Source organism: Mesorhizobium sp. M0491 (assembly GCF_040321265.1).
Classification (GTDB): Bacteria; Pseudomonadota; Alphaproteobacteria; order Rhizobiales; family Rhizobiaceae; genus Mesorhizobium.
In genome coordinates, this window is sequence record NZ_JAMYRE010000019.1 from 57672 (window position 1) to 113765 (window position 56094).

Annotated in this window: 61 protein-coding genes and 1 pseudogene (2 of these 62 running past the window's edge); 51 read left to right on the forward strand and 11 right to left on the reverse strand. The window is 63.3% G+C overall.

Annotation, left to right across the window (positions count from 1 at the left end; translation table 11 throughout):
* On the reverse strand, window positions 1–235 hold the 5' end (the start) of the coding sequence (locus tag NKI69_RS23470; RefSeq protein WP_352722604.1) for an amidohydrolase. 1445 nt of this gene lie to the left of the window's left edge; only the first 235 of its 1680 coding nucleotides appear in the window; the start codon lies at window positions 233–235; the stop codon falls past the left edge of the window.
* Window positions 236–391: 156 nt separating this feature from the next.
* On the opposite strand from NKI69_RS23470, the gene NKI69_RS23475 reads away from it, so the two are divergent.
* From NKI69_RS23475 to NKI69_RS23490, 4 genes are all read left to right on the forward strand, one after another.
* Window positions 392–1153 (forward strand): TetR/AcrR family transcriptional regulator, encoded by a 762-nt coding sequence (locus NKI69_RS23475; protein ID WP_352722605.1) that lies wholly within the window; start codon window positions 392–394, stop codon window positions 1151–1153.
* 26 nt (window positions 1154–1179) lie between these two features.
* Window positions 1180–2211, forward strand: a complete 1032-nt coding sequence (locus NKI69_RS23480; RefSeq protein WP_023809988.1) for a histone deacetylase family protein — start codon at window positions 1180–1182, stop codon at window positions 2209–2211.
* 549 nt (window positions 2212–2760) lie between these two features.
* Complete coding sequence (locus NKI69_RS23485) at window positions 2761–3471, forward strand: helix-turn-helix transcriptional regulator (protein WP_128304928.1); 711 nt, start codon at window positions 2761–2763, stop codon at window positions 3469–3471.
* Window positions 3468–4238 carry a response regulator transcription factor gene (locus NKI69_RS23490; RefSeq protein WP_023809990.1) on the forward strand — a complete coding sequence of 257 codons (771 nt, stop codon included), beginning with the start codon at window positions 3468–3470 and terminating at the stop codon, window positions 4236–4238. The genes NKI69_RS23485 and NKI69_RS23490 overlap by 4 nt, the downstream gene beginning before the upstream one ends.
* A 35-nt stretch (window positions 4239–4273) precedes the next feature.
* On the opposite strand, the gene NKI69_RS23495 is transcribed toward NKI69_RS23490, so the two are convergent.
* Genes NKI69_RS23495 through motA form a run of 6 tightly spaced genes read right to left on the reverse strand, consistent with a single transcriptional unit; the run spans window position 4274 to window position 9112 of the window.
* A complete protein-coding gene (locus NKI69_RS23495) occupies window positions 4274–4711 on the reverse strand; it encodes a BspJ family T4SS effector nucleomodulin (RefSeq protein ID WP_023809991.1) in 438 nt (145 codons plus the stop codon).
* Window positions 4708–5790: a flagellar biosynthesis protein FlhB gene (flhB, locus tag NKI69_RS23500; protein WP_023809992.1), complete on the reverse strand. Its 1083-nt coding sequence runs from the start codon at window positions 5788–5790 to the stop codon at window positions 4708–4710. Before flhB ends, NKI69_RS23495 begins: the two co-directional genes overlap by 4 nt.
* A 9-nt stretch (window positions 5791–5799) precedes the next feature.
* Window positions 5800–6810, reverse strand: coding sequence for a flagellar motor switch protein FliG (locus NKI69_RS23505; RefSeq protein ID WP_027038262.1), 1011 nt, complete (start codon window positions 6808–6810; stop codon window positions 5800–5802).
* A 43-nt stretch (window positions 6811–6853) separates the two neighbouring features.
* Window positions 6854–7240 (reverse strand): flagellar motor switch protein FliN, encoded by a 387-nt coding sequence (fliN, locus tag NKI69_RS23510; RefSeq protein ID WP_023809994.1) that lies wholly within the window; start codon window positions 7238–7240, stop codon window positions 6854–6856.
* A gap of 16 nt (window positions 7241–7256) precedes the next feature.
* Window positions 7257–8204: a FliM/FliN family flagellar motor switch protein gene (locus tag NKI69_RS23515; RefSeq protein ID WP_128304925.1), complete on the reverse strand. Its 948-nt coding sequence runs from the start codon at window positions 8202–8204 to the stop codon at window positions 7257–7259.
* A 32-nt stretch (window positions 8205–8236) separates the two neighbouring features.
* Window positions 8237–9112: a flagellar motor stator protein MotA gene (motA, locus tag NKI69_RS23520; protein WP_352613298.1), complete on the reverse strand. Its 876-nt coding sequence runs from the start codon at window positions 9110–9112 to the stop codon at window positions 8237–8239.
* 146 nt (window positions 9113–9258) lie between these two features.
* On the opposite strand from motA, the gene NKI69_RS23525 reads away from it, so the two are divergent.
* From NKI69_RS23525 to NKI69_RS23675, 31 genes are all read left to right on the forward strand, one after another.
* Window positions 9259–10380, forward strand: a complete 1122-nt coding sequence (locus NKI69_RS23525; protein ID WP_352722606.1) for a DUF1217 domain-containing protein — start codon at window positions 9259–9261, stop codon at window positions 10378–10380.
* Window positions 10381–10387: 7 nt separating this feature from the next.
* A complete protein-coding gene (gene flgF / locus NKI69_RS23530; protein ID WP_023809998.1) occupies window positions 10388–11110 on the forward strand; it encodes a flagellar basal-body rod protein FlgF in 723 nt (240 codons plus the stop codon).
* A gap of 3 nt (window positions 11111–11113) precedes the next feature.
* Complete coding sequence (gene fliI / locus NKI69_RS23535; RefSeq protein WP_023809999.1) at window positions 11114–12517, forward strand: flagellar protein export ATPase FliI; 1404 nt, start codon at window positions 11114–11116, stop codon at window positions 12515–12517.
* On the forward strand, window positions 12504–13346 hold the full coding sequence (locus tag NKI69_RS23540; protein ID WP_023810000.1) for a hypothetical protein: 843 nt from the start codon (window positions 12504–12506) through the stop codon (window positions 13344–13346). Before fliI ends, NKI69_RS23540 begins: the two co-directional genes overlap by 14 nt.
* 80 nt (window positions 13347–13426) lie before the next feature.
* Window positions 13427–13807 (forward strand): flagellar basal body rod protein FlgB, encoded by a 381-nt coding sequence (gene flgB, locus NKI69_RS23545; RefSeq protein ID WP_023810001.1) that lies wholly within the window; start codon window positions 13427–13429, stop codon window positions 13805–13807.
* A 2-nt stretch (window positions 13808–13809) separates the two neighbouring features.
* Window positions 13810–14226 (forward strand): flagellar basal body rod protein FlgC, encoded by a 417-nt coding sequence (gene flgC, locus NKI69_RS23550; protein WP_013529797.1) that lies wholly within the window; start codon window positions 13810–13812, stop codon window positions 14224–14226.
* A complete protein-coding gene (gene fliE, locus NKI69_RS23555) occupies window positions 14226–14552 on the forward strand; it encodes a flagellar hook-basal body complex protein FliE (RefSeq protein ID WP_023810002.1) in 327 nt (108 codons plus the stop codon). The genes flgC and fliE overlap by 1 nt, the downstream gene beginning before the upstream one ends.
* Window positions 14553–14563: 11 nt before the next feature.
* A complete protein-coding gene (flgG, locus tag NKI69_RS23560; protein WP_013529795.1) occupies window positions 14564–15352 on the forward strand; it encodes a flagellar basal-body rod protein FlgG in 789 nt (262 codons plus the stop codon).
* A gap of 3 nt (window positions 15353–15355) precedes the next feature.
* Window positions 15356–15883 carry a flagellar basal body P-ring formation chaperone FlgA gene (gene flgA / locus NKI69_RS23565; protein ID WP_031212802.1) on the forward strand — a complete coding sequence of 176 codons (528 nt, stop codon included), beginning with the start codon at window positions 15356–15358 and terminating at the stop codon, window positions 15881–15883.
* The gene (locus NKI69_RS23570; protein WP_352441901.1) at window positions 15880–17121 is read left to right on the forward strand and encodes a flagellar basal body P-ring protein FlgI; all 1242 of its coding nucleotides are present in this window, start codon (window positions 15880–15882) and stop codon (window positions 17119–17121) included. Before flgA ends, NKI69_RS23570 begins: the two co-directional genes overlap by 4 nt.
* A gap of 9 nt (window positions 17122–17130) precedes the next feature.
* Complete coding sequence (locus NKI69_RS23575) at window positions 17131–17715, forward strand: MotE family protein (RefSeq protein WP_502897946.1); 585 nt, start codon at window positions 17131–17133, stop codon at window positions 17713–17715.
* Window positions 17712–18419, forward strand: coding sequence for a flagellar basal body L-ring protein FlgH (flgH, locus tag NKI69_RS23580; protein ID WP_127290408.1), 708 nt, complete (start codon window positions 17712–17714; stop codon window positions 18417–18419). The genes NKI69_RS23575 and flgH overlap by 4 nt, the downstream gene beginning before the upstream one ends.
* A gap of 19 nt (window positions 18420–18438) precedes the next feature.
* Window positions 18439–18933, forward strand: coding sequence for a flagellar basal body-associated FliL family protein (locus NKI69_RS23585; RefSeq protein WP_352441899.1), 495 nt, complete (start codon window positions 18439–18441; stop codon window positions 18931–18933).
* Complete coding sequence (gene fliP, locus NKI69_RS23590; protein WP_128304917.1) at window positions 18930–19661, forward strand: flagellar type III secretion system pore protein FliP; 732 nt, start codon at window positions 18930–18932, stop codon at window positions 19659–19661. Before NKI69_RS23585 ends, fliP begins: the two co-directional genes overlap by 4 nt.
* Before the next feature lie 197 nt (window positions 19662–19858).
* Window positions 19859–20845: a flagellin N-terminal helical domain-containing protein gene (locus NKI69_RS23595; protein WP_128304916.1), complete on the forward strand. Its 987-nt coding sequence runs from the start codon at window positions 19859–19861 to the stop codon at window positions 20843–20845.
* A gap of 267 nt (window positions 20846–21112) precedes the next feature.
* The gene (locus NKI69_RS23600; protein ID WP_127290416.1) at window positions 21113–22177 is read left to right on the forward strand and encodes a flagellin N-terminal helical domain-containing protein; all 1065 of its coding nucleotides are present in this window, start codon (window positions 21113–21115) and stop codon (window positions 22175–22177) included.
* Between the two features lie 132 nt (window positions 22178–22309).
* Window positions 22310–23956: a flagellar basal-body MS-ring/collar protein FliF gene (gene fliF, locus NKI69_RS23605; protein ID WP_023810010.1), complete on the forward strand. Its 1647-nt coding sequence runs from the start codon at window positions 22310–22312 to the stop codon at window positions 23954–23956.
* Window positions 23957–23959: 3 nt separating this feature from the next.
* Entirely contained in the window at window positions 23960–24586 is a 627-nt protein-coding gene (locus NKI69_RS23610) for a hypothetical protein (protein ID WP_023810011.1), read from the forward strand.
* Window positions 24583–25917 (forward strand): MotB family protein, encoded by a 1335-nt coding sequence (locus NKI69_RS23615; RefSeq protein ID WP_023810012.1) that lies wholly within the window; start codon window positions 24583–24585, stop codon window positions 25915–25917. Before NKI69_RS23610 ends, NKI69_RS23615 begins: the two co-directional genes overlap by 4 nt.
* Window positions 25914–27293: a MotC family chemotaxis protein gene (locus tag NKI69_RS23620; protein WP_352722607.1), complete on the forward strand. Its 1380-nt coding sequence runs from the start codon at window positions 25914–25916 to the stop codon at window positions 27291–27293. Before NKI69_RS23615 ends, NKI69_RS23620 begins: the two co-directional genes overlap by 4 nt.
* A 272-nt stretch (window positions 27294–27565) precedes the next feature.
* A complete protein-coding gene (fliK, locus tag NKI69_RS23625; RefSeq protein ID WP_352722608.1) occupies window positions 27566–28672 on the forward strand; it encodes a flagellar hook-length control protein FliK in 1107 nt (368 codons plus the stop codon).
* Window positions 28602–29189 carry a transglycosylase SLT domain-containing protein gene (locus NKI69_RS23630; protein ID WP_352613312.1) on the forward strand — a complete coding sequence of 196 codons (588 nt, stop codon included), beginning with the start codon at window positions 28602–28604 and terminating at the stop codon, window positions 29187–29189. Before fliK ends, NKI69_RS23630 begins: the two co-directional genes overlap by 71 nt.
* 222 nt (window positions 29190–29411) lie before the next feature.
* The gene (locus tag NKI69_RS23635; protein WP_352722628.1) at window positions 29412–30080 is read left to right on the forward strand and encodes a response regulator transcription factor; all 669 of its coding nucleotides are present in this window, start codon (window positions 29412–29414) and stop codon (window positions 30078–30080) included.
* A 79-nt stretch (window positions 30081–30159) separates the two neighbouring features.
* A complete protein-coding gene (locus tag NKI69_RS23640) occupies window positions 30160–31416 on the forward strand; it encodes a flagellar hook protein FlgE (protein WP_352722609.1) in 1257 nt (418 codons plus the stop codon).
* Window positions 31417–31443: 27 nt separating this feature from the next.
* Window positions 31444–32898: a flagellar hook-associated protein FlgK gene (gene flgK, locus NKI69_RS23645; RefSeq protein ID WP_128303090.1), complete on the forward strand. Its 1455-nt coding sequence runs from the start codon at window positions 31444–31446 to the stop codon at window positions 32896–32898.
* 4 nt (window positions 32899–32902) lie between these two features.
* On the forward strand, window positions 32903–33946 hold the full coding sequence (locus NKI69_RS23650; RefSeq protein WP_023810017.1) for a flagellar hook-associated family protein: 1044 nt from the start codon (window positions 32903–32905) through the stop codon (window positions 33944–33946).
* A gap of 31 nt (window positions 33947–33977) precedes the next feature.
* Complete coding sequence (flaF, locus tag NKI69_RS23655; RefSeq protein ID WP_023810018.1) at window positions 33978–34325, forward strand: flagellar biosynthesis regulator FlaF; 348 nt, start codon at window positions 33978–33980, stop codon at window positions 34323–34325.
* The gene (gene flbT / locus NKI69_RS23660) at window positions 34322–34765 is read left to right on the forward strand and encodes a flagellar biosynthesis repressor FlbT (protein ID WP_023810019.1); all 444 of its coding nucleotides are present in this window, start codon (window positions 34322–34324) and stop codon (window positions 34763–34765) included. The genes flaF and flbT overlap by 4 nt, the downstream gene beginning before the upstream one ends.
* Window positions 34765–35172 (forward strand): flagellar hook assembly protein FlgD, encoded by a 408-nt coding sequence (gene flgD, locus NKI69_RS23665; RefSeq protein ID WP_013529774.1) that lies wholly within the window; start codon window positions 34765–34767, stop codon window positions 35170–35172. Before flbT ends, flgD begins: the two co-directional genes overlap by 1 nt.
* Before the next feature lie 24 nt (window positions 35173–35196).
* Complete coding sequence (gene fliQ / locus NKI69_RS23670) at window positions 35197–35463, forward strand: flagellar biosynthesis protein FliQ (protein ID WP_013529773.1); 267 nt, start codon at window positions 35197–35199, stop codon at window positions 35461–35463.
* A 229-nt stretch (window positions 35464–35692) separates the two neighbouring features.
* Window positions 35693–37336, forward strand: coding sequence for an MFS transporter (locus NKI69_RS23675; RefSeq protein ID WP_023810021.1), 1644 nt, complete (start codon window positions 35693–35695; stop codon window positions 37334–37336).
* Between the two features lie 49 nt (window positions 37337–37385).
* Here the strand turns inward: NKI69_RS23675 and NKI69_RS23680 are convergent, their stop codons facing one another.
* A complete protein-coding gene (locus tag NKI69_RS23680) occupies window positions 37386–39167 on the reverse strand; it encodes a chloride channel protein (protein WP_352441893.1) in 1782 nt (593 codons plus the stop codon).
* Window positions 39168–39301: 134 nt separating this feature from the next.
* Window positions 39302–39558: pseudogene (locus NKI69_RS23685) on the reverse strand (putative quinol monooxygenase).
* Here NKI69_RS23685 and NKI69_RS23690 point away from each other — a divergent pair.
* From NKI69_RS23690 to NKI69_RS23745, 12 genes are all read left to right on the forward strand, one after another.
* The gene (locus NKI69_RS23690; protein WP_352610383.1) at window positions 39494–39649 is read left to right on the forward strand and encodes a hypothetical protein; all 156 of its coding nucleotides are present in this window, start codon (window positions 39494–39496) and stop codon (window positions 39647–39649) included. The pseudogene NKI69_RS23685 and the gene NKI69_RS23690 overlap by 65 nt on opposite strands.
* A 98-nt stretch (window positions 39650–39747) precedes the next feature.
* Window positions 39748–41835 carry a flagellar biosynthesis protein FlhA gene (gene flhA, locus NKI69_RS23695; RefSeq protein ID WP_127326668.1) on the forward strand — a complete coding sequence of 696 codons (2088 nt, stop codon included), beginning with the start codon at window positions 39748–39750 and terminating at the stop codon, window positions 41833–41835.
* A complete protein-coding gene (gene fliR / locus NKI69_RS23700) occupies window positions 41832–42584 on the forward strand; it encodes a flagellar biosynthetic protein FliR (protein WP_127290444.1) in 753 nt (250 codons plus the stop codon). The genes flhA and fliR overlap by 4 nt, the downstream gene beginning before the upstream one ends.
* Before the next feature lie 2 nt (window positions 42585–42586).
* Window positions 42587–42970, forward strand: coding sequence for a hypothetical protein (locus NKI69_RS23705; protein ID WP_352722610.1), 384 nt, complete (start codon window positions 42587–42589; stop codon window positions 42968–42970).
* A gap of 179 nt (window positions 42971–43149) precedes the next feature.
* Window positions 43150–44235, forward strand: coding sequence for an ABC transporter ATP-binding protein (locus NKI69_RS23710; protein WP_352722611.1), 1086 nt, complete (start codon window positions 43150–43152; stop codon window positions 44233–44235).
* Window positions 44236–44272: 37 nt separating this feature from the next.
* A complete protein-coding gene (locus NKI69_RS23715; RefSeq protein WP_352677083.1) occupies window positions 44273–45598 on the forward strand; it encodes an ABC transporter substrate-binding protein in 1326 nt (441 codons plus the stop codon).
* Between the two features lie 193 nt (window positions 45599–45791).
* Window positions 45792–46643 carry a carbohydrate ABC transporter permease gene (locus NKI69_RS23720; RefSeq protein WP_372337954.1) on the forward strand — a complete coding sequence of 284 codons (852 nt, stop codon included), beginning with the start codon at window positions 45792–45794 and terminating at the stop codon, window positions 46641–46643.
* 1 nt (window position 46644) lies between these two features.
* Window positions 46645–47538: a carbohydrate ABC transporter permease gene (locus NKI69_RS23725; RefSeq protein ID WP_023810030.1), complete on the forward strand. Its 894-nt coding sequence runs from the start codon at window positions 46645–46647 to the stop codon at window positions 47536–47538.
* A 129-nt stretch (window positions 47539–47667) separates the two neighbouring features.
* Window positions 47668–48279, forward strand: a complete 612-nt coding sequence (locus NKI69_RS23730) for a rod-binding protein (RefSeq protein ID WP_352722612.1) — start codon at window positions 47668–47670, stop codon at window positions 48277–48279.
* Between the two features lie 13 nt (window positions 48280–48292).
* Window positions 48293–48718 (forward strand): hypothetical protein, encoded by a 426-nt coding sequence (locus tag NKI69_RS23735; protein WP_023810032.1) that lies wholly within the window; start codon window positions 48293–48295, stop codon window positions 48716–48718.
* Window positions 48719–48815: 97 nt separating this feature from the next.
* The gene (locus NKI69_RS23740; protein ID WP_023810033.1) at window positions 48816–49331 is read left to right on the forward strand and encodes a hypothetical protein; all 516 of its coding nucleotides are present in this window, start codon (window positions 48816–48818) and stop codon (window positions 49329–49331) included.
* A 197-nt stretch (window positions 49332–49528) separates the two neighbouring features.
* Entirely contained in the window at window positions 49529–49813 is a 285-nt protein-coding gene (locus NKI69_RS23745) for an SCP2 sterol-binding domain-containing protein (protein ID WP_013529756.1), read from the forward strand.
* 98 nt (window positions 49814–49911) lie between these two features.
* On the opposite strand, the gene NKI69_RS23750 is transcribed toward NKI69_RS23745, so the two are convergent.
* Together NKI69_RS23750 and odc2 are read right to left on the reverse strand one after the other, a co-directional pair.
* Window positions 49912–50502 carry a GNAT family N-acetyltransferase gene (locus NKI69_RS23750; RefSeq protein ID WP_352441937.1) on the reverse strand — a complete coding sequence of 197 codons (591 nt, stop codon included), beginning with the start codon at window positions 50500–50502 and terminating at the stop codon, window positions 49912–49914.
* A gap of 171 nt (window positions 50503–50673) precedes the next feature.
* Window positions 50674–51807: an ornithine/lysine decarboxylase gene (odc2, locus tag NKI69_RS23755; RefSeq protein WP_023810036.1), complete on the reverse strand. Its 1134-nt coding sequence runs from the start codon at window positions 51805–51807 to the stop codon at window positions 50674–50676.
* Window positions 51808–52347: 540 nt separating this feature from the next.
* Between odc2 and NKI69_RS23760 the strand changes: the two genes are divergently transcribed.
* From NKI69_RS23760 to NKI69_RS23775, 4 genes are all read left to right on the forward strand, one after another.
* Window positions 52348–53544 (forward strand): amidase, encoded by a 1197-nt coding sequence (locus NKI69_RS23760; RefSeq protein ID WP_352722613.1) that lies wholly within the window; start codon window positions 52348–52350, stop codon window positions 53542–53544.
* A 2-nt stretch (window positions 53545–53546) separates the two neighbouring features.
* Window positions 53547–54446, forward strand: a complete 900-nt coding sequence (locus NKI69_RS23765) for a LysR family transcriptional regulator (protein ID WP_023810038.1) — start codon at window positions 53547–53549, stop codon at window positions 54444–54446.
* An 82-nt stretch (window positions 54447–54528) separates the two neighbouring features.
* Window positions 54529–55197 (forward strand): DUF1007 family protein, encoded by a 669-nt coding sequence (locus NKI69_RS23770; RefSeq protein WP_352722614.1) that lies wholly within the window; start codon window positions 54529–54531, stop codon window positions 55195–55197.
* On the forward strand, window positions 55194–56094 hold the 5' portion of the coding sequence (locus tag NKI69_RS23775; protein WP_352722615.1) for a nickel/cobalt transporter. It continues 278 nt past the right edge of the window; only the first 901 of its 1179 coding nucleotides appear in the window; its start codon is at window positions 55194–55196; the stop codon falls past the right edge of the window. Before NKI69_RS23770 ends, NKI69_RS23775 begins: the two co-directional genes overlap by 4 nt.

Here is a 56094-nt window from a genome sequence, read left to right on the forward strand (position 1 = left end):
AAAACAGATGCATATGGGCTTCGATGAACCCCGGGACCACCGAACCGCCCTTGGCGTCGATCACCTTGGTGGCCGGTCCCTTGAACTCTTCGATGGAGGCGCGGCTGCCGATGGCGATGATGGCGCCGTCCTTGACGGCGACGGCCTCGGCGGCGGGATTGTCGTCGTCCATGGTCCGTACACGACCGTTGATGACGATCAGATCCGCATTGTGACCCGCACCTGTGACAGACATCGCGACTCCGCGCTTTTGACGACTGACTGGGACCGACAACCCCTCATGTCCAACGACCTGCCACTCCACCGGAGCGGCGCCATGGGACGAAAAAGAATGCCAGCGCGCTGTCTTGGAAATTCCCCTTGTCATCCCAAGAGGCAGCGTGGATAAAGAATGCGACTGATTATTCGCGTTTGTCAACATACCGAATCTGGAATGTATTGTGGACAGCAAGCTCCCACCATGTTGAGACCAGGCGGGGAACGAGGACATCGGACAGTGAAGCGCAGTCTCGACCGCAAAACCAGGATAGCGCTCGAACCGCGCAAACAGCCGCGGCAACAACGTTCCAGCAAGGTGGTCGACCGGATTCTCGACGCAGCGCTGGTTTTGACGCGCGAGCAAGGAACCAAGACGCCGACGACGCTCGCCATTGCGCAGCGCGCAGGCTTGTCAGTTGGTTCGATCTACCAATACTTTCCCAACAAGGAAGCCATTCTTCTGGACCTCGCCCGGCGCTGGCTGTCATCCTTTCCCGAGGTGATCGCCAAGCGTATCAAGGTCGCCCCGCCCACCAATCGTGAAGAGTTTCGGCAGGAAGTGCGCAGGCTCTTCACCGACACGTCCAGGCTCTACCTGGAAAACGCCACCCTGATGCCGGTGATCGAGGCCATTTCAGGCAACGCGGACCTCAGGCCGATCCAGAACGAATATGACGACCAGATCATCGCCCTCTACGCCGCATGGCTGCAGCATGTGAACCCGGCACTTGAAGACAAGATCGCCAGCCGGCTCGGTGTGCTGATGATGGAGGTCGGACACGTTTGCCGGCTTGTGGGGCTGAAAAAGGATCGCAGGACGTTCGACCTCATCGAGGACGATGTGGAAACCATGTGGCTCGCTCTGGTGAGCCCTTATCTCAATCTTGAATCTTGACTGATTTCACACTTCGAGAGGAATTTATGAAGACTGTTTTCTCCCCCCTGCACGCCGGCCATGCCGGCCAAATGGAACTGGTCACATCGGCCATCGTGCCGGGCTTCGAAAAGCCATCCAGGGCCGAATTCATCAAGGCACAGGTCGAAAGCGAGAAACTGGGTCCCATCATCGCGCCGCACGAACATGACCTCGCCGCCGCCAAGCGTATCCACAAATCAGACTATATCGACTTCCTCCCGACGGTCTGGCCGCAATGGCTGGAAGCAGGCCTCACGGGCACGGCGATGCCCTTCACCTGGCCGACGCGCGGCCTGCGCGGCGACGTGCCGCCAAAGCGCGTCGACGCGCTGCTGGGCTATTATTCCTTCGATGCCGGCGCCACCTTCGTCGAAGGTACCTGGGCGGCGATCAAGTCTTCCTACGATGTGGCGCTGTCCGCCGCCGGCCTGGTCAAAGGCGGCGAGGCTTCCGCCTTCGCGCTCTGCCGTCCGCCCGGCCACCATGCCGGGGCCGGCTTCATGGGCGGCTATTGCTACATCAACAACGCCGCCGTCGCCGCGCAATGGTTCCGCGACCAGGGCGCCAAACGCATCTCGATCCTCGATGTCGATTATCACCACGGCAACGGCACGCAGGAGATCTTCTACGACCGTGCCGACGTCCAGGTGCTCAATCTGCATGGCGATCCGATGGTCGAGTACCCGTTCTTCCTCGGCCATGCCGACGAACGCGGAGAAGGCGAAGGCGAAGGCTTCAACATCAACTATCCAATGCCCTTCGGCACCGACTGGGATGCATGGAACGCCTCGCTCGAGGATGCCTGCGCCAGGCTCACCGCTTATGCACCGGATGTCGTCATCGTCTCTCTGGGTGTCGATACGTTCGAGAAGGACCCGATCAGCCAATTCAAGCTGAAGACATCGGATTATCCCAAGATCGGCCGCCGCATCGCCAGGCTCGGCCTGCCGACGCTGTTCGTCATGGAAGGCGGCTATGCCGTCGAGGAGATCGGCATCAACGCGGTCGGCGTGCTGACCGGGTTCGAGGATCGGTAAATGCCTATCGTCCAGGAGCATCTAGCGATTTTGGGACAACGACAGGCATAAGCAAAGGACCACCGGGACCGGGCGGCAACATCGCCCGGCTCCCACTATCGGGCCAAGGCACCAGCCTTCGGCACAGCAACCGGCGCGCCCGTCTGTCAATGCTCCCGAGCCCGGCGAAATCGACCTGCCGCCGAGATGGCCGGCGAAGATTTTCGCGTCCCGGTCTTCTGTCCGAGGCGCGAAAACCGAGCTCTGAGTCGCACCTGAGTCCACCGGATTCGATTTTGTCAAATCGCGTTTGATGTCAGATTCAACTGCGGGTAGATTAGACCCGAATCAGCCGGTCCTTGGGGGGCGCGGCGACCACCCAAAGTCTCTTGTTCCGGAGCTTTTCCGGCACCAGACGCGGACGGCTTCGCGTTCCCTGAATGGATTCGGATCTGGTTGGTGCAGCCCTGCGCCACGCGTGTGTCTTCGTCAAAGTAATGCGTATTCGGGTTCGGCGGCTGGCTTCCAGCATCCGGACAGCAGAAACGATTCCGGCCAAAAGCAACAAGAATGAGCAGTCCCGCCGCACTTCTTCAATCCGACACATTGGGCTCGCGCCTGACGTCGCGCGGCGATCTCACCAGTTTTTTCATGCAACTGACCGCCGAGATCGGCGCCGACAGCTACATGTTGGTCGCCATCGTCCACGACCAGGACCGCAACGATGCGCGCATCGTCTCCTCCAACTGGATTTTCGATGCCATCGAGCTGATCGGCAAGCGGCTGATCGCCGGGCTCGCGCAAGGCGCGCTCACCGTCGCGCCAGGTATCCGTCCACAGCCGCTGGTGGCATCCCGGGCACCAGAAACAGACGGATTGATCACCGGCGAGGAAGCCCGCCTTCTCGACGTGCTCGGCCATGCCGAAATCTATTCGCTGCGCCTCAATGTCGGTCGCCAGCGCCTGTTCGCCCTGTTCTCTGCGGCGACCGCCGGCAGCATCGACCAGCCGGCGCTGATGCGGGCGCAGCTGAAATGCTGCTACGCGCTCTCGCACATCCCGCAACTGATTGCCGCTGCCGCCATGCAGGATCCGTTGTCGGATCGCGAGCGCGAATGCCTGTTTTGGGTTTCCGAAGGCAAGACCACCGACGAGGTCGCCGTCATCCTTGGCGTCTCCTCCAACACCGTCAACAGCTACATCACCCACGCCATCCAGAAATTCGCGGCCAGCAACCGCGCGATGGCCATCGCCACGGCGATCAGGAGCGGCATCATTTGAAACACGCCGATATCAAGGAAACGGCCGAAGCCCTTTTCAACGAGCAGCGCAACCCGTTCGGAGCCTTCACCCTTGGCTCCGAAACCCATCACGCGGTCACCATTCCCGATGCCGTGCGCCGCTGCCGCTGGATCGCCGTTGACATGAATGCCTCGGCTTTCGGCCTCTTCTTCGTAAGCCCCTCGCCCGAGCGGGCGCGGCTAGTCCCATGCTTTGATTCCGACTATCCCGGCATTGCCGTGGCGACCAAGTTCATCTCAGGCGCCAACGGCGAGGAGATCGTGCGCCACACCCGCATCTCGACCGAACCGCGCTGGTGGACGGATGACGGCGTCCCTGCCATGGCGGAGCTGTTTGGCGATCTCGCCTGGACCGAGCAGATGGCGGCGCTGGTGCCCGGAACCAGCGGCATCGCTTTTCCTGTTCACGCCGACCGCGGCCAATGCGGTCTTGTCGTGTTCCTGGGCTCGGAGATGACCTTGCAGCAGGATGCGCTCTACGAAATACACGCCCGCTGCTTTTCGCTGTTCGCCGCCGTCGCCCGCATCCGTCCGGGCGATACCGGCCGCATGCGCGCAATCTCCAAGCGCGAACTCGAATGCCTGAAGCTGACCGCCAACGGCAACACCAGCGAAGAGATCGCGCGGCTCCTGAAGCTATCGGTGCACACCGCCAACCAGTATCTGACCCAATCGACCCAGAAGCTCAACGCCGTCAATCGCAACCAGGCCGTTGCCAAGGCGCTGCGGCTGGGCTTGATCGAATAGGGGAATTCGACAGCGCTTCGAAAGGCGACCGACGGTCAGCGATAGGCGAGCGGCTCGACCTTGCGGATACGCGCCTCTTCGATCACCGCCTCGAGCAGCGCCGTATTGTGCTCCGGGTCTTCGCCCGGCTTCTCGAACGACACGTAGTTGACCGCCACCGATGCGCCGAGCTCGCTCAGCGTCAGCTGGAAATAGACGGTGACGCCGGGCGGCCTCAGTTCCAGATCGAGCACGATGCGCGGGCTGCCGCTCCAGTCGACATGCGCCTCGCCGCCATGGCCGAGCCGCAGAGTGCCCGGCATGAAGAACAACTCGACCGCTGAATCGACGAGGTCCGACAGGCACGCGAAATGCTCCAGCCGGATAAAGGCGATGTAGTCGGCGACATCGATCAGCCTGAGTTCCCCCACCACCTGCTCGATGGCGCTGGCGACGATGATCTCGCGGGATTTTGCGTGCGGTTGCCGGTTCATGAAATCTGTCTGCGCTCAGCCTTTTTCGAGTAGACGATCCGCACCAGTTCGGCGACGGCCTGGTAGAATTGTGATGGGATTACACTATCGACCGAAACTTGCTTGTACATGGAGCGGGCGAGCGCCACGTCCTCGAAGACCGGGATGTTGTGTTCCCGCGCGATCTCTCGGATTTTCAGCGCCACCAGATCCTGGCCCTTGGCCAGCACCATGGGTGCCGAGTCCTCGTCGCGCACATATTTCAGCGCGATCGAGAAGTGCGTTGGGTTGGCGATGATCAGCGTCGCGCGCGGCACCGCCGTCATCATCCGCTTGCGCGCCCGGTCGCGCGCCAGCGAGCGCAGCCGCGACTTGACGATCGGGTCGCCCTCGGACTGTTTGAACTCGTCCTTGACCTCCTGCTTGCTCATGCGCAGATCCTGCTTCCAGTGGAAGCGCGACCAGACGATGTCGATTGCCGCGATCAGCCCCATGACGAAGACGATCGCCACCAGGATGTCGACGGCGATGCCGCGGATGACGAGACCGAAGGCGACCGGATTGGTGATCATCCCGGCGAGCAGCTTTCGGTGGTCTTCCGACAGCGTGAAGCTCAGCACGACGATGGCAAACCCGACCTTGCCGAGTGACTTCAGGAACTCGACCCAACCCTGGATTCCGAACAGCCTGTTCCACCCCTTGGCGATCGAAATGCGCGAGAGTTGCGGCCGGACCCGCTCGCCTACGAATTGCGGCATGTTCTGGAACACCGAGGCGCCGACGCCGGCGACGGTCAGCAGCACCATCAGGCTCAGGACGGCGCGGCCAACCTCGAGGAGGACGATTTTGTAGAGCGCGATGACGTCGGTCTCCGTGTCCATCGGCCAGGCTTCCGGCTTCTCCAGGAACATCGACAGGAACATGCCGAGATCAATGATCGCATCCTTGGCGTAGAAGACGGTGAACACCAGTATGGCAACGAACGAGGCAAAGAGCGCTGTCTCCCGCGAATGGGGCAGTTTGCCCTGTTCGACGGTGTCGCGGATCTTCTTTTCCGTCGCCTCTTCGGTTTTCGAATCCTTGTCGACCGCGTCAGCCATGGCGCGGTCTTAGGCGGCGTCTTGGGTCGAGGGTAGTTCGAAGGCGCCTTCGCGCGACAGCCGGATCGTCGTCGTAACGATCGTCTTGCGGGCCGCCGTGATGTCGGCGAGAGGGACCCCGTCCGAGCCCTGTCCGAGTTCGGCTTCGATCATGCGCCGCGAGCGGGCGCCGATGGCCGACAGCACCGATTCCGCGAGTGCGGCCGAAGTGCCGCGCAGGGCCAGCGTGACCAACTCCGTCGACAGCCCGTCGAACAGCAGCACCCGCGCTTTCTGAGTGAGCAGCGGCAAATCGTCGAAAGCAAACAGGCGGGCCCTCACACCGTCGAGATCAGGCGTGCCGGCGGCTTCCAGATCCTGCATGACCTCCTCGAGCAGCGGCTTGTCGAGTTCGTTGAGAACGCTGGCGACACGCGCCTGCCCGGCCGAGGTGTCCTTGGTCGAGGTTTCCGCCAGCACGCTGGTACGCAGCCGGTTTTCGACGATCCTGGCGGCAGCGTCGGGAACATTGGCCATCGTCACCATGCGCTTGATGATTTCTCCACGCATCGGCTTGGTCAGTGTCAGCAGCACGTTGGCCGCCACCTGCGGTGCCAGCTTCGACAACACCATGGCCGCCGTCTGCGGATGCTCACCGGCCAGGAAGGCACCAAGCCGCGCCGGCTCGAGCTTTTCGAGCTCGGGCCAGATCGGCGGCGGGCCTTCCGGTGCGACCTCGAATTTCTTGTCGCCCATGATCGCGCTCATCTCTTCGGGCGAGAGCGATTCGTTGAGGATGGTGTCCATCCTGTCGGCGGAATCAAGCAATCCCGCCCCTTCCGTGAACTCGGCCTCGAACTCGGCGACGATACGTTCGAGATCGCTTTGCGGAATCGTCCGCAGCAGGCGGGCGCCCTCGATCAGGGCCTTCAGTTCTTCCTGCTTGAAGAATTTCAGCAGGCGGCTGGCCGACGGCTTGCCCATCGCCACAAGTATGGCGGCCGCCTTCTGCGCGCGGGTCAAGGTCACCGGCGTCGTCATGCCACTCGCCTCCGCTGCCACCGGCAAGCCCCGCAAACCATGTCTAGGCGCCCTTCGTGCCGGCGATGATTTCGGTCAGCCTGATGCCGAAACGCGACGGATCGCTTTCCAGCACGGTGATCTCGCCGCGCGCGATCTTGCGGCCGTTGACCACGACGTCGACAGGTTCCCCGATGCGGCGATTGAGCGCCACGGTCGACCCTTTTTGCAGCGCCATCAGATCGGAGACCGGCATCTCCGTGCTGCCGAGGATGATCTGGACATCGACGGGGATGTTCATGATCACGCTCGAATTGGCTGATGAGGCCGCCCTGAACGCCGCATCGGGGCGCTGCTCCTCTTCATGCAGGACACCGCGCAACTCTTCGATGGCACGGTCGAGTTGCTCGTCCGGCTGGTCGAGGTCGGCTTCCGCCTTGGTTTTGGCCATGATCGTCTCCAAATTCTCAGGCGCGTCCGGCGGCTGCCGGCATCAGCCCGTCGATAAAGTCCTGTCCGGCGTCGTAAGGATGCCTGATCCGGACGGTGTAGTTCTGTCCCAGTTTGCCGAACTCGCATACGAACAGCGTCTTGCCCCGTGCGCTGAGACGCGCCTGGGACTGGGCCGTTTCCTCGAATTCGATGACGTCGCCGATTTGGAAACCGGCGAGCTCGCCGAGCGTCAGCCGCGCCAGCGGCATCGTGGCCTCGAGCGCCACGGTGGAGCGCATCACCTCTTCCGAAAAGCGGGCGCGCCAGCTGGGGCCGTGATCGTCGTCGCTGACAGAAACGGCTCCGTCGCGGCTGGCCAGCACGACGCGCTGCGGCATCGTCACCGTGACGGTGCCACTATCGGCCGGCGTCGAGATGCCAAGCACGATACGGATTGCCGCGCCATCGCGCAGCACATACCGCTTCGCCTCGGTGCCGGACATTGCTCGCGGCGCGGGCAGGCGCAGGTCGAGCGAGCGCTTTCCCGATCCGTTGAGGGCCTGCGCGACCTGCTGGAACACCATGGTCGAAACATCGATTTCGATCTGCGACAGATCGCGTTCGATCGGCGATGCCGGCAGATCCGGGTCGCCGCCGAACAGCGTGCAGACCATGATCGCGATCGCCGGAGCATCGATCACCAGGGTCATCGCATCGGAGGACGCCGACGAGCCGATCACGGTCATGGCAAACGTGTCGCCGGCACGCGAACGCGCCTCGGGAACGCGGCTGACCTCGATCGCTTTGAGTTCGACGACGACCGGAACGCCAAGCTCGCTGGTCAGGCTTTTCTGCAACAGCGGTACGGCGCGTTCGGCCATGGCGCGGCCTGCGTCGATGACCTGCGCGGCCTCGCCGCTGTCACCGACCAGACGCTCGATGATCAGCGAACGCGCTTCCGCTGGACTGCCCAGGCTGGTCATGACAGTGCCGGGACCGATCTGTCGTGCATCGTTCAGGCGGCCTTCTTTTCGACGGCACCGGTGTTCATCGTGCTCTGTTCGACGGCGTCGATCGTCGGCCGTTCATAGGACGAGATGGTCTTGCGGCCGAACTCGATCGCCACCTGCGGCAGCGCACCGTTCATGTAGGCCAGCAGCGTCTGCTTGACGATGATATAGAGGCGGTTCTTCTTCTCGCGCACTGTCTTGATCTTGGTGGCGACCGGCCCGACCACCGAATAGGACAGGAAGATGCCGAGGAACGTTCCGACAAGTGCGGCACCAATCAAACCGCCGAGGATTTCAGGCGACTGGTCGAGCGCGCCCATCGCCTTGACCACGCCGAGCACGGCGGCGACGATGCCGAGCGCCGGCAAGCCGTCGCCCACCGCCACCAGCGCGTGATAGGCCTTCATCTTGTCGGACTTGATGGTCTGGATTTCTTCGTCCATCAGCGCCTCGATCTCGTGCGAGCGGGCATTGCCGATGATGATGATACGGCAGTAGTCGCAGATGAAATGCGTCAGGTCGTGGTTATGCAGCACGGTTGGGAACGCCTGGAAAATCGCCGACTCTTCCGGATTGTCGATATGCGCCTCGACTTCGCTGCGGGATTTCGAGCGCAGCTCGCGCATCAGCGAGTGCAGCACGCCGAGCGTCTCGAGATAGTCCTGTTCCTTCGGCACCGCCTGCTTGAAGGCTTCGAGGATGCCCTTGCCGGTGTCCTTGACCGTCTTCATCGGATTGGCGACGAGGAAGGTGCCAAAAGCCGCACCACAGATGATCACGGCTTCCCATGGCTGAATCAGCACATGAAGATGGCCGCCCATGGCCATGAAGCCGCCAAGGACGCAGCCGAGCGTTACCACCAGTCCAATCAGAATGCCCACGACAGGTCCTTCCGCATTTCACATCAGGAGCTAGGGATAGTCCCCGTGCCTTGTGTGAGGCTTGAATCGAGGGCTTGGAAGCGATTCAGTTTCGCGCAAGGAAGTAGGGGTATTGTGCCGGCATAGCTTCGGCCGGAGGCACGTCTTTGCTCAATACCTTTACCAGCTACCAGCTCATCACCAAGGACATTTCAAAATCGATCGACAGGATCGAGCAGCAGCCCGTGGTTGATCGCGACACCAAATATTATCTCGCGAATATCACCAAGGTGAAATCGATCGACGATTTCGTCAAAAACGACCGTTTGTTCAAGTATGCCATGAAGGCCTACGGGCTGGAGGACATGGACTACGCCAAGGCCTTCATGGTCAAGGCACTCAAGGAAGGCGTCTCCGATCCCGACAGCTTCGCCAACAAGCTGACCGACAAGCGCTACGCCGAATTCGTCAGCGCCTTCAACTTCGCCGCCAACGGCGCCGATGCGACCATCTACAACAAGACACAGCAGTTGGTGACCAAGAACTATGCCACCCAGGCGCAGATCGCCGGCCTCGATCCCAATTCGGCCTATGTGAAGGGCGAGACGACATACTATCTTGCCAACATCACCAAGGTGAAGTCGATCGACGATCTGATGTCGAACAACCGGCTCTACACATACGCGCTGGCGTCATTCGGTCTCGATTCGGCGACGGAGGACAAGGATCTCATCAAGCGGGTTCTGCAGGGCGGCGTCCGCGACCCCGACAGTGTCGCCAACAAGATGACGGACAAGACCTATGCCGCGCTTGCCTCCGCCTTCAACTTCGAAGCCTATGGCGAAAACACCACCACCATCAATCCGGCGCAACAGCCGACCGTCGACAAATACATGCGCCAGACCCTCGAAGAGGATGCCGGTCAGACCAACCAGGGCGTGCGGCTGGCGCTTTATTTCGATCGCAAGGCCCCGACCATCACCAGCTGGTATGACGTGCTGGCCGACACCGCGCTTGCCAGTGTCGTGCGCACCGTGCTCGGCCTGCCCGATTCCTTCGCCACCGCCGACGTCGACAAGCAGGCGCAGCTGTTCGAGCAAAAACTCGACATCTCGGATTTCTCCGACCCCGAAAAACTCGGCAAGTTCCTGACGCGCTTCACCAGCATGTACGAGATCAACCACCCGACTTCATGGGCCGTCGCCTCGGTCAGCGTGCTGTTTGCCCAGCCACTCACCGTCGGCATCTCCACCGACCTGATGATGGCCATGCAGAAACTGAGGTTCTGAGACCATCATGCGGGACAGCCTGTACGTCGCCCTTTCGTCGCAGATCGCGCTCGAGCGGCGCCTCGACACCATCGCCGACAACGTCGCCAACGCCTCGACGATCGGCTTTCGCGCCACCGGGGTGAAGTTCGAGGACGTCGTCTCCGGCACCGGGCAGAAATCGGTATCCTTCGCCTCTCCGGGCAAGACCTACCTTTCCGGCGCCCACGGTGCCTTGAGCGAGACCGGCAATCCCTTCGATTTCGCCGTCCAGGGCGATGCCTGGTTCGCCATAGAGACGCCGGTCGGCACCGTCATGACCCGCGACGGACGCTTTTCGATGAACGAGAACGGCGAGTTGATGTCGCTCGAGGGCCACCCGGTGCTCGATGCCGGGGGCTCGCCGATCCAGCTTGACCCCCGCAACGGCCCGCCCAAGGCCGGGGCCGATGGTTCGTTGCGCCAGAACGATCAGCTTGTCGGCTCGATCGGTCTCTACAATTTCGATCCAGGCGCGAACTTCGTCCGCTACGGCAATTCCGGCATCGTTCCGGCACGCACCCCGGAGCCTGTCACCGATCGCTCGGATATCGGCGTTGCCCAGGGCTTTCTCGAAGAGTCCAATGTCAATCCGGTGCTGGAGATCACCAGGCTGATCATGGTCCAGCGCGCCTTCGAGAACACCGCCGCCCTGATGCGGCAGACCGACTCGTCCACCGACGAGGCGATCAAGACGCTCGGCTCGAAATAATCCATGTCGCTCGACCAGCCATCCCTGCGCGCACTCGAAAGACAACTCCAGCCGGCGCCGGAAGACCGGCTTGCCGCGCTGGAACGGGTCTGGCGGCGTTTCGCCGACGCCGAGGCGCTGCTCAAGCGCGGCGGCCGCGTCATCGAAGTCACGCCCACGCACTACAAGGTGCACGGCCTTTCCGGTTTCGCCAGGCTGGGCGACATCGTCGAGCAGCGCGGCAATGCCGGTGCGCGCCGCGGCGAGATCGTCAAGATCGGCCGCGACGAGGCCGTCGTGGCGCCCTTCGAACGCAGCGCCGATTCCGGCATCGGTGATGCCGTGTTCCGCCGCGGTCCGCTCGTGGTGGCGCCGCATGCCTCGTGGCGCGGCCGCACCATCGACGCACTCACCAGGGCGATCGATGGCGGCCCGCCACTCGCCCGGGGAGACGACACAACGCGCGGCGCCCAGACGACGCCGGGGGCCATGGCGCGGCAACGCGTCGGCACTGCCTTCATGACCGGCGTCAAGGTCATCGACATCTTCACGCCGCTCTGCTTCGGCCAGCGCCTCGGCATCTTTGCCGGCTCCGGCGTCGGCAAGTCGACGCTGCTCGCCATGCTCGCCGGCGCCGACGCATTCGATACCGTCGTGGTGGCGCTCGTCGGCGAACGCGGCCGCGAAGTCCGTGAATTCCTCGAGGACACGATCGGCGACAGCATGGCCAAGACCGTCGCCGTCGTCGCCACCAGCGACGAAAGCGCCATGATGCGCCGGCGTGCGCCAGACACCGCCATGCGCATCGCCGAGCACTTTCGCGACCAGGGGCATCGCGTTTTGCTGGTGCTGGATTCGATCACCCGCTTCGCTCACGCCCTGCGTGAGGTGGCGACTGGAACCGGCGAGCCGCCGGTCGCGCGCGGTTATCCGGCCTCGGTGTTCACCGAACTGCCCAAGCTGCTCGAACGCGCCGGGCCGGGTACGGAAGGCAAAGGGTCGATCACCGCCATCATTTCCGTGCTGGTCGACGGCGACGATCACAACGACCCGGTCGCCGATTGCGTGCGCGGCATCCTCGACGGCCATGTCGTGCTCGATCGCACGATCGCCGAACAGGGTCGCTATCCCCCCGTGAACCCGCTGTCGTCCATATCGCGGTTGGCCGGAAAGGCCTGGAGCGTCGAACAGCGCGCGCTGGTGACAAGGCTGAAGTCGATGATCTCGCGCTTCGAGGACACGCGCGATATCCGGTTGCTTGGGGCCTATCAGGGGGGCGTCGATGCCGAACTCGACATCGCCGTGCGCCAGGTGCCGCTGATCTATGAGGCGCTGACGCAAGCGCCGAAGGATCGCCCGTCGGCCGACCCTTTCTCCGATCTCGCCCGCCACCTCAAGAGCAAGCTGAACGCCGATGCCGGAGACTGAACGCGAATATACCGAGCGCATCCTGCGCGACATGATCGCCGAGGCCAATGCCGTGGAGCAAGCCGAGGCTGACGAAGCGAGAACCGCCAAGGCAAAGGCTGCCCGTATCATCGCAGCCAAAGCCGAGGCCGTTCTGGCCAGAGCCGTCAAGCCAATCCTGCCACGGGCTGGCAGAGCCGATCCTGATCTTCTGGCCAGGCCCGTCGAACCCGCTCTGCCCCGGGCTGTCCAGGCGGTGGCTGCCGAGATGACGCAGGCGAGCCGCGACTCGCTGATCAACGGGCTGTTCCCGCGCACCGAATGGCCGCAGCCGCCAAAGGCACCGTTTCCCCGACTGAGGAAGAAGTCCGACCGACGCAGCGATTTCGTCATAGCCGCGCTCGGCATCACGCTCGGCCTGATCTGCGCCCTGTTTCCCTGGTACATCTTCTTTAACCAGGACCAGTTTGGCGTCCAGGCGATGAAGTTCGGCGGCACCGGCTCCAATTCCGGGCGAGCGGGCGGCGGCGTGGTCGCCGAACGCAGCGCGCCGCTGACGGCAAAGGATATTCCCGCGGCCAATCTCGATCTTCTTGCCACCGGAACGGTGCGGGATGATGCCAATCCCGCAGCCGCACCCGACGAGCAACCGTTTCCGGCCGACGCGGCGAAATTCCGCATGGTTCATGTCGCCAACGGCCGTGCCATGATCCAGGACGACGCTGGCCTCTGGATCGTCCAGCGCGGCTCGATACTGCCTGACTCCAGTCAGGTGTCCTCCATCGAGCAGCGCAACGGCAAATGGGTCATGGTCACCAGTGCCGACCGGGTAATCGAACTCTCCAGATAAACGATCTCCGGCTTCCGGCCATCCGCAAGGCCCGCGCAAGACTGGCGGCCTAGTCTCTGGGTACCTGCTCGGAGATTCCCATGGAGCCCGTTTCCCTTTTCGATCTCGCCGCCAAGCAAGCGCAATGGCTGGCCGTGCGCCAGTCGGCAGTCGCCGGCAACATCGCCAATGCCAACACGCCGGGTTATACGGCAAACGACGTCGAGCCATTCGAAAAGGTGCTCGACCGCGCCGCCGTATCGCTGCAGGCCACCCAGGCCGGCCATCTCGGCAATGCAGCGAGCAATGCCGGCTTCACCATCAAGCCGCAGGAGGATGACGGCGTCGTCATGCCGTCCAAGAACTCCGTCGTTCTGGAAGACCAGTTGCTGAAAGCCGGCGAGGTGCGCCACTCCTTCGAACTCAACACGGCGATCGTCAAGGCGTTTCATACGATGATGATGATGGCGGTGAAGAGCTGACCATGGACGCACTGACCGCAGCCCTCAAAGTCGCAGCATCCGGCCTCGGCGCCCAGTCGGAGCGCCTGCGCGTGGTTTCCGAAAACCTCGCCAACGCCCAGTCGACCGGCACCGCGCCCGGCTCCGATCCTTATCGCCGCAAGACCATCAGCTTCGTCTCCGAGCTTGACCGGGCCTCCGGCAGTTCAACGGTTGCAGTGAACTCGATCGATCGAGATCCCAGTGACTTTCCAGTCGAGTTCCAGCCCGGCAACGAGGCAGCCGACGAGAAGGGCTACGTCAAGATGCCCAACGTCAACGTGCTGATCGAAATGGCCGACATGACCGAGGCCAACCGCTCCTACGAGGCCAACCTTCAGGTCGTCAAGCAGGCCCGTGACCTGATTTCCATGACCATCGACCTGATGAGGAACCAGTAATGATCAGCGGTATCGGAGCCCTTCAGTTCAAGCCGTCGATCGGCGGCGATGACACGGCGACAAGCCTGCTCCAGGGCGGCGCAACACCCTCGGCCGGCGGCAATGTCGGCACCTCCTTTGCCGAGGCGCTGAGCCAGGCAGCCTCCAAGACCGTCGACACGATGCAGAATGCCGAGCAGGTATCGATGCAGGCGCTCAAGGGCGACGCCGACACCCGTCAGGTGGTCGACGCCGTGATGAGCGCGCAGCAGGCGCTTCAGACCGCCGTCGCCATCCGCGACAAGGTGGTTTCCGCGTATCTCGAAGTCAGTCGAATGGGCATCTGAGGAATTCCGCCATGAAAGCACTTGCCATCGCCGCCACCGGCATGAATGCCCAGCAGACAAATCTGGAAGTCATCGCCAACAACATCGCCAACATCAACACCACCGGCTACAAGCGCGCCCGTGCCGAATTCTCCGACCTGCTCTATCAGGTCGACCGCACGCAAGGCGTGCCCAACCGCTCCAACGCCTCGCTGGTGCCGGAGGGCGTCTCGATCGGCCTCGGCGTCAAGACGACGGCCGTGCGCAACGTGCACACACAGGGCGAACTGACCAGCACCGGCAACAGTTTCGACCTGGCGCTGACCGGCAGGGGCTGGTTTCAGATCGAGGGTGCCGACGGCGGCACGCTCTACAGCCGCGCCGGCGCTCTCAACACCAACGCCACCGGCCAGCTGGTGACGGTCGACGGCGCTGCCGTCATTCCGGCAATCAACGTCCCCGTGGATGCCGTCGAGGTCATCGTCAACAAGACCGGCCAGGTCTTCGCCCGCATCGACGGCCAGACCGACCTGCAGAACCTCGGTCAGCTTCAGATCGCCAATTTCGCCAACGAGGCCGGCCTGGCGCCGCTCGGCGACAATCTGTTCCAGGAAACCACGGCTTCGGGGCCAGCCAATGTCGGCGTGCCTGGCGATCCAGGCTTCGCCACCATCCAGCAGGGCTATCTCGAAGCCTCCAACGTCGACCCGGTCAAGGAAATCACCGAGCTGATCTCGGCGCAGCGCGCCTATGAGATGAACTCCAAGGTCATCCAGGCCGCCGACGACATGGCCTCCGTGGTCTCCAAGAACATCAGGTAACGCATGATGTCGACGCCCGGCCTCCTGTCCGCATTCCGCCGCAGCGCGCTCGTCCTTGCGCTGGTGACCGGCACGATGCCGGCTTTTGCCCAGGAATCGGCCAACCAGTCGGCCACCCGGATCGCCAGCAATCAAGCTGTCGGCGAGGTGGTGCTTATTCCGAGCCGGGTTATCTATCCCGGCGAGACCATCAACCTGGCTGCCCTGAAACAGGTCACCCTTATCGTCGGCAAGCACAAGCCAGAGGCGGTCGCCACACGGGTCGAGGAACTGGATGGCAAGGTCGCCAAGCGCACGTTGCTGCCCGGCCGCTACATTCCCTCCACCGCCATCCGCGAGGCCTGGCTGGTCGAACAGGGTGCTTCCGTGCAGATCTTCTTCATCGCCGGCGGGCTGACGATCTCGGCCACCGCCGTGACGCTGCAGCCGGGAGCCGCGGGCGACCTCGTCAAGGTTCGCAACATCGACAGCGGCAAAGTCCTGTCCGGCACGGTGATGGCGGATGGAACCATCCAGGTCAGCGCTTCATGATGCGCGGGCTTACCCTGATACTGGCAGCCGTGCTTGGCCTGCAGCCGGCGCTGGCCGACGGCCTGACGCCGAAGGCCAAGCGCGAGCTCGCCGCCAAGAATGGCGGCGTCTACAACGATCCCGAATATGATCCGGCCACCACCAGCCGCATGTTCCGGGTGTCGACCGGGCCGAGTTCGCTGCCGCCGGGCCAGGTCGCCTCGCGCATCAAGGACATCGCCCAGCTGCAGAGTTCGCGCGACAATCAGCTCGTCGGCTACGGCCTGGTCATCGGCCTTGCCGGATCGGGCGACAGCCTGCGCAACTCGCCATTTACCGAACAGTCTATCCGCGCGATGCTCGAAAACCTCGGCATCGCCACCGAAGGCGGCAGTGCACGCGCCAAGAATGTCGCCGCCGTCATCGTCACCGCCAACATGCCGCCCTACGTGCAGTCGGGCGCCCGCATCGACATCGACGTCTCCTCGATGGGCGACGCGACCTCGCTTTCCGGCGGCACGCTGATCATGACGCCGCTGAAGGCGGCGGACGGCGAGATCTATGCCGTCGGCCAGGGCTCGGTCATCGTGTCCGGCTTTACCGCCCAGGGACAGGCCGAGCAGCTGACGCAAGGCGTGCCGACCTCCGGCCGCGTGCCGAACGGCGCCATCGTCGAGCGTGCTGTCCAGGCCGAGTTCGACGATCAGGCGATCCTGACGCTGCAACTGCGCAATCCCGATTTCTCGACCGCTATCCGCATCGCGGACGCCATCAACGATTACACCGGCCAACGCTTCGGCATGCGGGTCGCGGCCGAGCGCGATTCGCGCACCGTTCAGATCAGAAGGCCGAAGGGTGTCTCGGCGGCGCGCTTTTATGCCGAGATCGAGAACCTTGTGGTCGAATCCGACACGCCGGCCCGTGTCGTGATCGACGAGCGCACCGGCACCATCGTCATCGGCAATGACGTCAAGATCTCACGGGTCGCCATCAGCCACGGCACGCTCACCGTACGCATCACCGAAGCGCCGCGCGTCGTCCAGCCCGAGCCCTTCTCCAAGGGCGAAACCGCCGTCGAACCGTTCACCGCCATCGACGCCAGCCGGCCCGACGCCCGCGTTGCCGTGCTTGACGGACCCGATCTCCAGACCCTCGTTTCCGGCCTCAACCGCCTCGGGGTCAAGCCGGACGGCATCATCGCCATTTTGCAGGGCATAAAGTCGGCCGGGGCCCTGCAGGCCGACCTGGTTCTGCAATAGGCGATGCCGATGACGCGCTCCTTCCCACGCCATGACGGCAGACACCGCAAAGCCGCGATCCTGCTTGCGACCGCTATTCTCGCGGCTCTGCCCTTTGCCGGCGACACCGCACGCGGCGAGGAGACGGTCCGCCAGGTCCTGCCGGGAGCACCGGTGGCAGCGCCGCCGCGGCAATTGACACGGGAAAACGCGCCGGACCAAAGCGAGATCGAGCGCTTCTGCTCAAACATCGCCGACGCCGCCCGCGACCGCCGCTATGTCCTGCAAGCGGAGGAACTGAAGCAGCTCCAGGCCGGCATTGACGAGCGCATGAAAGCTCTCGATGCAAAGAAAGCTGAATACGAGACCTGGCTGAAGCGGCGCGAGATTTTCCTGGCCCGGGCCGAGGACGGCGTCGTCCAGATCTACGCCGGCATGAAACCCGACGCCGCTGCCGAGCGGCTGGCCATCGTCAACGCCGATCTGGCTGCGGCCATATTGATGAAGCTCGACACACGCAAGGCGAGCGTCATCCTCAACGAAATGGACCAGAAGGCGGCGGCGACGCTCACCGGCATTATGGCCAGCGCAGCCCGAAGGGTAGACCCGTCATGATCCGGAAAATGCTTGTCCTGTGCGCGGTCACCGTGCTGTCGGGTTGCGGAACCAACCTCAAGGAGGTCGGCAGGGAGCCGGCTCTGTCCCCGGTCGGCTCCGGCATCGATGGCGGCAGTACTGGCTCCCTCTATCGCTATCCGCAAACGCCGCCCGCGCCGGTCAAGAAATTCTCGTTGTGGGACGACCGCCAGAGCCGGCTGTTCACCGACCCGCGGGCGCTGTCCCAGGGCGACATCCTGACGGTCAAGATCAAGATCAACGATCGAGCCAACTTCAAGAACCAGAACGACAGGAGCCGCACCGCCAATCGCAAGCTCGGTTACGACCTCAGCGCGCAGTGGGACAAGTGGAGCACCGCCGGCAAGGGCGCTGGGGCTCTCAGCTCCACCACGGACACGACCGCCGACGGCGAGATCAAGCGCTCGGAGACGCTTGAGCTCAATGTCGCGGCGATCGTCACCGATGTGCTGCCCAACGGCAATCTGATGATCACCGGATCGCAGGAAGTGCGCGTCAACGCCGAGCTCAGGGTGCTGACGCTCGCCGGCATCGTGCGGCCGGCCGATATCGGCGCCGAAAACACCATCCCCTACGAACGCATCGCCGAGGCCCGCATCTCCTACGGCGGACGCGGTCGCATCACCGAGGTTCAGCAGCCTGCCTACGGCCAGCAGATTCTCGACCAGGTTCTTCCGTTCTAGGGTTGGGGAACAGAGCACAGTGGCAAATGTCGAACAGGTCCAGCCGCGCAAGGGTCCCTCCCTTGCCATTCAGGCCGGCATGCTGCTGGTTGTGACGGCGGCCGCCATCGGCATGGGCTGGATGTCCGGCGGCTATCTGAAGGGTGTCGACGCACCGTCGTCGGTACCGGCGGCGCCCGAGAATGAAGGCAAGACGGAGCAGCCGGCTTCTGCCGAGCAGCCAGCCGTGGGGCCTACACTGGTCGTGCTGGCGCCGATCACCACCAACATCGCCTCGCCTGCCGGCACCTGGATCAGGATGGAGGTGTCCATCGTCTATGACGCGCCGCAGCCACAGGCAATGTCGGATGACATCCACCAGGACCTTCTGGCCCTGGTGCGCACGTTGAAGATGCATCAGATCGAGGGCGCCAGCGGCTACCAGCACCTGAAGGCCGACCTCGAAGACCGCGCCGCGATCCGCAGCCAGGGTCACGCCAAACAGGTACTCATCAGGACATTGCTGCTCGAATGAGAAAACTCCTTCTCGCCACGGCCATGATCGCCGCCGCCACCTCCATCGCGGCGGCCCAGCAACTCGATCTCGGCGGCATCGGCAAGGCTGACGGCACCACCGTCGGCTACATCATCCAGATGTTCGGCCTGCTGACCGTTCTGTCGGTGGCGCCAGGCCTGCTGATCATGGTGACCAGCTTCACCCGTTTCGTCATCGCCTTCTCGATCCTGCGCGCCGGCATCGGCCTGCAGTCGACACCGGCAAACCTCATCCTGATTTCGCTGTCGCTGTTCATGACCTTCTATGTCATGGCGCCGACCTTCGATCAGGCTTGGAACACCGGCGTCAAGCCGCTGATGGACAACCAGATCACACAGACCGAAGCCTTCGACAAGATTTCGGACCCGTTCCGCACCTTCATGCTGCACAATGTGCGTGACAAGGATTTCGACCTCTTCGCCGACCTCGCCCGCGAGCGCGGCCAGACCGTTTCGCGTGACACCGTCGACCTGCGCATCCTGGTGCCAGCCTTCATGATCTCGGAGATCCGGCGCGGATTCGAGATCGGCTTCCTGATCGTGCTGCCATTCCTGGTCATCGACCTGATCGTCGCCACCATCACCATGGCGATGGGCATGATGATGCTGCCGCCGACAGTGGTGTCGCTGCCGTTCAAGATCCTGTTCTTCGTCCTGATCGACGGCTGGAACCTGCTTGTCGGCAGCCTGGTGCGCTCCTTCAACTGACCCTGCCGCGCCGGCTCGAAATCCCAGCAATATATTTTCGATTAACCGTCCGGTTTAGCCCTTTGGTAGGGACTTGCCCGCATATTCGCTCGCAGATGGCGGGTGATCGATTTGAGAGATCATGGGCATGATGCCGCACCGTCATACCGGTAGAGCCGGTATGTAAAAAATACCTGTAAAATCAAGGTACGAGTACCATGTCCAGCATCATGACGAACAGCGCCGCATTGACGGCTCTGCAGAGCCTCAACGCCACCAACAAATCCCTCACCGACACCCAGGCCCGCATTTCGACCGGCTACAAGGTCTCGCAGGCTTCGGACAACGCCGCCTATTGGTCGATCGCCACCACAATGCGTTCCGACAACCAGGCAATGTCCACCGTTTCGGACGCTCTCGGCCTCGGCGCCTCCAAGGTCGACACAGCCTATACCGGCATGAGTAGCGCGATCGATACCATCAACCAGATCAAGACCAAGCTGGTCGCGTCCTACGGCCAGACGGACGCCTCCAAGGAAAAGACCCAGGTCGAAATCGCCGCCCTTCAGAACCAGTTGAAGGCCTACGCCGATGGCGCCACCTTCTCCGGCACCAACATGCTTTCGGTGTCCACTGCGACAGGCACCGCGGCCGACGTGAAGATTGTTTCGGCCTTCAACCGCGACGCGACCGGCGCGGCTTCGATCTCGACGATCGATGTCAATGTGGAAAGCATCAAGCTGTACGATGCCGGCGCGGCACCAACCGCCAAGGGTATTCTCGACACGGCTCGCCTCGGCACCACGGGCGCTGCTGTTGCCACGGCCTCGAACCCCACCCTGGGTGCTGCAGCAGCGGCAACCGACACCTATTCGGTTGCCTCGCTCACTATCTTTTCGGGTGGCACGGCTGCCAGCGATAGCCAGATCGCGCAGCAGATGAACGTCGTCGACGCCGCGCTCAAGGCCATGACCAACGCCGCCACCACGCTCGGCGCCGCCAAGAGCAGTATCGACCTGCAGAAGACCTTCACCTCGAACCTGATGGACTCCATCGATCGCGGTGTCGGCCAGCTCGTCGATGCGGACATGAACAAGGAATCGACCCGTCTGCAGGCCCTGCAGGTCCAGCAGCAGCTCGGCATCCAGGCGCTGTCGATCGCCAACGGTTCGTCGCAGTCGATCCTGTCGCTCTTCCGCGGCTAATCGCCTTCGCTCAACCGCAGTTCGCACTAAAAATCGGGCCGCGCCAAAAGCGCGGCCCGATTTGCGTTTTGCTCCAGCCCCACGCAACCCTCGATGCTTAACTCTCAAAAGCCAGCTTTTAACAGGCTGTTAACCATGCCGCGCTAGTTATGGTTAACCAATAGCTTACGACAGTTGGCGAATCGGTCCGACCGGCACGATGCCACCCGTTGAACAGGCCCATCCGGCATGTCTGAGCATGTCGGCTTTTGAGAAGGAGCGACTTTCTTGGCGAGCATCATGACCAACGCTTCGGCGTTAACCGCACTTCAAAGCCTCAGCGCCACCAACAAGTCGCTTGAACAGACGCAGGCCCGCATATCGACCGGTTACCGGGTCTCGCAGGCCTCGGACAACGCCGCCTACTGGTCGATCGCCACCACGATGCGCTCCGACAACGCGGCCCTGTCGACCGTGCAGGATGCACTCGGCCTCGGCGCCTCGAAGGTCGACGCCGCTTACACCGGCATGAACAATGTGCTGACAACGATCGGGCAGATCAAGACCAAGGTGCTGTCCATGGTCGGTCAGACGGATGCCGCCAAGGCAAAAACCCAGACCGAGATCAAGGCGCTTCAGACGCAGATGAAGTCGTTTGCCGATGCGGCGACCTTCTCCGGCTCGAATTTCCTGGCGGTGACCTCCAAGCAGACTGCCGCCCCCAATGATGGCGTTCAGCCCGACTCGCAGATCGTGTCCTCATTCAATCGCTCCTCATCCGGCGCAGTGTCGATCGGAACGATCAACATCGATGTTGAGGGCACCAAGCTTTTCGACTACGGCCTCGCCGCCGAGGTGAAGAATTCCGGAACCCTCGATCGCAAAACCTCCATCTATTCCACGGGCGCCGCCCAGACCCTGTACGACAACGCCTATGCGGGCGTGATCGCGGGCGGAGGAACGGATATCGCCGCGAACACAGCCGGCCAGACGGCGGCGGGAGCGGTCGCCAAGGTCGACAATATTTCCGCCTACAACCTCGACATCACGGCCCCAGGGGTAACCGACGACATCATCACGCAGATGGTAACCAGGATGGACAAGGTCATGGCCCAGCTGACCGACTCCGCCACCATCCTCGGCTCGGCCAAGAGCAGCATCGACCTGCAGAAGACCTTCACCCAGAGCTTGATGGACTCCATCGACCGCGGCGTCGGCCAGCTCGTCGATGCCGACATGAACAAGGAATCGACCCGTCTCCAGGCCCTGCAGGTGCAGCAGCAGCTCGGCATCCAGGCGTTGTCGATCGCCAACGCCGCCTCGCAGTCGATCCTGTCTCTGTTCAAGAGCTGATCACGGGCGCCACCGGCGCCCACCTTCCCATCAGATAATCGGGCCGCGCCGCAAGCGCGGCCCGATTTCATTTTCGCACAAGCTTCGAAGACTAGAGTTCCAGCGGACAATCATGCTGGGAGTCGTTGAACCGTGCCGGAACAGATCCAGAGCATCATCTCGAATCTCCGCGGGTTTGGCGTGAAGCGCCTCGCCATGCTGGCGGGCATCGCCGTTCTGGTGATGGGCGTCATCGGCATCGCCTCGGTCTATCTCAACCGCCCCGCCTACGACACGCTCTATGTGGGACTAGACCGTGCCGACGTGAACCAGATCGGCCTGGTGCTGGGCGAAGCCGGTATCGGCTTCGATGTCGGCGCCGATGGAACCTCGGTTCTGGTGCCGGCCGGCACCACCGCTCAGGCCCGCATGCTGCTCGCCGAAAAGGGCCTGCCGACCAGCGCCAATGCCGGCTACGAACTGTTCGACAATGTCGGCTCGCTCGGCCTCACCTCCTTCATGCAGCAGATCACCCGCGTGCGCGCGCTGGAAGGCGAGATCGCCCGCACCATCCAGTCGATATCGGGCATCAAGGCTGCGCGGGTCCACATCGTCATGTCCGAACGCGCCAATTTTCGCCGCGACGAGCAGCAGCCCTCCGCTTCCGTGGTCATCCGCTACGCCGGCATCGACGCCGAGAAGAGCGCCATGTCGATCCGCCATCTCGTCGCCGCCGCCGTTCCCGGCCTGTCGGCAGACAAGGTGACTGTTCTCGATTCCAGCGGCAATCTGCTGGCTGCGGGCGACGACCCTTCCAACACCAGCGCCGCCCGCACGCTCGGCGTCGAGCAGACCGTCGAGGCGCAGATCGGAGACAACATCCGCCGTGCGCTGACGGCCTATCTCGGCCCCGACAATTTCCGCGCCAGCGTCAAGGCCGAGGTCAACACCGACACCCGCCAGACGGAAGAGACCATCTTCGATCCGAATTCCCGCGTCGAACGCTCGGTGCAGTCGGTGCGGGCCAACGAGAACAACAACCAGAAGCAGGCTTCCACTCCGGCCAGCGTCGAGCAGAACCTGCCCGAGACCCAGGCAACCGCCACCGATGGCCCGCAATCCTCCTCGCAAAACGACCGCAGGGAAGAGATCACCAACTACGAGATCAATTCCAAGAAGATCGCCACGGTCTCCAACGGTTACACCGTCACCAAGATGTCGATCGCCGTGGTCGTCAATCAGCAGCGGCTGACGGCCATCCTCGGCAAGGACGCCACGCCGGAGCAGATCGCCAAGCGCGTCGCCGAGATCCAGAAGATGGTCACGTCCGCCACCGGCCTGGACGAAAAGCGCGGCGACATCATCGACGTCTCGGCGGTCGAGTTCATCGATGGCCTGGATGGCGAGGCGATCCCGCAGGCGGGAATGCTCGATTCTATCGGCCAGCATGCCGGCACGATGATCAATGCCGGTGCCTTCATCGTCGTGGTGTTCCTGGTCGCCTTCTTCGGCCTGAGGCCGATGGCCGCGGCGCTGACGGCAAAGGCTACTCCGGCCCTGGCAGGTCCCAGCTTCGACGACGTCCAGCGCTCGCTGCCGACGCCGGAGGCAATGGCGGCCACCGACAGTGCCGCGATCGGGACCTTGCCAGGCACACGCCCAGGCCCCACGCCGCTCGACGATCTTCGCCAGAAGATCCGGCCGGCGCCGCAGGACAGGCTTGCCAGGATGGTCGATCTCAACGAGGAGCGCACCGCGCAGATCCTGCGCAAATGGGCTGCCCAGGAAGTGGCGGTGTAAACCATGCCCTCCGTAGCCCTCTTCGACCTTCTGCCCGATTTCGGGACGCGCGCGCAACGCGCCGGCCAGCCCCGGGCAGCAGTCGATCCCGACCACAAGCCCGAGACGCCGGCGCCACAAGCCGATATCGGCACGCTGATCGCCGAGGCGGTTGCCCAGGCGGAGGCAGCGCTGGAGGTCCGCCTGTCGGCTGCGCATGACGCCGCGCTCGAAGCCGAACGCCAGGCCAGTGCCGAGGAAGCAAGGATATTTCTCGAAAGCCTCGGCGACGATGTCGGCAAGGCTGTCTCGTTGCGCATCGATGCGATGGAGGCGCGCGTGACCGGACTTGTCGCCGCCACGGTCGCCCGCATCATCGGCGGCATCGTCAGCGACGATCTGCAGAAACGTTCGATCGATGCGTTGGCCGGCGCCGTTCGCGAAGCGGTTGGCGATGCCGAAGCGGTGCGCATCGTCGTGCGCGGCCCGCTCTCGATGTTCGAAACACTGAAGGCGTCGCTCGGACCCCGCGCCGCCAATCTCGATTTTGTCGAGGCGCCAGGCTTCGACCTGACCGTCGCCATCGACGAGGCGGTGTTCGAGACGCGCATGGCCGAATGGTCGACGACCCTCTCGGAGGTCCTGGCATGAGCGTCGCCGACGCCGATCACGGCCGCCACGAGATCATCATCGTGCGGCGCAGTCATGACGACCATGACGAAGCCCACCATGGCGGCGTCTGGAAGATCGCCTTCGCCGACTTCATGACGGCCATGATGTGCTTCTTCCTGGTCATGTGGCTGATCAACGCCGCCAACGAGCAGACCAAGGCAGCCGTCGCCAGCTACTTCAACCCGGTCAAGCTGGTCGACCGCAATTCGAGCCGCAAGGGCCTGGAGGATCTCGGCGACGGCCCGCGCGCCATGGGGCTGACGGCCGACGATCCGCAAGAGGCGACCAGCAAAGCCGGACAGAACGGCAATGCCGGCGCGGGCGCGTCGGACCGCAAGCAGGACAAGCAGGAGCCGCAGCAGGCGGAACGCACCGACGATCATCTCTTCGCCGACCCCTACGCGGTGCTTTCGGAAATCGCCGCGGATACCGGCGTCATGCAGAATGTCAGCCAGAAAGGCGACGGCGGCGTGCAGGCTGCCGGACCGGCTACCGGCGCCTCCGGTGGCGCCTCCTACCGCGATCCCTTCGAGCCGGATTTCTGGTCGCAGCAGGTCGCGGCGCCCGGCGCCGAGGCCAGCGCCGAGCGCACCAAGATCGAGGGCGATCCGGCCAAGCCCGGCGACAAGACCGCCGAAACGCAAGTGCTCAAAGTCAAAGCCGTGCCGCCTGTCGCGGCACCGCTCGAGCCGCTGGCTAAGGACGCGACCGGCAAGCAGGCCGCGAACCCTGCCACGGCAATGGCCGGCGAGACCAAACCGGACGGCACCACGGTCGCGGGCGGAGCGAAAGCCGCGACGCAAAACGCCACCAAGCCTGACGTCGGCGAGAAGGCGCCAACCGCGGCTGCCGTCAAGGCAGCGGCCGACGTCAAGCGGCAACTGGCCGATGCCTTCAAGCCCGGCGACAAGCTGCACGACGGCGTCTCGGTCGAAGCCACCGACAAGGGGGTCGTCATCTCGATCACCGACCAGCTCGACTTCGGCATGTTCGAGGTCGGCTCGGCATTGCCGAGACGCGAACTGGTGCTGGCGATGGAGAAGATCGGCCGCATCGTCAACAGCCAGAAGGGCACCATCAGCATCAACGGCCACACCGACGCCCGGCCGTTCCGCGGCGACAGCTACGACAATTGGCGCCTGTCGACGGCGCGCGCGCATTCCGCCTACTACATGCTCGTGCGCGGCGGCGTCGACGAACGCCGCATCACCGAGGTCGCCGGCTTCGCCGACCGCCAGCCGAAAATAGCAGCCGATCCATTGGCGGCCGCGAACCGCCGCATCGAGATCCTGATGGCGACCGGCGGATGAAGCGAGCGGCCGTCACCCGCCGGTTGATTGGCCTGTTGCTGCTGGCCGGCGGACACCCGTCGACCGGTTTCGCCCAGGATACGCTGCAGCCGTATCAGTTGGTGCGCTCGCTGCAACTCATCCAGGACCGCATAGCCGCCGGCGATCATGCCGCCCTGCCGATGCAAGCCAAGCTGCTGGAGATGGCAGATGCGCGCCTGCGGGCGGCGAATGCCGAGGACTACAAGGATCCCGAGAACTTTCGAGCTCTGCTTGTCTATGGCATGAGCGGCGGCAACCCGGTGACCGTCGAAGCGGCCACGTCGCGCGCTACGACGGACCCGCAAAGCCTTGCCATCGCCAAAGGCGTGATTGATTACCTCAACGGCCGGCCCGGCGAGGCTATCGAAGCCTTGAGGCCGATCGATCCCATGGCGCTGCCCCCGGATCTCGGCGCCTTCCTCGCCCTGGTCAAAGGCTCACTGCTTGCCGGCGATCAACCGGCGACCGCACTCCGTCTGCTCGACGAGGCAAGATTGCTCAGCCCCGGCACGCTGGTCGAGGAAGCGGCACTTCGCCGTTCGGTTGGCCTTGCAGTCGCGCAAGGCGACGCGGCACGCTTCGCCCTTGCTTCCACCCAATATGTCGAGCGCTATCTCTATTCGCCCTATGCCAGCCAGTTCGCCGACTCCTTCGTCTCCGGCGTCATCGCGCTGCACATGTCGATCAGCCAGGACAAGCTGGGCGACATCACCTCGATGATGGATCCCGAGCGCGAGAAGGTGATCTATCTGCGCATCGCCCGCCGGGCCGCGATAGACGGCCTGAACGACTTGTCGGCCTTCGCTTCGGCGCGGGCGGAACAGGGCCGCGACGGCAACACCAATCAGGACGATCCACGCGCCCTGCTCTATGCCAGCCTTTCCACCGTCACCTCGGGTACAATCGAGGACGTTCGCGCCAAGCTCGGCAAGATCGACCGCAGCCGGCTGTCGGAGGGCGACCGCGCTTTGCTCGACGCCGCGCAGGCCATTGCCGGCGAGGTCGTCGCGCCGCCCACCGCCCTTCCGGCGGAAAAGCCTGCCCCAGTTCCTGCCGCCGCGGCGCAGCCGGTGCCCGAGATCGCCACGGCGCAAGGCGCCGATGACAGTGGCCTGCCGCCGGTCGAAGGCGCCATCTCGGAGCAACCCGCCGTCACCGCGGCCTCCGGCGGACCAGCCGCCAATGCGCCGGACATGGCAGCAGCGGCATCCGCCGACCCTGCGACTGTCATGCCAGCGTCGGCACCGTCACCCGCAGCCGGTCCAGAGCCCGCCGATCCGACCGACGCCGCCATGACCAGAACACGTCGACAGCTCGACCTGATCGACCAGATGCTTGGAGCCGCCCCAAAATGACCACCAGCCTCGGCTCGGCCTTGCCAGGATTTGCCTCCACGCGCGCGACGTCGGAGCAGCCGGCCGCGAACGGCAGGAACGATGACGCCGGCTTCGGCGAGATGCTGCGCGACGATGCCGGTGCTGCCCGCCCGGAACGGCAGCCTTCGACAGAGGCGGGATCGCGCGACCAGCGCTGGAGCAAGCTCGCTGCCGGCCTTGCCGGGCATGACGCCAGGGCCGAACCAGCATCGGCCGAGCCCGGAAGGACCATCTCGGCCAAAGTGGCAAACGTGAAAACCGGCAAGGACGATTTGGAAGAAAACGCGAAGGCCGACGCTGAAGATACGGCGCCGGATGCCGGGCCGCTTCAGGACGACCTGCCGCTGCTGATCGCGTTTCATGACCTGCGGCATTTCGCGACAACGGCCAAGGCAGCCGGGGGCAATACGGCCACCGGCGAGAATCCGTCGGACCCGGCGCTCGATGGGCAGGCTTCACTGCCAAAGACCTACCGGCCAAAAGCCGCGGGCGGACGCGAAGCACTCGAAACCATGTCGAAGCCGGAGCAGGCGTCGATCGTCGACGGACCTTTGACGGCGTTTGACGGTCAGTCGCCGAGCGCTGCCTCCAGCGCGCCAAAACGCGACGCCGCAGCGGCGGCCCAGAAGCTGTCGGACGCACCGGCCGCCGATGTGCCCGGCGTGCGGTCGAAGCACACCGCGAATGCGATGAAGAGCATCGAGGATGTCCAGTCCTCGATGCGTCCAGAAGCGGGAAAACAGTCCCTGTCCACTGCGCGCATCGACGTGGTGTCGGAACGGAGTTTCCCCGCACCGCCGCAAAGTCCCATCAGCCAGGCAGCCCTCAATGTGATCAACGCCATAGCCGCCGACGCCGGGCCGCAAAAGGCGCTTTCAGCCTCACCCACGACCACCCATCTGGCCAGCTCTGTTGCCGTTCCGACACATGTGTTGAAGATCGAACTCCACCCCGCCGAACTTGGCATGGTGACGGCCAATCTTCGCCTCTCCGGGGAACAACTTTCGATTGAGCTGATGCCTGAAACGCATGACGCTTATCGTCGGCTGTCGGCCGACAGCGAGGCCATCGTCAAGTCACTGCGGGGGCTCGGCTTTGAGGTTGACAAGGTCACGATACTGCAACCTTCGGTAGCAGCTCCCGCTACAACCCGGACGGATGCAACCGCTCCTATGGCGGCGGCGACAGGCCGCGATCCAGCATCCTTTCAACCGGGGAATTCGGGCAGCGGCAATGGTGGAGCCGGCGGCCAGCAACCGGGCCAGCAATCCTCAGGGAAACGCAACGATGACGCGCAGGACTACGGCCGCGGCACTTCGCCTGCTCGCGAGCGCGCTGGCGGCGATATCTTTATCTAGCGCGGCAAACGCCGCCGCAGCTACGGCCAACCCCTGCGAGCCGGAGATCCTGCGCGCCGCCGATCGTTATGGCGTGCCCGCCGGCATCCTCTATGCCGTTGGCCTGACGGAGACCGGAAACAAGGGCAGCCTTCAACCCAATGCCTTGAATATAGAAGGAAAAGCAGTCTTTCCGAGGAGCCGGACCGAGGCCCTTGCCGCCTTCGCCAATGCCCGGCGCGAGGGCAAGACCCTGATCGATCTGGGCTGCATGCAGATCAATCACCACTATCACGCATCGCATTTTCGCAGCGTCGAGGACATGCTCGACCCACGCCAGAACGTCGACTATGCGGCGCGCTTCCTGGCCAGCCTTCATGCCCGTCACGAGACCTGGTCGATGGCCGTTGCCCGCTATCATGCCGGTCCCGACAACGACCCGGCGCAGAAGATCTATGTCTGCCGCGTCATTGCCAACATGGTCGCCACCGGCTTTGGAAAATGGACCGCGAACGCCCGCGGCTTCTGCAACCCGTAAGCGCATTTCCCGTTACTAATAGACCAACCGTACAACCCGAATTGTTGGTTTGACTTGATCATACCTTGCCGCCGAAAGCACATCTGGCCGCCCGCTAATGCAACCGGTACGATTCCAGACTCCCAAGAAACTAGCTACAAGAAATGACGGTTGTTCAGGATTCCCGCCAGCGGATACGCCTCTCTTCACGGGGCAAATGATTTGATTCGGAAGGCGGGGCCGATGATTGTGATCGTTGACGAGCGCGAGCTCGTAACAGAGGGATACAATTCACTTTTCGATCGTGAGGGCATCGCCTGTGCAGGCTTTGCGTCCGGCGAATTCGGTGAGTGGGTGAACTCGGCCGCGGACACCGATCTGCGCTCGGTCCGAGCCTTCCTCATCGGCGACTGCAACGAAGGTTCCATCTCTCCCCGCCAGATCCGCGACCGCACCGGCGCTCCGGTCATTGCGCTCAGCGAACAGCATTCGCTGGAGAACACGCTGCGGTTGTTCGAGAGCGGCGTCGACGACGTCATTCGCAAGCCCGTCCATATCCGCGAGATTCTGGCCCGCATCACCGCCATCCGCCGCCGCGCCCAGGAAGACGTCGCCTACACCGAGATCGGCGCCATGCGCATCTTCATGGACGGCCGCGACCCCGAGATCGACGGTCAGCCCCTCCCCCTGCCGCGCCGCGAGCGCCGCATCCTCGAATATCTGGCGAGCAATCGGGGGCGCCGTGTCACCAAGACCCAGGTTTTCAATGCCATCTACGGCATCTTCGACGAAGAGGTCGAGGAGAACGTGGTGGAAAGCCACATCAGCAAACTGCGCAAGAAGCTGCGCGAGAAGCTGGGCACCGACCCGATCGATTCCAAGCGTTTCCTCGGCTACCGGCTCGTCTTCTGATGCAGCGCCGCGCCAGCCTCGCGCAAGAAAACATGCGTAGCCTCGTAGCCAGCAGCATGGACACAGCGGAGACGTTTCGATGAGCCTCTACGGAATGATGCGGACCGGCGTCTCCGGCATGAACGCCCAGGCAAACCGCCTGTCGACGGTCGCCGACAACATCGCCAATTCCGACACCACCGGCTACAAGCGGTCCTCCGCCGAATTCTCGACGCTGGTCATGCCGTCGACCGGCGGTGCCTATAATTCCGGCGGCGTCACCACGACGATCCGCCAGGCGGTCAGCGATCCGGGTGTGCTTCAGTACACGACCTCGGTTTCCGACCTTGCCGTCAGCGGCGATGGCTTCTTTGTCGTTCAGGATCCGAGCGGCACCCCCTACCTGACCCGGGCCGGCGCTTTCGTTCCCGACGGTCAAGGCAGACTGGTCAACTCGGCCGGCTTCCAGCTGATGGCGTACAGCTACGACAACGGCGTACCGGCAGCGACGGTCAATGGCTTCGAGGGGTTGGTCCCGGTTGTCATCTCCGACCAGGGAATGACCGCAACGCCGAGCACCGAGGGCAGCTATGCCGGCAACCTGCCGGCCGGCGCGACCCCGGTCGCCGCCGGCAATCTGCCCACCACCAATGCTGTCGGCGCGCAGTACACCTCGAAATCCTCGATGGTTGCCTACGACAATCTCGGCAACAAGAAGCTGCTCGACGTCTATTTCACCAACACCGGCGCCGGCACCTGGCAGGTCTCGGTCTTCGATCAGTCTCAGGCCACGGCCGGGACAGCATTCCCCTATACCGGCGGCGCGCTGGGCTCGGCCAACCTGACGTTCGACGCCACCACTGGCAAGCTCACCGGCGCCGTCGACAGCGTCTCCCTCACCGTGCCCAACGGCGCCGCCTTTTCGCTCAATCTGTCTGCGCTGACCCAGCTTGGCGCCGGCTTCACGGTTTCCGACGCCCAGGTCAACGGCAACGCGCCGAGCACCATCGACAAGGTTCAGATCAGCAAGGACGGCACCATCTACGCGCAGTACAAGGACGGCTCCACCAAGCCGCTCTACAAGATCCCGCTGGCTGACGTACAGAGCCCGGATCAGCTCACCGCGCTGCCTGGCAACGTCTATTCGCAGGGCACCGAGTCCGGCGCGGTTCGTGTCGGCTTTGCCAATGAAGGCAAGCTCGGCTCCATCATCTCCGGCGCGCTCGAGAATTCCAACGTCGACATCGCCGAAGAGCTGACCAACATGATCGCGGCGCAGCGCAGCTACACCGCCAATTCGAAAGTCTTCCAGACCGGTTCCGATCTGATGGACGTCCTTGTCAACCTGAAGAGATAAGACGGGCGTCGCCCGCGAAAGACCCGCATGTCACTGTCTACCGCATTGAGTATCGCCCAGTCGGCGCTTATGAACACCGCGCGACAGACCAGCGTTGTCTCGCGCAACGTGGCCGACGCCTCCAACCCGGACTATTCACGGCGTCAGGCCGTCGTCACCAGCACGGCGCCGGGCGCGCGTTCGGTCGATATCCAGCGCGCAGCCAACGAGCTTTTGTTTCGCCAGAATCTCGGCGCGCTGTCGGCCTGGAGCGGGCAGAACGCGCTCTACAGCGGCATGGATCAGCTGGGCGTTGCGGTCAATGGCGTCGACAATGCGTCCTCGCCCTCGACCGCGATCGCCAACCTGCAGCAGGCGCTGCAGCTCTACGCCACCTCGCCGTCGAACCAGAACCTCGGCGCCTCGGTCATCGACGCCGCCAAGCAGGTCGTGCGCTCGCTCAATGAGGGCTCCAAGGCAGTCCAGGATTTCCGCACCCAGACCGACGGCCAGATCGCCACCGCCGTCGATGACCTGAACTCGCTGCTCAGCCAGTTCCAGGATGCCAACACGGCGGTCATGTCCGGAACCCGTTCCGGCACCGACGTTTCCGATGCGCTCGACCAGCGCGACGCGCTTTTGAAGAAGATTTCGAACTATGTCCCGGTGTCGACCTTCACGCGAGGCGACAATGACATGGTCATCACCACCGGTGACGGCACGACTTTGTTCGAGACGATACCGCGCACGGTCACCTTCGCGGCGTCGGCAGGCTATACCGCGGGTGCCGCCGGCAATGCCGTTTACATCGACAACGTGCCGATCTCGGCGGGAGCCGGCGGCAACACCAGCGCCAGCGGCACGCTTGCCGGCCTGCTGCAATTGCGCGACGGCGTCGCCTCGACCATGCAGAGCCAGCTCGATGAGACCGCGCGTGGCCTGATCACCGCTTTTGCCGAGACCGCACCCTCGATGGCCAATGCCGCCGGCCTGTTCACCTGGTCGGGAGCGCCGGCCGTGCCGGCCGCCGGCACGCTGGTCACCGGCCTTGCCGCGTCCATCAGCGTCAATGCAGCGATGGACCCGAGCACCGGCGGCAACCCGACGCTGCTGCGCGACGGCGGTGCCAACGGTGCGGCCTATGTCGCCAACACGGGCGGCGGCGCGTCCTATTCCACCCTTCTGGTTGCCTATGGCGACCGGCTCGACCAGCCGATGACTTTCGACCCCGCCGCCGGCGTTTCGGCAACCTCCAGCGTATCCGACTACGCCGCCAGTTCGATCGGTTGGTTCGAGAGCGTGCGCCAGCAGGCTTCGACCGCCTCCGACGCCAAGGAAGCACTGGCATCGCGCAGCGCCGAGGCGCTGTCCAACGCGACCGGGGTCAATGTCGACCAGGAAATGTCGCTGCTGCTCGACCTCGAACACACCTACCAGGCATCAGCCCGGATGATGAAAACCGTCGACGACATGTTGACGGCCTTGCTCAACGCGGTGGGATAATTCCATGACTTCAGTCTCCTCGGCCGCAATCTCCAATGCCATGCGCTCCCAGCAGATGCGCATGCAGGCCGAACTCGTCAAAGCCACCAAAGAATCCTCGACGGGCCGGGTCGCTGACGTCGGCCTGGCTCTCGGTGGGCGCACCACCCAGGCCGTCACCTTCCAGCGCGATCTTGACCGGCTCAACGTCATCATCGATTCCAACGGCCTGGTCGGCGCCCGGCTTTCCTCGACGCAGACCTCGCTTGGTCAGCTCTCCACCGCCGCGCAGACCTTCCTGTCCGCCCTGACCACCGCTTCCTCGAGCGACTCGTCCAACAGCCTCACCCGGGACTCCGGCAAGGCGACCATCCAGCAGCTGACCTCGATCCTCAACACCAGCGTTAATGGTGAATATCTGTTTGCCGGCACCAACACAGACGTCAAGCCGATCAACGATTTCACCGCTGCCGGCTCTCCTGCCAAGGCTGCATTCGATACCGCTTTCCTCACCAATTTCGGTTTCACCCAGGACGACCCGGCAGCGGCCAACATCACGGCTGCCCAGATGGACGATTTCATCACCAATGATGTCGTGCCGCAGTTCACGGGCGCGGGTTGGCAAGGCAACTGGTCGAACGCCACCGACCAGCAGATCGTCAGCCGCATCGCACTCAACGAAACCACACCGACTTCGACCAGCGCCAACAGCGATGGCATTCAGAAACTCGCCATGGCGGCAGCCATGGTCAGCAGCCTGATGTCCAGCAACATCAGCCAGGCGGCGAAGAATACGGTTGTCAGCCGCTCGACCACATTGGTTGGCGAAGCGCTGAGCGGCATTGGCCAGCTTCAATCCGAGACCGGCATCGTCCAGAAGCGGGTTTCCGATGCCAACGATCGGATGAAAACGCAGGTCGACCTTTTCGAACGGCACATTCTCGATCTGGAAGCCGTCGATCCGGCGGCAGCCGCGACACGGGTCGCGGACCTGACACAGCACATCGAAACGTCTTTCGCGTTGACCGCACGCCTGCAGCAGCTCAGCCTGTTGAATTACCTGACCTGACAACGCTTAACGGAACGGTAGAGCCCCAACGATGTACCAATTCTCCTACGCCGACATCCAGAGCAACTCCGTTGCCGACGCGAAGGACCGCGAGCGGGAGCTTCTGACCCGCTCGATCGACATGCTGGCGGCGGCAGCAGCGGCCGGCCACGATTCGATGGAGGCGATCGAGGCGCTTCACTTCACCAACCGCGTCTGGACCGCCTTCGTCGAGGATCTTGGCTCCAGCGACAACGCCCTGCCCAAGGAACTGCGCGCCAACCTCATTTCCATCGGCCTGTGGCTGCTGCGCGAGGCGGAGGACATCCGTCAGGGCCGCACCAACAATTTCGAAGGGTTGATCGAGGTGTCCCAGATCATCAGGGACGGCATTCAATGACCAACACGCTGAAGATATCGCTGAAGCCGAACGAAAAGATCTACATCAACGGCGCCGTCATCCGGGTCGACCGCAAGGTCACCGTCGAATTGATGAACGACGTCCAGTTCCTGCTCGAAAGCCACGTGATTCAGGCCGACGATGCCTCGACGCCGCTCAAGCAGCTTTATTTCATCCTGCAGGTCATGCTGATGAACCCGGCCGGCGCCGCCGCCGCACGCGACATGTTCCGCCGTTCGCTGCCGCTGCTTCTGGCAAGCTTCGAGGACACCCAGATCTGCAGCGCGCTGAAACAGATCGACCGCATGGTCGGCGAGGATCATATCTACGAGGCGCTGAAGGCGATCCGCGCGCTTTATCCGCTCGAACGCCGCGCGCTGGGTGGTAATGACGATGTTTCGGGTGCCGAGCGCCCGTTGGCTGTGGGAGCACGATACTGATGAACGTGGACATGACGACGACGATTCCGACCGGCGCCAATCAGGCCACGGCGTCGACCTCGAAGACAGCGGTCGACTACCAGTCGTTCCTGAAGCTTCTGATCGCCGAGATGAAGAACCAGGATCCAACCAAGCCGATGGATTCGACGCAATATGTCGCCCAGCTCGCCACCTTCTCTCAGGTCGAGCAATCGGTGCAGACCAACACCAAGCTCAATCAGATCATGCAGTCCTCGGCGCTGTCGCAGGCCGACGCACTGATCGGGCGCTCGATAACCTCCGCCGACGGCCTGACGACGGGCACCGTGGCTTCGGTGCGCCTCGCCAGCAACGGTCTCATCGCCGTGCTGCAGAACGGCACCGAAGTCGCGGTCGGTCCGGGAGTTTCGGTCAAGGCAGCAAGCTGACGCTTTCGGCAGAGAGCCAGTCCCATGAATGAGGCCGACGCTCTCGACATCGTCCAGTATGCGGTGTGGACGGTGCTCGTCGCGTCGGCTCCGGTGGTGCTGGTCGCCATGGTGGTCGGCATCGGCATCGCCCTCATCCAGGCGCTGACGCAGGTGCAGGAGATCACCTTGACCTTTGTGCCGAAAATCGTCGCCATCATGCTGGTGGTGGCGCTGACCGGCCCCTTCATCGGCAGCCAGATATCGGCCTTCACCAACGTCATCTTCGAGCGCATCCAGAACGGATTCTGAACCTGTTCCAGGATGGTGTGCCGCGGCATGCCGTTCGCAATTGTCTGAAGACAGAGCCGCCGATCCCCGCGGCACCTCCGGACCCACGGCGGACAAGGCCTGGACCGCCTCTATCCCATTGTTGGACCATGAGCTTTTTTGCCCTTTGCGGCGCCATGCCCTACTTTCGGCAAACGGTCTGCGCAAACGGATTGTCTGACGAGCAGGCACGACATGGCAGGAACCCCAAATGATTGACGAAAAGCCGGACAGCGAGAGCGTCTCGGCGCTGGCGCCCTTCCGTCACGGCATTTTCCGCGCCGTATGGGGCGCAAGTCTCGTCTCGAATTTCGGTGGCCTGATCCAGGGTGTCGGCGCCGCCTGGATGATGACCACGATCGCCACCTCGCCCTATCAGGTGGCCCTGGTCCAGGCTTCGACCACCTTGCCGATCATGCTGTTTGCACTCGTAGCCGGCGCCATCGCCGACAGTTTCGACCGGCGCAAGGTGATGCTGGTCGCCCAGACCTTCATGCTGGTGGTGTCGGTGCTCCTGACCGTGTTCACTTATTCCGGCCTGATCACGCCATGGACGCTGCTTGCCTTCACCTTCCTGATCGACAGCGGCACCGCGCTCAACAGCCCGTCATGGCAAGCCTCCGTCGGCGATATCGTACCCCGCAACAAGGTGCCGGCGGCCGTCGCCCTCAATTCGATGGGCTTTAACCTGACGCGCAGCGTCGGTCCGGCGATCGGCGGCATCATCGTCGCCGCGGCCGGTGCGGCGGCCGCCTTCGCGGCGAATGCGGTGAGCTATATCGGCCTGATCGTCGTGCTGGCGCGCTGGAAGCCGGACGTGCCGGTATCGACCTTGCCGCGCGAATCGCTGGGGGCCGCCATGGGCGCCGGCCTGCGCTATGTCGCCATGTCGCCTAACATCGGCAAGGTGCTGGTCAGAGGTGCTGCGTTCGGCTTCAGTGCAGGCGCTGTGCTTGCGTTGCTGCCCCTGGTGGCGCGCGATGTCGTCAAGGGCGATGCGCTGACCTATGGCATCATGCTCGGCGCCTTCGGCATCGGCGCGGTCGGCGGCGCCTTGATCAGCGTCAGGCTGCGGCAGTTGCTGTCCAGCGAGACGATGGTGCGCTGTGCTTTTGCCGGCTTCGCTGTCTGCGCATTCAATGCCGCCGTCAGCCAGCATGCCTGGCAGACGTCGCTCGGCCTGCTTGTCGGCGGCGCCTGCTGGGTGATCGCGCTTTCGCATTTCAACGTCACGGTGCAGATGGCGACGCCGCGCTGGGTGGTCGGCCGGGTGCTGTCGGTCTACCAGACCGCGACTTTCGGCGGCATCGCGCTCGGCAGCTGGATCTGGGGTGTCGTCGCCGATGCGCACGGCGCCGAAACCGCGCTGATCGCAGCCAGCGTCGCCATGCTGGCCGGCGGCGCCATCGGTCTTTTGCTCCCGCTGCCGCAACAGCAGGTGCTCAACCTCGACCCGCTCAATCGCTTCAAGGAACCGCACCTTGCGCTTGACCTGAAGCCGCGCAGTGGTCCCATCGCCATCATGATCGAGTATGTGATCCGGCACGAGGACGAACCGGAGTTCCTCGCCATCATGGCCGAACGCGGCCGCATCCGCCGTCGTGACGGCGCCCGCAACTGGACGCTGGCGCGCGATCTCGAGAATCCCACCGTATGGATCGAGCATTATCACACGCCGACCTGGATCGAATATATCAGGCACAATGGACGCATCACCCATGCCGACGCTGTCATCGGCGAACGCGTGCGGGCCCTGCACAGCGGCGACGAACCGCCGCGGGTGCGACGCATGATCGAGCGCCCGACCACCGCCGGCACGGCCCTGGTGATGGCCAAGGGACCGATCGAGCATTAGGGCTCCGCAACCGCGCCCCCTGTCGCAGGCACCCCGCTTGGCCCTCCCGTCACCCCTCGCCCGACAGGTCCCGGCGCGCCTTGTCGAGCTCCTCGGCATAGCGCCGCATCAAATGGCCTTCGGTCAACAGCCCCAGCACGATGTGGTCGGTGAAATCCTCGACGACAGCGAGTTCTTCGGCGCCCGCCCGCTGGAATGTTTCCGCGGCGGCCTGCACGTTCATGCTCGGCACCAGCACCGCGTCCTTGTATTTGGCAAGATCGCGCACCGGGACCTCGCCGCCGGAAGGATCGCTGTGCAGTTCGGCTACGATCAGCACGCCGACATAGTGGTCGCCCGCGTCGACGGCGATGACGCGCTGGGCAGAGCCGAGCGGCACTTGCTTGCGGAAGGCTGCCAGCGTCGTCGAGGCATAGATGGTCTTGATGTCCTTGCGCATCATCGAACCGACTGTGAGGCTGCGCATCCAGCCGACATCGTGGGCGCTGCGGATGGTCTCGCCGCGCAGATGGAAGCGCCATGTCGAGAACGAGTAACCGAAGGTTTCGCGCACCAGGATCGCCGACATGATCGAGGCGGCCAGCACAACGCCGGTCAGCGTCAGGTCGCGGGTCGATTCCAGCGCCAGGAAGGTCATCGTCAGCGGACCGCCGACGACACCGACTGCGAGCGACGTCATGCCGACGACGGCGGCAACGGCAGGGTCGATGCCGGTTGCCGGCGAGACGACAATCATCACATCCGCGAATGCCTTGCCGAGCAGCGCGCCGAGGAACAGCGAGGCGAAGAACAATCCGCCGCGAAAACCCGACCCCAGCGACACCGCCGACGCCGTCAGCTTGAGCACGAAGACGCTGGCCACCACGGCCAGCCCGTAATTCATCGAGAATTCGCGATGCAGCGCGCCATGGCCGCTTGACAGCACTTGCGGGGTGATAAGACCCAGCAGCCCGACGATGACGCCACCGATGACGGGGCGCAGCGCCGCATCGATCGACAGTCTGGCAAAACCACGTTCGATCAACGTCACCAGATGCATGATGGCGATCGAGGCGGCACCGCCGAGCAGGCCGAGCAGCAGGAACGGCACATACTGGCTGGCGGTGAGCGCAGGCAGGCCCGAAAGCTCGAGCGGAAACGGCACGCCGCCGAACATTTCGGCGGTCAGCGAGGCGCAGATCGCGGCTGTCAAGACCGGTGCGACATTGGCGACAGAGTAGATGCCGATGACCAATTCGAAGCCGTAGAAGGCGCCGGTCAGCGGTGCATCGAAGGCGGCGGCGATGGCGCCGGCCGCACCACAGCCGACCAGGATGCGGACATCGTTGCGGCGCAGCCTGAAGATGCCCGCCAGCCGCGATGCCAGCCCGGAGCCAACCTGCGTATAGCCGGCTTCCAGCCCGACCGAGGCGCCAAAACCGCTGGAGATCATCGTCTGGCCGGCGATGATGAAGGTGTCGGTCAGCGACATGCGCCCGCCATAGAGCGCATTGGCTTCGATCGGGTCGATCGGCGTGCGGAATTTCCGTATCCTGAGCCAGACCACCGTCAGCCCCAGCAGCATGCCGCCGATCGCCGGTATCAGCGCCTGCATCGGATTGGCGAGCGAGAACATGCCGGAAAGCCGGCCGCCTGGCTGAACGCCGAACAGCAGCCCGTGCAGGTCCTGCACGATCTGGCTCATCGCCGTGACCAATATGCCAGCCATCACGCCTACGACACCTGCGAGGATGACCACCACGATGCCGCGTGCCTCGAGCAGAGGCAACGACCTGACCAGCACCGCGCGCAGCCGGCGGGCGTAGACTTCGCTGTGGTTTCTGGAAAGCACCGGGGCGGCTCGCCGATATCGAAAGGCAGTGGAAAGCCAGCCTGATACGCCCGGCGGCACGGCATGGCAACCACAATGCCGACAGACACCACATTGGCGACAGCGGGCGCGATATCGATCGGCCGATGGACCGTTCAGGTCGGCATGGGCTCGCCGGCTTCATAGAGCACGAGGTTGCGCTCGCCTATGCCAAGCGCCGGCCAGCTCGCACGCCAGTCCGCAATGTGCGGCGAGGCGAAATGCGCGTCGAGCGCTGCCCTGTCGCTCCAGACTTCCGTGACCGGATGAGCCCGGCATCGAAAACATCCTGCGCATAGGAATATTGGATGCAGCCGAACTCGGTGCGGCTGCCGGAAACCATGCGCTCCATTGCGGGCTTGGCTTCCTCCAATTTGTTTGGCGGCAAGCGGATGGTGCCGATGATCAGAAGCACGGGTTTTCCCTTCTCTACAAGGCCGACCGACACGGCGACCTGCGCATGATCGTCCGAACTAGCCAGTCTCCCACCCTCGCGCAAGCTTGGCGGGCTACCCTCACAGGGCTGTCGCGCGCTCGGCAGTCTATGGGGTTTGAGGACGATATGGCGATCAGCGAAAGCATTCAGCCCGGCGCGGTGGCCAAGAACGGCCGCGACGTCTTCTTCGCCATCGGCATCGTCATCATCCTGGCCGTGCTGTTCCTGCCGATTCCGGCCTTTCTCATCGACATCGGCCTCGCCTTCTCGATCGCACTTTCGGTGCTGATCCTGATGGTGGCGCTGTGGATCCAGCGGCCGCTCGATTTCTCGTCGTTCCCGACCGTGCTGCTCATCGCCACCATGCTGCGGCTGTCGCTCAACATCGCCACCACGCGCATGATCCTGTCGCATGGCAATGAGGGCACGCATGCCGCCGGCTATGTCATCGCCGGCTTCTCCAAGCTGGTGATGGCCAGCGACTTCGTCATCGGCCTGATCGTCTTCATGATCCTGATCGTGGTGAACTTCATCGTCATCACCAAGGGCGCCACCCGTATCGCCGAAGTCGGCGCCCGCTTCACCCTCGACGCCATCCCAGGCAAGCAGATGTCGATCGACGCCGACCTGTCGGCCGGCATGATCGACGACAAGACAGCGCAGCTGCGCCGCCGTGAACTGGAAGAAGAATCTTCTTTCTTCGGCTCGATGGACGGCGCCTCGAAGTTCGTGCGCGGCGATGCCATCGCCGGCCTCATCATCACCGCCATCAACATCGTCGGCGGCATCGCCATCGGCTACATCAGGCACGGTATGGGCATGGGCGAAGCCGCCGACGTGTTCATCAAGCTGTCGGTCGGCGACGGCCTCGTCACCCAGATCCCGGCCCTGATCGTGTCGCTCGCCGCCGGCCTGCTCGTCTCCAAGGGCGGCACGCGCGGCTCGACCAACCAGGCGGTGTTCGGCCAGCTCGGCGCCCACCCGCGCGCCCTCTATGTCGCGGCATCGCTGCTGGTGCTGCTCGGCCTGATGCCCGGCCTGCCGCTGTTCCCGTTCTTTGCGCTGGCCGCCGGCATGGCCGGCCTCGGCTACGTCATCCCGATGCGCGCCAACCGCGCCGTCGCCGAAGCCGAGGCGATCAAGGACCAGGAAAAGGCGACTAAGGTCGAGGAGGAGAAGAACTCGGTCAAGGCCTCGCTCGCCACCGCCGAGATCGAGCTTTTGATAGGCAAGCAGCTGTCGACAAGGCTGCTGACGTCGCATCAGGAACTGGTTTTCCGCATGGGCAAGATGCGCAAGAAATTCGCCACCCAATATGGCTTCGTGGTGCCGGAGGTGCGCGTCGCCGACGATTTCGCCATCCCGCCGAAGAGCTACCAGATCAAGGTGCACGGCACCGTGGTGGCCGAGTATCAGATGCGCGTCGGCGAGATCATGGTGCTGCTCGGCAACCGCGACATACCCGAGATACCGGGCGAGGAAATCCGCGAGCCGGCCTTCGGCATGCGCGCCTATTCCGTGGTCGAAGCCTTCGCCGAGGATCTGAAGCGCGAGAACTACACCTTCGCCGACAACATGTCGGTGCTGCTCACCCATCTCTCCGAGGTCATCCGCAACAACCTGCCGCAGCTTCTGTCCTACAAGGACATGAAGGCGCTGCTCGAACGCCAGGACCAGGAGTACCGCAAGCTCGCCGACGAGATCTGCACCACGCACATCTCCTATCCCGGCCTGCAGGCGGTGCTGAAGCTGCTGCTGGCCGAACGCGTCTCGATCCGCAATCTGCACCTGATCATCGAGGCGATCGCCGAGATCGCGCCGCATGTGCGCCGCACCGAGCAGATCGTCGAGCATGTCCGCATCCGCATGGCCCAGCAGATCTGCGGCGACCTGTCCGAGGGCGGCGTGCTGAAGGTGCTGCGCCTCGGCAACCGCTGGGACCTCGCCTTCCACCAGAGCCTCAAGCGCGACGCCAAGGGCGAGGTGCGCGAATTCGACATCGACCCGCGCCAGCTCGAGGAGTTCGGCCAGGACGCGACCAAGGCGATCAAGAAATATCTGGAAGCCGGCGAGCGTTTCGTCCTCGTCACCGCGCCCGACGCCCGCCCCTATGTGCGCATGATCATCGAGCGCCTGTTCACCACGCTGCCGGTGCTCAGCCATGTTGAAATCGCCAAGGGCGTCGAGATCAAGGTGCTCGGAACCATATCGTGAGCGTGCTGTCGCAAGGCGTCGTCATCGCGGCATTCCTGGCTTTCTGCCGCATCGGCGCCTGTTTCATGCTGATGCCGGGCCTCTCCAGCGCCCGCGTCCCGGTCCAGGTCAGGCTGTTCGTGGCGGTCGCCGCCACCGGCGGCCTGCTCGCCTTCCTGTGGGACAAGATCTTTCCTTTCGTCGACCCGCGCCCCCAGATCCTGGTGCCGATGATCATCTCGGAACTTCTGGTCGGCGGCCTGATCGGCGCCATGACCAGGCTCTACATGGAAGCCCTGCGCTTCATGGGCTCGGCCATCGCCATGCTGGTGGGCTATGGCGGCAGCGGCGGACCGGCGATCGAGGAGCCCGAACCCCAGGCAGCCCTTGCCGCCATCATCTCGTTCTCGGCGCTTTTGATGCTGTTCGTCTTCGATTTCGACCACGAAATAATACGCGCGCTGGTTTCCTCCTACACGGTCGCGCCGGTCAACATCTTCTTCAACCCGCAGGCAGCCCTTGTCGATGTCACCGACACGGTGTCGGACACCTTCTTCCTGGTCATCCGCCTCGGCAGCCCGTTCGTCGCCTATGCCATTCTCGTCAATCTGACGATCGGCTTCGTCAACAAGCTGACCCCGCAGATCCCCATCTATTTCATCTCCCAGCCCTTCATCATCGCCGGCGGCATGATCATCTTCTATTTCGCCGTCGGCACCATGCTGTCGCTGTTCGTCGACGGCTTCGTCGACCTGACATTGGCGAGGTAGAAATGAGCACGCGCAAGGACCGCCTCAAGAAGCTGGTCAAGGTGCAGGAACAGCTGAAGGCGCTGCACGAAACCCGCCACGCCACCTTCCTTGCGGCGGCCAGTACCGCCGAGGCCGAGGCCAAGGAACTGGTCGGCCATTTCGACCAGGCCGATTCGCTCTCCGCCCTGTTTCCCGATCTCTACCATCGCCGCATTGCCCAGGCGGTGGTGCGCCAGGAGGCGAACCTGGCGAGCGCCAGGCAGGAAGCCAACCTCATCGCCGCGGCGACCGCCCGCACCAACATGGTCGAGCGCGCCTACAAGGACGTACGCAACCGCGACGAACGCGAACGCTCCGACCGCGAGCGGCTCGATATCATCGCGCAGAAGCAGGGCGAGGAGTAGCTGGGAGGATTGTGTGGCGCGAAGCGGACCCTCCAAGGTTCGGCCTTCCCGTAAACGCTTTACAGCCCGGTTTGGTAGCGCTACCGTTTGGCCTAGCGTGAGCCTGGGAGGAGCCAGGGCTGTCGCTGGCGGAAGCGTTTGTTCCTTCGACGACGTCGCAGGAATTGTTGGGAGGACCGATGGCGTCTGTCGCAATTGGCGAAGTCTATAAATCATTCGGCGCTGTCGAGATCCTGCACGGGGTCAGCGTGAACATCGAGGACGGCGAGTTCGTCACTCTGGTCGGACCGTCGGGCTGCGGAAAATCAACCCTTCTCAGAATGATCGCCGGCCTGGAAAAGATTTCACGCGGCCAGATCGCGATTGGCGAACGTGTCGTCAACAACGTTGCGCCCAAGGAGCGCGACGTCGCCATGGTCTTCCAGAACTATGCGCTCTATCCACACATGACCGTCGCCGAGAACATGGCGTTCTCGCTGATGCTCAAAGGAGTTTCCAAGCCGGAGAGCGATGCCGGCGTGCGCCGCGCAGCCGAAATCCTTGGGCTGGTGCCGTTGCTGGCGCGCTATCCTCGGCAGCTTTCCGGCGGCCAGCGCCAGCGCGTCGCAATGGGCCGCGCGATCGTGCGTGATCCGGCGGTGTTTCTCTTCGACGAACCGCTGTCCAATCTCGACGCCAAACTTAGGGTGCAGATGCGCGCCGAGATCAAGGAACTGCACCAGCGCCTCAAGACCACGACAGTCTACGTCACTCACGATCAGATCGAAGCCATGACTATGGCTGACAAGATCGTGGTCATGCATGACGGCATCGTCGAGCAGATAGGGCCGCCGCTGGAACTTTATGACCGGCCGAACAATCTTTTTGTCGCCAGCTTTATCGGCTCGCCGGCCATGAATTTGCTGAGGGGCGAGATCGCTTCCGACGGCTCACCCTCGTTCCGCGGCGCCGGGGGGATTTCAGTGCCGTTGGCCTCGGCACTTTCCATCCGCAACGGCGAGCCTGTGGTGCTGGGAATAAGGCCCGAGCATTTGCGGCTGTCCGACGAGCAGGGCATTCCGGTCACCGTCGCGGTGGTTGAACCAACCGGGTCCGAAGTGCAGCTCATCGGCAGGACAGCCGGCGGCGAAGAGATCGTCGCGAATTTCCGGGAACGACATTCCTTCACGCCGGGCGAAACCATCCGGCTTACGGCCGAGCCCAGCCTCATTCATCTCTTTCACGCAGAAACCGGACAGAGATTCCAAACACGTACCGATCAGTAGGACCATAGGCAAGGACAACAAACAGGAGGAAACGAGCATGAAGTTCACCAGACGCGACGTGATCCGCACCACCGCCGGCGCGGCGGCGGGTGCCTTGGGAAGTCGGTTCATCAGCTCTCCGGCCCTTGCCCAGGACGGACTGAAATACAAACCCGAGGATGGCGCCAAGCTTAGACTGCTGCGCTGGTCGCCTTTCGTCCAGGGCGACGAGGACCAATGGCTGGCCAACACCAAGCGCTTCATCGAAGCGACCGGTGTCGAGGTTCGCGTCGACAAGGAAAGCTGGGAGGACATTCGTCCCAAGGCGGCGGTCGCCGCCAATGTCGGGTCCGGCCCCGACCTGATGTTCGTCTGGTTCGATGACCCGCACCAATATCCCGACAAGCTGCACGACGTGAGCGAACTGGGTGAGTATCTAGGCGCGAAATACGGTGGCTGGCACGAGGGACCTAAGCAATATGCGACACGCGCCGGGAAGTTCGTCGGCCTGCCCCTGGCCACGATCGGCAATGCCATCGTCTATCGGGAAAGCTGGGTGAAAGAGGCCGGCTTTTCGGAGTTTCCCAAGGATACGAAAGGCTTCCTGGAACTTTGCAAGGCCTTGCAAGCGAAGGGACATCCGGCCGGCTTCACGCATGGCCATGGCGTCGGCGACGGCAACAACTATGCTCATTGGCTGCTGTGGAGCCATGGCGGCCAGATGGTCGACGAGAGTGGCAAGGTAACGATCAACAGCCCCGAGACCCTCAAGGCGATCGAATACGCGCAGGAGCTCTACAAGACCTTCATTCCAGGCACCGAAAGCTGGCTCGACGTCAACAACAACCGCGCCTTCCTGGCCGGCGAACTGGGGGTGATCGCCAATGGAATTTCCGCCTACAACACGGCCAAGATCAACAAGGACAAAGATCCAAAGCTGGCTGAAATCGCCAAGGACATACGCACGACCAACCTGCCCATCGGTCCTGTCGGCAAATCCGTCGAATTGTTCCAGGTGACCACGGCTGTCATCTTCAATTACACGCCCTACCCCAACGCGGCTAAGGCGTATTTGCAGTTCATGTTCGAGGAACCGCAAATGAAGGACTGGATCACCTCCTCGGCCGGATATTGCTGCCAGACACTGAAGGCATTCGACAACAACCCCGTATGGACCGCCGATCCCAACAACGCCGCTTACGCCAAGGCTTCGGCTACTCTGCGGCCTAACGGCTATGCCGGGCCGCTCGGCTATGCCTCGGCGGCAACCATGGCCGACTACGTGCTGGTCGACATGTTCGCCAAAGCGGTGACCGGCCAGGCGACGCCGCAAGAGGCAATGGAAGAGGCCGAGAAGCGGGCAAATCGCTATTATCGCGTTTGAGCCTGCTCAGCCGGGCAGCGCGGCTGCCCGGCTGGCTTCGGATTGCGTCGCGGCCGATCCGGCCTATCAATGAGACCTCAGCAGGAGCCAACCCATGGCCGTGCCGTCAGCTGCTATCCAGCCGCGATCTTCGATCTTCTCACGGATTCTGTCGCGCTGGAGCGAAAGTCGGAACGCACTTGGCTTCGGCTTCATGCTTCCGGCGGCTGCACTGCTGCTTGTCTTCCTGACCTATCCGCTGGGGCTTGGCGTCTGGCTCGGCTTCACCGATGCCCGCATCGGCCGCCCCGGCATCTTCATCGGCATCGAAAACTATGAATATCTGTGGAGCGACGCCGTCTTCTGGCTCTCCGTCTTCAACACCTTGCTCTATACGATCAGCGCTTCGATCCTCAAATTCGCGCTCGGCCTCTGGCTAGCGCTCCTCCTCAACCAGAACCTTCCCTTCAAATCGTTCTTCCGTGCGATTGTCCTGCTGCCGTGGGTGGTGCCGACGGTGCTCTCGGCCATCGCCTTCTGGTGGATCTACGATTCGCAGTTCTCCATCCTGTCGTGGGCGCTCATGGAAATGGGACTGATCGATCACCGCATCAATTTCCTTGGCGATCCGGAGAACGCACGCGCCTCGGTGATCGCTGCCAATGTCTGGCGCGGCATTCCTTTCGTGGCCATCACGCTGCTGGCCGGCCTGCAGACGATTCCCCAATCGCTTTACGAGGCCGCGACGCTCGACGGCGCCAGCCGTTGGCAGTTGTTCCGCTATGTGACGCTGCCGCTGCTGACGCCGATCATCGCCATCACCATGACCTTTTCGGTCCTGTTCACCTTCACCGATTTCCAGCTGATCTATGTGCTGACTCGCGGCGGGCCGGTGAATGCCACCCATCTGATGGCAACGCTCTCGTTCCAGCGCGGCATTTCCGGCGGCCAGCTTGGCGAGGGAGCCGCGATCGCGGTGGCGATGATCCCATTCCTGCTAGCGGCGATCCTTTTCAGCTATTTCGGCTTGCAACGTCGTAAATGGCAGCAGGGCGGTGGAGACTGACATGGCCGCGATCGAAACGAACAATCGTCCGAACACGGATGAAGGCGGCATGGGCTATCTCCAGAGCCTGCCCCGGCGCGTGGTGACCGTTTATCTGCCGCTCCTGATCTTCGTCATCGTGCTGCTGTTCCCGTTCTACTGGATGACGATCACGGCGGTGAAACCCAATCTCGAGATGACGGATTATGCCAATTTCAATCCGTTCTGGGTCGTCCATCCGACACTCGAGCATATTCGGTATCTGCTCTTCGACACATCCTATCCGGGCTGGCTTCTCAACACGATCATCATCTCGACCGCCGCAACTTTCCTGTCGCTGCTGGCGGCGGTTTTCGCTGCCTATGCGATCGAACGCTTGAGGTTTTCCGGGGCGCGGCAGGTCGGCTTGGCGATCTTCCTGGCCTATCTCGTGCCGCCCTCGATTCTGTTCATTCCCCTGTCGGTAATGGTTTTCAACCTCGGCCTTTACGATACGCCGTTCGCGCTGATCCTCACCTATCCGACGTTCCTCATTCCATTCTGCACGTGGCTCTTGATGGGCTACTTCCGCTCGATCCCTTTCGAACTGGAAGAATGCGCGCTGATCGACGGCGCCAGCCGCTGGCAAATCCTGACCAAGATAGTTCTGCCGCTGTCGGTGCCTGGCCTGATTTCCGCCGGCATCTTCGCTTTCACCCTGTCATGGAACGAATTCATCTACGCTTTGACTTTTATCCAGTCGTCCGAAAACAAGACCGTGCCGGTCGGCGTGCTTACCGAGCTCGTACGTTCGGACGTCTATGAATGGGGAGCCCTGATGGCAGGCGCGCTGATCGGCTCCCTGCCGGTGGTGGTGCTCTATTCATTCTTTGTCGAGCACTACGTCTCCTCGATGACGGGCGCGGTCAAGGAGTGAAGCTGAGGCGGAAATCGACGATGGAAAAAACTGCCCGACAACGCATGGCGCGAAGCCGGCAGCTTCGATCCGATCCCCGCACTTCCGCTCCCTCTCCTTCCCGCAAGCCTGCCACAAGCTTGTTGAGGCATGGTCTGGCTAAGGAAAACCGGTAAAAGGCGGACTTTCTTGGCGATTTCTCCACCCAGCGACATCGTTATGGATGTGGCCCGAGCCGTCGACCCGGCGGATATCGAGACCGCCCGCGCCGCGCTGGCAAAGCGGGCCGGCGGCGCTGCGGGCACGTTTTCACTCGACACCGCCGCTTCGGTCGATGCCGGCTCGATCCTGTCGCGCGCCACCGCCGACAAGGCCGCCGCTGCAACCGACCCGGCCAACAAATTCAAGAAGTTCGAGGCGATGGTGCTGCAGACCTTCATCCAGAACATGCTGCCAAAGGATACCGAGGGCGTCTACGGCAAGGGCCTGGCCGGCGACATGTGGAAATCGCAGCTTGCCGAGCGGGTCGCGGACGTGATGGCCGAACGCGGTGGCATCGGCATCGCCAAGTCGATGCTTGCCGACCACTATCTCGAAGGCAAGCGCGTGGTTCCGGTCGGTCCGGTTTCGGGCGGGTTGGAAAAGACCGAGATCGACCAGCAAAACAGCCTGTCGACCTCGCTGGTCCACCAATTACAGCGCAAGGCTGCGGGGTCGATGACCGGTGACGAGACGATCATAAAAACAAACATCAAGATCTAAACTGGGAAACGCCATGGCCGACTTTTCGGAATCCACCCCCAACCTGCCAGTACGCACGACGGCGTCGGAAGCGCCGATCCCGTTCGCGCGGCCCGGCAACCTCGCCGCCATCATCGGTCGCATCGAGGAAGTGGTCGAGGAAGAGACCGCCGGTATCCGCAACGCGACCAACTATGATCTCAAGGCGTCGAACGCCCGCAAGAGCCGCTACCTCTACGAGTTGACCCGCGCCATGAAGGGCGGCAGCGAAGCCGAATTCCTCGAACAGCACCGCGAGGGCCTGACCCGGCTGCGCCAGAAGCTGGCGAAGAACGAAGCGGCGATCCTCGCGCATCTCAGCGCGGTCAACGAAGTCGCCAGCCTGCTGCGGCACGCCATCCAGCGCGCCGAGACCGACGGCACCTACTCCGCCGGCGAGTTCGGCTGGATGAAGGCATGATGCCGAACACGAGCGACACTTCGGAGATCCTGCCGAAGCAACGGCGCAGTGCCGCGTCGCCTTCGCAAGGGACGGATCAAGGGACTGACAAGAGTAGATGATCAAGGTCATCGCCATCGCCGTCTGGATTTGCGCCGCAACCCTCGGCGCCGTGTTCTATTCGTTTCAGGCGGCCGGCGAGCGCGGTGTCGGCGAAACGCCGAAGCCGATGCTGGGCGGTCTCGACTACGTCAAGACCGACATCATTTCGGTGCCGCTGATCCGCGATTCTGAGATCGGCGGCTATTTCCTGACCAAGCTCGTCTACACCGTCGAACCCGAGCAGATAAAGAAGCTGTCCATTCCGGCCGAAGCGCTGATCACCGACCAGGTCTATTCCTACCTCTATTCCAATCCGCAGATCGACTTCACCAACAAGGCGACCATCGATCTCGATGCCTTCCGCGCCGCAATCCGCGATACCGTCAACGCGCGTGTCGGCGCGCCTTTGGTGCATGAAGTTCTGATTGACCAGGTCAATTTCCTGTCGAAGGACGAAATCCGCGACAACTGGCTGCGCCGCAAGAAAAGCGAAACGGCGACCGAAATGACCAAGGCGTTCAAGGAACACTGAGTTGCCCTGCTCACAGGCCCGGTCACATCGAGCCTCGCCTGCCGCAAGGGCAGGAACCAGCCACCCGAATCCGCGTTGACGTAAACGTCAACCCAAAGCTATATGCGGCAGCGACCGTGATCGCGAAACCGCGGCATGGGCTTCGGCTGGATCGAAGCGCCGTTGCGAGACAGATGCAACCAGACAAGGAGAACAGCGTGAGCGTTCAGGAGATTGCCGAGAAGATCAAGTCGCGGGTGGCCAGCAGCGGGTTCGATCGTTCCGTGAAATTCGACACCGGCAGCGACGGCGTCATCGTCATCGACGGCGCGACTGTCTCGAACACCGATGCACCCACCGACTGCACCATCAAGCTCTCGCTCGACGATCTGGATTCGCTGATCGCTGGCGACCTGAACCCGACAATGGCGTTCATGACCGGCAAGATAAAGGTCGAAGGCGACATGACCGTCGCCATGGCGCTCAGCCAGCTGATCGGCTGAAGGCATCCAGCCGCCCAGGCGGCGGCACCCACCAATTGCGAAAAAACGCCGCCTTTTTCGGGCGGCGTTTTTGCATGAAATGCTGGCGGCTTCGTGTCTCAGGCCGCCGATATCAATTCCTGCGCCTTCAGCTTGCGGCCGGCCGCCTTCAGCTTGCGACCGGCCGCCTTCAGCGTGCCGTGCACGCCGTCAAGCGCGCCTTCCACCAGTTCCAGCGCCAGCAGGCGGTGCCGCTCATAGGGTCCTGGCATGGCAAGTGAACCGGTCTTCTCGGCCGAGAAGCCGAAGCGCGCGTAATAGGGCGCATCGCCGACCAAAAGGATAGCGGCATGGCCGAGACGCGCCGCTTCGGCGATGGCATGGCGCATCAGCGCCGAGCCGATGCCGGCATTCTTGAGCGACGGGTCGACGGCAAGCGGGCCAAGCAGCAGCGCGGCCGCACCGCCCTCGCCCAGCCTGACATCCCACAGCCGCACGGTGCCGGCCACGCCGCCCGAAGCATCGCGGGCGACGAAGGCCAGCCCTTCCGAGGGCCGCCGGCCACGCCGCAACTTCTCCGACGACTTTTTCCTGCGCTTCGGCCCCATGGCCCGATCGAGCAACGCCTCGCGCGCCGCGACATCGGCGGCGGTTTCGGCGACCATCCCAAAGGCCGGTGCGTGGCCCCCAATTTCAACTGGCATTTCCATTTCAAATGACATTTCCATTTCCGCAATCCCTGGCGAGCGGAGATCTGTTCCACAGGCGAGCCCGGGTGGACGACAGGCGCCCACCTGGGGTGATCTGATCGGCTCTCTCAGCGCATTTTCAGGCGAAGTTGTGTCCGGTTCGCCGTCCGAAAATGCGCTGAGGAAGCGCCGTCAGATCACGTAGGATCGGAGAGGCTCGAAGCCGTTGAAGGCGACCGCCGAGTAGGTGGTCGTGTAGGCGCCGGTGCCTTCGATCAGCACCTCGTCGCCGATCGTCAGCGACAAAGGCAGCGGATAGGGCGTCTTCTCGTACATCACGTCGGCCGAATCGCAGGTCGGGCCGGCGAGCACGCAAGGTGCTGTCTCCGTGCCGTCATGCGCGGTGACGATCGGGTAGCGGATCGCCTCGTCCATCGTCTCGGCCAGGCCGCCGAACTTGCCGATGTCGAGGAACACCCAGCGCACATTGTCGTTGGCCGCTTTCTTCGAGATCAGCACGACTTCCGACTTGATGACGCCGGCATTGCCGACCATGCCACGGCCCGGCTCGATGATGGTCTCGGGAAGCGCATTGCCGAAATGCTTGCGCAGCGCCGAGAAGATCGCCTGGCCATAGGCCTGGGCGGCCGGCACGTCACGCAGATAGCGCGTCGGGAAACCACCGCCCATATTGACCATCTTCAAGACGATGCCTTCTTCGGCGAGCGTCGCGAACACCACCTTGGCGTCGGCCAGCGCACGGTCCCAGGCGGTCAGGTCGGTCTGCTGCGAGCCGACATGGAACGACACGCCATAGGCGTCGAGGCCGAGCCCCTTGGCATGGCGCAGCACGTCGACGGCCATCGCCGGCACGCAGCCGAACTTGCGCGACAGCGGCCACTCGGCGCCCTCGCCATCGGTCAGCACGCGGCAGAACACGCGCGCGCCTGGAGCGACGCGGGCGATCTTCTCGACCTCTTCGACGCAGTCGACCGCGAACAGGCGGATGCCGAGCTGGTAGGCGCGTGCGATGTCACGCTCCTTCTTGATGGTGTTGCCGAAGGAGATGCGGTCCGCCGGCGCACCCGCGTCCATCGCCATCTCGACTTCGGCAACGGAAGCGGTGTCGAAGGACGAGCCCATCGCAGCAAGCAGGCGCAGGATTTCCGGCGCCGGGTTTGCTTTCACCGCATAGTAGATCTTGGAATCAGGCAGCGCCTTCTCGAAGGCACGGAAATTGTCGCGCACGACATCGAGGTCGACGACGAGGCAGGGGCCGGTCGGACGTCGGGTGGCGAGAAAGTCAAGAATGCGCTGGGTGGCCATCGGGGTCTCTCCATCAGCGCCTTTCGGCGCGCAATAAGGCTGCGGGACGCGGGCTGTCGGCCTCGCGAACTCGCGGTGGACAAAGGCGGGACGGAAATTCATGGAACCAGCCGGTGGAGACCCCGGAACCATGAAGCGCCGTCTCGCGGCGGTGAACCTTGGCCTTGCCCGGCCTCGGTTCGCTTTGTCTGCCTTGGCTTGGATGGGAGACCCGTCCGCACTGCCGGCAATGAAGGTGTGCCTCTTCAGTAACCCCGGTTTTTGGACAACCGGCAGAACACCAGAAAGGCCCGCACCGTCGTTGCTTCAAGGTGTCCTCGGGCTGGCGGTTGGCCGCTAGACCGACTGGAGGGGTTGGCTCCAGTTACCTTACCGATTTCCCTCACCATTCGAGGATCGGCGGACACCCACAGGCACGTGCGACTTTGGGCAAGCGCGATATAAGGGCGAAGACTTTCACAATCAATAAAAATCGTATCGCAGGTTGTAAAATTTCTGGCGTCGAACAATGTTGCGGCAACCGTATCCGGATATCGAACGATGACAGGCACGCACGGCCCTCTCAACGCCTTTCTCGATCTTCGCCAGATGCCAGTGGCACATGCCGAACTCGGCCCGCTGGCCGGCCTGCGGCTGGCCGTCAAGGACATCTACGACGTCGCCGGCTACCGCACCGGTTGCGGCAATTTGCAAAAATTCGCCGAAAGCTCCGCAGCCTCGCGCACCGCACCCGCCGTGCAGATGATCCTCGATGCCGGCGCACGCTTCGTTGGCAAGACGCAGACCGACGAGCTTGCCTTCGCGCTGTTCGGCCAGAATGCGCATTTCTCGTTTCCGGTGAACCCGGCGGCACCCGACCGCGTCACAGGCGGCTCCTCATCGGGATCGGCGGCGGCGGTGGCGGGCAGGCTGGCCGATATCGCCACCGGCTCCGACACCGGCGGCTCGATCCGCGCCCCGGCGAGCTTTTGCGGACTGATCGGGCTGCGCACCACGCATGGCCGCATTCCGCTCGACGGCACGATGAAGCTGGCGCCGAGCCTCGACACGTTCGGCTGGTTCGCCGACGACATCGAGACCTACGAAACCGTCGGCAAGCTGCTGCTCGGCCGCGATCCGCACCAGCATGTGTTGGACCGGCCGCTGGCACTGGATTGGCTGGATGGATTGGTCGCCCGCCCGGCGCTTGCCGAATATGGTGAAATGAAGGGGCTGGCGGGCAAGGTCTTCGGCGCGCCGATGACGCCGGGAGTGCGCTTCTCCTCATCTCCCGATGAACTCTACTGGTGCTTTCGCCGGCTGCAGGCCAGGGAGGCCTGGGCGGTGCATGGCGAATGGATCACCAGCGGCGAGCGCGGCCTTGGCCCCGGCGTCGAGGAGCGTTTCGGCTTTGGCCGCGCCGTCGACGACAAGACAGCCCAGGCCGAGAAGGTGCGACGTCTGACCTTTTGCGGCGAACTGAGCGCCCTGCTCGGCAAGAACGGCTTCCTTGTCCTGCCGACGGTGCCTGGTCCGGCACCTTACGTGGACAGCACGCCGGAGCAGTTCCAGGCCTATCGCGAACGGGCGCTCCAACTTCTGTGCCTGGCCGGCCTGTCCGGTTTTCCACAGATCACACTGCCGGTCGGCGCGGTCGCCGGCGCTCCGTTCGGCCTGTCGCTGCTTGGCCCTTCCGGCAGCGACATTGCCCTGATACGGCTCGGCCGGAAACTTCTCGACGCGGCACGAAAGGCCTGACCATGGACACACTGACGCGCATGCGTGCCTTCATCGACGTGGTCGAGGCCGAGGGCTTTTCGGCGGCGGCGCGCAAGATCGGCCGTTCCAAGGCCTTGCTGTCGAAATATGTGCGCGAGTTGGAGGACGAACTCGGCGCTTTGCTGCTCAACCGCACCACGCGCCAGTTCTCGATGACAGAGGCCGGCCACACCTATTACCGGCGCGCCTCGGAGATCGTGCGCGAGGTCGACAGCCTGGCCGACGCGGTGCGTGAATCCTCCGGTGACGTGCGCGGCCGGATCAAGCTGTCGGCGCCGCGCACCTTCGCCGATGCGCCGATCGGCCAGTCCCTGATCGACTTCGCCAAGCAGCATCCCGACATCGTCCTCGACATCCAGCTCGACGACCGCTTCGTCGATCTGGTCGAGGAGGGCTTCGATCTTGCGGTGCGCATCTCGCGGCTGGAGAACTCGTCGCTGATCGCCAGGCGGCTGGCGCCGTTTTCGATAAAGCTCTGCGCCTCCCCCGAACTGATCGCCAAGCATGGCATGCCGACAAGGCCGCAGGATCTCAGCCGCATGCCTTGCATCGTCGACACCAATGGCCGCGGACTGAACAACTGGCCGTTCAAGGGCGACAATGGCGATCCGGTGAGCGTTTCGGTGTCCGGTCCGGTCGAGGTCAACAGCCCGATGACGGCGAGAGCCGCGGCCGTGGCGGGTCTCGGATTTACCGTCCTGCCGGATTTCATCGCCGCGCCCGACCTCGCGAGCGGCCGGCTGGTGGCGGTGATGGATGACCGTATCCTGTCGGGCGGCGGCATCTTCGCCGTCTACCCGCACCGTCGCTATCTGCCGGCGAAAGTCCGCGTCTTCGTCGACTTTTTGGTGCAGTGGTTCAGGACGCGCGAGGCTGGCTGACCGGCGTCAATAGTCTCGTGGTCCCAATTTCGCCCCCTTTCTGGTAACTCTCGGCAACTCTTCCGAGGCCTATGGACCGAGAATGAATCTGAAACGGCACGCAATCATGCTGGCTTCGGCCTTGGCGGCTACTTTTGCCGCCACTGGACCCGCTTACGTGCATCCGCATGTCTTCGCCGAGGCCCGCCTCGACGTGATTCTCTCCACGGATCACCAAAGCGTGAAGGCTCTGCGTCATCTCTGGCGCTTCGACGATCTGTTTTCCTCGACCGTGATGATGGAGTTCGACAAGAACTCCGACCTGAAGCTCGACGACAAGGAGCTGAAGGAAGTCGCCGACACCGTTCATGCCTCGCTGGCCGAGTTCAATTACTTCCAGCTCGTCACCGTCGACGGCAAGGACGTGGCGATGACGCCGCCGCCGCATCTGATGGCCAATTTCGACAACGATCAGCTGATCATTCTGTTCGAGTCCGAACCTAAGGTGCCGATCAAGCTCAACGGCAAAATCGATATCGGCGTCTACGATCCGACATTCTACACGGCGATCGACTTCACCGAGGACTCCAACATCACGGTTGAAGGCCTGCCTTCGAACTGCACCAGCAAGGTGGTCCGTCCGGACCCGGACGAGGCCATCAAGGAAAACCAGAAGACCCTCACCGATGCCTTTTTCAATGACCCGACCGGCACCGATATGAGCAAGATCTTCGCCACCAAGCTCGAACTGACCTGTCAGCCAGAAGGATGAAGCCGGTGACGAAACCGTCCCTGCGTTTGGCATTCGGCCTGTTGGCCCTCACTGTCGCCATGATGCATTTCGCCGACGCCGCTCATGCCCAGAGTTCGCTCGGCATCGGCGTCAATGACGGCATGGCGCCCACCACCGGCCCATTTGCCCACATCCTGATGTGGATCAATCTCAGGCAGCAGGAATTCTATCGTGCGCTGGCAACGGCGATGAAGGCGATGCGCCAGGACGGCAGCAAGATTTGGATACTCATCGGCCTGTCCTTCGCCTACGGTATTTTCCATGCGGCCGGCCCCGGCCACGGCAAGGCGGTGATCTCGTCCTACATGGTGGCCAATGAGGTGGCGTTGCGGCGCGGCATCCTCTTGTCCTTCGTCTCGGCGCTGCTGCAGGGCCTGACCGCGGTCGCGGTGATGGGGGTCGCCTATTTCGTCCTGCGCGGCACCTCCGTCTCGATGACGGACGCAGCCTGGTTCATGGAGATCATGAGCTTTGTCTTCGTCACCCTGTTCGGCGCCTGGCTGCTGTGGCGCAAGCTCGGCCCTTCCATCCTCCGTCTGTTCGGAAGAGGCCCGGCCTACAGCCTGTCGGCGGCTCACGCCGGCCATTCTCACGCCGGTCATTCTCATGGGGGTCATTCGCATGCCGGTCACTCCCATGCAGCTCACAGCCATTCGGCGCATGCTCATGCGCACGCGCTACACGCGCATGACCATGTGCACGGCCCTTCGCACGATCATCACGATCATGCCGAACACGATCATGAACACCACGATCACGCGGCGGGCGAAGTCTGCGACACCTGCGGCCATTCGCACGCACCCGATCCGGCGCTGCTGTCGGGCGATCGCTTCGACTGGCGCACGGCGTGGACGGCGGTGGCGGCGGTCGGCATCC

Excerpts from the sequence above, each read along its gene's own strand:
- NKI69_RS23475 (WP_352722605.1), top strand. The coding sequence starts at position 392 with ATGCGACTGATTATTCGCGTTTGTCAACATACCGAATCTGGAATGTAT.
- NKI69_RS23480 (WP_023809988.1), top strand. The coding sequence starts at position 1,180 with ATGAAGACTGTTTTCTCCCCCCTGCACGCCGGCCATGCCGGCCAAATG.
- NKI69_RS23485 (WP_128304928.1), top strand. The coding sequence starts at position 2,761 with ATGAGCAGTCCCGCCGCACTTCTTCAATCCGACACATTGGGCTCGCGC.
- NKI69_RS23495 (WP_023809991.1), bottom strand. The coding sequence starts at position 4,711 with ATGAACCGGCAACCGCACGCAAAATCCCGCGAGATCATCGTCGCCAGC.
- flhB (WP_023809992.1), bottom strand. The coding sequence starts at position 5,790 with ATGGCTGACGCGGTCGACAAGGATTCGAAAACCGAAGAGGCGACGGAA.
- NKI69_RS23505 (WP_027038262.1), bottom strand. The coding sequence starts at position 6,810 with ATGACGACGCCGGTGACCTTGACCCGCGCGCAGAAGGCGGCCGCCATA.
- fliN (WP_023809994.1), bottom strand. The coding sequence starts at position 7,240 with ATGGCCAAAACCAAGGCGGAAGCCGACCTCGACCAGCCGGACGAGCAA.
- NKI69_RS23515 (WP_128304925.1), bottom strand. The coding sequence starts at position 8,204 with ATGACCAGCCTGGGCAGTCCAGCGGAAGCGCGTTCGCTGATCATCGAG.
- flgF (WP_023809998.1), top strand. The coding sequence starts at position 10,388 with ATGCGGGACAGCCTGTACGTCGCCCTTTCGTCGCAGATCGCGCTCGAG.
- fliI (WP_023809999.1), top strand. The coding sequence starts at position 11,114 with ATGTCGCTCGACCAGCCATCCCTGCGCGCACTCGAAAGACAACTCCAG.
- NKI69_RS23540 (WP_023810000.1), top strand. The coding sequence starts at position 12,504 with ATGCCGGAGACTGAACGCGAATATACCGAGCGCATCCTGCGCGACATG.
- flgB (WP_023810001.1), top strand. The coding sequence starts at position 13,427 with ATGGAGCCCGTTTCCCTTTTCGATCTCGCCGCCAAGCAAGCGCAATGG.
- flgC (WP_013529797.1), top strand. The coding sequence starts at position 13,810 with ATGGACGCACTGACCGCAGCCCTCAAAGTCGCAGCATCCGGCCTCGGC.
- fliE (WP_023810002.1), top strand. The coding sequence starts at position 14,226 with ATGATCAGCGGTATCGGAGCCCTTCAGTTCAAGCCGTCGATCGGCGGC.
- flgG (WP_013529795.1), top strand. The coding sequence starts at position 14,564 with ATGAAAGCACTTGCCATCGCCGCCACCGGCATGAATGCCCAGCAGACA.
- flgA (WP_031212802.1), top strand. The coding sequence starts at position 15,356 with ATGATGTCGACGCCCGGCCTCCTGTCCGCATTCCGCCGCAGCGCGCTC.
- NKI69_RS23570 (WP_352441901.1), top strand. The coding sequence starts at position 15,880 with ATGATGCGCGGGCTTACCCTGATACTGGCAGCCGTGCTTGGCCTGCAG.
- NKI69_RS23575 (WP_502897946.1), top strand. The coding sequence starts at position 17,131 with ATGACGCGCTCCTTCCCACGCCATGACGGCAGACACCGCAAAGCCGCG.
- flgH (WP_127290408.1), top strand. The coding sequence starts at position 17,712 with ATGATCCGGAAAATGCTTGTCCTGTGCGCGGTCACCGTGCTGTCGGGT.
- fliP (WP_128304917.1), top strand. The coding sequence starts at position 18,930 with ATGAGAAAACTCCTTCTCGCCACGGCCATGATCGCCGCCGCCACCTCC.
- NKI69_RS23595 (WP_128304916.1), top strand. The coding sequence starts at position 19,859 with ATGTCCAGCATCATGACGAACAGCGCCGCATTGACGGCTCTGCAGAGC.
- NKI69_RS23610 (WP_023810011.1), top strand. The coding sequence starts at position 23,960 with ATGCCCTCCGTAGCCCTCTTCGACCTTCTGCCCGATTTCGGGACGCGC.
- NKI69_RS23615 (WP_023810012.1), top strand. The coding sequence starts at position 24,583 with ATGAGCGTCGCCGACGCCGATCACGGCCGCCACGAGATCATCATCGTG.
- NKI69_RS23620 (WP_352722607.1), top strand. The coding sequence starts at position 25,914 with ATGAAGCGAGCGGCCGTCACCCGCCGGTTGATTGGCCTGTTGCTGCTG.
- NKI69_RS23630 (WP_352613312.1), top strand. The coding sequence starts at position 28,602 with ATGACGCGCAGGACTACGGCCGCGGCACTTCGCCTGCTCGCGAGCGCG.
- NKI69_RS23635 (WP_352722628.1), top strand. The coding sequence starts at position 29,412 with ATGATTGTGATCGTTGACGAGCGCGAGCTCGTAACAGAGGGATACAAT.
- NKI69_RS23640 (WP_352722609.1), top strand. The coding sequence starts at position 30,160 with ATGAGCCTCTACGGAATGATGCGGACCGGCGTCTCCGGCATGAACGCC.
- flgK (WP_128303090.1), top strand. The coding sequence starts at position 31,444 with ATGTCACTGTCTACCGCATTGAGTATCGCCCAGTCGGCGCTTATGAAC.
- NKI69_RS23650 (WP_023810017.1), top strand. The coding sequence starts at position 32,903 with ATGACTTCAGTCTCCTCGGCCGCAATCTCCAATGCCATGCGCTCCCAG.
- flaF (WP_023810018.1), top strand. The coding sequence starts at position 33,978 with ATGTACCAATTCTCCTACGCCGACATCCAGAGCAACTCCGTTGCCGAC.
- flbT (WP_023810019.1), top strand. The coding sequence starts at position 34,322 with ATGACCAACACGCTGAAGATATCGCTGAAGCCGAACGAAAAGATCTAC.
- flgD (WP_013529774.1), top strand. The coding sequence starts at position 34,765 with ATGAACGTGGACATGACGACGACGATTCCGACCGGCGCCAATCAGGCC.
- fliQ (WP_013529773.1), top strand. The coding sequence starts at position 35,197 with ATGAATGAGGCCGACGCTCTCGACATCGTCCAGTATGCGGTGTGGACG.
- NKI69_RS23675 (WP_023810021.1), top strand. The coding sequence starts at position 35,693 with ATGATTGACGAAAAGCCGGACAGCGAGAGCGTCTCGGCGCTGGCGCCC.
- NKI69_RS23690 (WP_352610383.1), top strand. The coding sequence starts at position 39,494 with ATGCAGCCGAACTCGGTGCGGCTGCCGGAAACCATGCGCTCCATTGCG.
- flhA (WP_127326668.1), top strand. The coding sequence starts at position 39,748 with ATGGCGATCAGCGAAAGCATTCAGCCCGGCGCGGTGGCCAAGAACGGC.
- NKI69_RS23705 (WP_352722610.1), top strand. The coding sequence starts at position 42,587 with ATGAGCACGCGCAAGGACCGCCTCAAGAAGCTGGTCAAGGTGCAGGAA.
- NKI69_RS23710 (WP_352722611.1), top strand. The coding sequence starts at position 43,150 with ATGGCGTCTGTCGCAATTGGCGAAGTCTATAAATCATTCGGCGCTGTC.
- NKI69_RS23715 (WP_352677083.1), top strand. The coding sequence starts at position 44,273 with ATGAAGTTCACCAGACGCGACGTGATCCGCACCACCGCCGGCGCGGCG.
- NKI69_RS23720 (WP_372337954.1), top strand. The coding sequence starts at position 45,792 with ATGCTTCCGGCGGCTGCACTGCTGCTTGTCTTCCTGACCTATCCGCTG.
- NKI69_RS23725 (WP_023810030.1), top strand. The coding sequence starts at position 46,645 with ATGGCCGCGATCGAAACGAACAATCGTCCGAACACGGATGAAGGCGGC.
- NKI69_RS23730 (WP_352722612.1), top strand. The coding sequence starts at position 47,668 with ATGGTCTGGCTAAGGAAAACCGGTAAAAGGCGGACTTTCTTGGCGATT.
- NKI69_RS23735 (WP_023810032.1), top strand. The coding sequence starts at position 48,293 with ATGGCCGACTTTTCGGAATCCACCCCCAACCTGCCAGTACGCACGACG.
- NKI69_RS23740 (WP_023810033.1), top strand. The coding sequence starts at position 48,816 with ATGATCAAGGTCATCGCCATCGCCGTCTGGATTTGCGCCGCAACCCTC.
- NKI69_RS23750 (WP_352441937.1), bottom strand. The coding sequence starts at position 50,502 with ATGGAAATGCCAGTTGAAATTGGGGGCCACGCACCGGCCTTTGGGATG.
- odc2 (WP_023810036.1), bottom strand. The coding sequence starts at position 51,807 with ATGGCCACCCAGCGCATTCTTGACTTTCTCGCCACCCGACGTCCGACC.
- NKI69_RS23760 (WP_352722613.1), top strand. The coding sequence starts at position 52,348 with ATGACAGGCACGCACGGCCCTCTCAACGCCTTTCTCGATCTTCGCCAG.
- NKI69_RS23765 (WP_023810038.1), top strand. The coding sequence starts at position 53,547 with ATGGACACACTGACGCGCATGCGTGCCTTCATCGACGTGGTCGAGGCC.
- NKI69_RS23770 (WP_352722614.1), top strand. The coding sequence starts at position 54,529 with ATGAATCTGAAACGGCACGCAATCATGCTGGCTTCGGCCTTGGCGGCT.